The 55,786-nt window shown below is 59.1% G+C and carries 56 protein-coding genes and 2 pseudogenes (1 of these 58 cut by a window edge); 25 read left to right on the top strand and 33 right to left on the bottom strand.

The features are described from left to right. Positions 1–234 carry the 5' end (the start) of an ornithine carbamoyltransferase gene (argF, locus tag DYL61_RS14995; RefSeq protein ID WP_135308948.1) on the bottom strand. It extends 687 nt beyond the left edge of the window, so the window shows 234 of its 921 coding nt (coding positions 1–234); it begins with the start codon at positions 232–234; the stop codon falls past the left edge of the window. A gap of 433 nt (positions 235–667) precedes the next feature. Between argF and DYL61_RS14985 the strand changes: the two genes are divergently transcribed. Beyond that, entirely contained in the window at positions 668–2,776 is a 2,109-nt protein-coding gene (locus DYL61_RS14985) for a molybdopterin oxidoreductase family protein (protein WP_135308947.1), read from the top strand. 77 nt (positions 2,777–2,853) lie between these two features. After that, positions 2,854–3,192: a Grx4 family monothiol glutaredoxin gene (gene grxD, locus DYL61_RS14980; RefSeq protein ID WP_135308946.1), complete on the top strand. Its 339-nt coding sequence runs from the start codon at positions 2,854–2,856 to the stop codon at positions 3,190–3,192. Positions 3,193–3,261: 69 nt separating this feature from the next. Here the strand turns inward: grxD and bfr are convergent, their stop codons facing one another. Together bfr and DYL61_RS14970 are read right to left on the bottom strand one after the other, a co-directional pair. Further along, entirely contained in the window at positions 3,262–3,735 is a 474-nt protein-coding gene (gene bfr / locus DYL61_RS14975) for a bacterioferritin (RefSeq protein ID WP_105696359.1), read from the bottom strand. A 201-nt stretch (positions 3,736–3,936) separates the two neighbouring features. Beyond that, a complete protein-coding gene (locus DYL61_RS14970; protein ID WP_078740971.1) occupies positions 3,937–4,155 on the bottom strand; it encodes a bacterioferritin-associated ferredoxin in 219 nt (72 codons plus the stop codon). Positions 4,156–4,398: 243 nt separating this feature from the next. Here DYL61_RS14970 and DYL61_RS14965 point away from each other — a divergent pair, with 243 nt between their 5' ends. After that, on the top strand, positions 4,399–5,001 hold the full coding sequence (locus tag DYL61_RS14965; RefSeq protein WP_105696358.1) for a peroxiredoxin: 603 nt from the start codon (positions 4,399–4,401) through the stop codon (positions 4,999–5,001). Between the two features lie 212 nt (positions 5,002–5,213). Here DYL61_RS14965 and rnt read toward each other — a convergent pair whose 3' ends face one another. Then, entirely contained in the window at positions 5,214–5,885 is a 672-nt protein-coding gene (gene rnt, locus DYL61_RS14960) for a ribonuclease T (RefSeq protein WP_135308945.1), read from the bottom strand. Further along, a complete protein-coding gene (pyrC, locus tag DYL61_RS14955; protein WP_105696357.1) occupies positions 5,882–6,928 on the bottom strand; it encodes a dihydroorotase in 1,047 nt (348 codons plus the stop codon). Before pyrC ends, rnt begins: the two co-directional genes overlap by 4 nt. Before the next feature lie 156 nt (positions 6,929–7,084). Between pyrC and DYL61_RS14950 the strand changes: the two genes are divergently transcribed. The 3 genes from DYL61_RS14950 to DYL61_RS14940 all read left to right on the top strand — a co-directional run bounded on the left by DYL61_RS14950 (position 7,085) and on the right by DYL61_RS14940 (position 10,596). Further along, on the top strand, positions 7,085–7,993 hold the full coding sequence (locus DYL61_RS14950) for a flagellar protein MotY (protein ID WP_135308944.1): 909 nt from the start codon (positions 7,085–7,087) through the stop codon (positions 7,991–7,993). Positions 7,994–8,122: 129 nt separating this feature from the next. Next, positions 8,123–9,340, top strand: coding sequence for an argininosuccinate synthase (locus DYL61_RS14945; protein ID WP_105696355.1), 1,218 nt, complete (start codon positions 8,123–8,125; stop codon positions 9,338–9,340). A 623-nt stretch (positions 9,341–9,963) separates the two neighbouring features. Then, positions 9,964–10,596: a response regulator transcription factor gene (locus tag DYL61_RS14940; protein WP_105696354.1), complete on the top strand. Its 633-nt coding sequence runs from the start codon at positions 9,964–9,966 to the stop codon at positions 10,594–10,596. A gap of 81 nt (positions 10,597–10,677) precedes the next feature. On the opposite strand, the gene DYL61_RS14935 is transcribed toward DYL61_RS14940, so the two are convergent. From DYL61_RS14935 to metG, 4 genes and pseudogenes are all read right to left on the bottom strand, one after another. Further along, the gene (locus DYL61_RS14935) at positions 10,678–10,860 is read right to left on the bottom strand and encodes a PA3496 family putative envelope integrity protein (protein ID WP_135308943.1); all 183 of its coding nucleotides are present in this window, start codon (positions 10,858–10,860) and stop codon (positions 10,678–10,680) included. 107 nt (positions 10,861–10,967) lie between these two features. Continuing rightward, positions 10,968–11,606 carry an endonuclease III gene (gene nth / locus DYL61_RS14930; protein ID WP_135308942.1) on the bottom strand — a complete coding sequence of 213 codons (639 nt, stop codon included), beginning with the start codon at positions 11,604–11,606 and terminating at the stop codon, positions 10,968–10,970. Between the two features lie 59 nt (positions 11,607–11,665). Then, a pseudogene (gene rsxB / locus DYL61_RS14925) lies at positions 11,666–12,655 on the bottom strand (electron transport complex subunit RsxB); the annotation flags it as partial. 62 nt (positions 12,656–12,717) lie between these two features. Continuing rightward, positions 12,718–14,769 carry a methionine--tRNA ligase gene (metG, locus tag DYL61_RS14920; protein ID WP_135308940.1) on the bottom strand — a complete coding sequence of 684 codons (2,052 nt, stop codon included), beginning with the start codon at positions 14,767–14,769 and terminating at the stop codon, positions 12,718–12,720. Between the two features lie 162 nt (positions 14,770–14,931). On the opposite strand from metG, the gene apbC reads away from it, so the two are divergent. Next, positions 14,932–16,026, top strand: coding sequence for an iron-sulfur cluster carrier protein ApbC (apbC, locus tag DYL61_RS14915; RefSeq protein WP_135308939.1), 1,095 nt, complete (start codon positions 14,932–14,934; stop codon positions 16,024–16,026). Between the two features lie 438 nt (positions 16,027–16,464). Here apbC and fdxA read toward each other — a convergent pair whose 3' ends face one another. The 4 genes from fdxA to DYL61_RS14900 form a co-directional block, all read right to left on the bottom strand. Beyond that, positions 16,465–16,788, bottom strand: a complete 324-nt coding sequence (fdxA, locus tag DYL61_RS14910; RefSeq protein WP_135308938.1) for a ferredoxin FdxA — start codon at positions 16,786–16,788, stop codon at positions 16,465–16,467. Positions 16,789–16,930: 142 nt separating this feature from the next. Then, entirely contained in the window at positions 16,931–19,522 is a 2,592-nt protein-coding gene (gene mutS / locus DYL61_RS14905; RefSeq protein ID WP_135308937.1) for a DNA mismatch repair protein MutS, read from the bottom strand. A 162-nt stretch (positions 19,523–19,684) separates the two neighbouring features. Beyond that, the gene (locus tag DYL61_RS31280) at positions 19,685–19,852 is read right to left on the bottom strand and encodes a hypothetical protein (protein ID WP_167497966.1); all 168 of its coding nucleotides are present in this window, start codon (positions 19,850–19,852) and stop codon (positions 19,685–19,687) included. Then, positions 19,852–20,574 carry a zeta toxin family protein gene (locus tag DYL61_RS14900; protein ID WP_135308963.1) on the bottom strand — a complete coding sequence of 241 codons (723 nt, stop codon included), beginning with the start codon at positions 20,572–20,574 and terminating at the stop codon, positions 19,852–19,854. The genes DYL61_RS31280 and DYL61_RS14900 overlap by 1 nt, the downstream gene beginning before the upstream one ends. A gap of 187 nt (positions 20,575–20,761) precedes the next feature. Between DYL61_RS14900 and DYL61_RS14895 the strand changes: the two genes are divergently transcribed. From DYL61_RS14895 to recX, 10 genes are all read left to right on the top strand, one after another. Beyond that, complete coding sequence (locus DYL61_RS14895) at positions 20,762–21,496, top strand: LexA family transcriptional regulator (RefSeq protein WP_135308936.1); 735 nt, start codon at positions 20,762–20,764, stop codon at positions 21,494–21,496. Between the two features lie 595 nt (positions 21,497–22,091). After that, entirely contained in the window at positions 22,092–22,421 is a 330-nt protein-coding gene (locus tag DYL61_RS14885) for a phage holin family protein (RefSeq protein ID WP_135308934.1), read from the top strand. Positions 22,422–22,492: 71 nt separating this feature from the next. Next, positions 22,493–22,684 carry a Com family DNA-binding transcriptional regulator gene (locus DYL61_RS14880; protein WP_135308933.1) on the top strand — a complete coding sequence of 64 codons (192 nt, stop codon included), beginning with the start codon at positions 22,493–22,495 and terminating at the stop codon, positions 22,682–22,684. 1 nt (position 22,685) lies between these two features. After that, entirely contained in the window at positions 22,686–23,600 is a 915-nt protein-coding gene (locus DYL61_RS14875; RefSeq protein ID WP_135308932.1) for a lipid II-degrading bacteriocin, read from the top strand. 8 nt (positions 23,601–23,608) lie between these two features. Continuing rightward, positions 23,609–23,905, top strand: a complete 297-nt coding sequence (locus tag DYL61_RS14870; RefSeq protein ID WP_135308931.1) for a hypothetical protein — start codon at positions 23,609–23,611, stop codon at positions 23,903–23,905. A gap of 111 nt (positions 23,906–24,016) precedes the next feature. Then, positions 24,017–24,568, top strand: coding sequence for a glycoside hydrolase family 19 protein (locus DYL61_RS14865; RefSeq protein ID WP_135308930.1), 552 nt, complete (start codon positions 24,017–24,019; stop codon positions 24,566–24,568). Continuing rightward, a complete protein-coding gene (locus tag DYL61_RS14860) occupies positions 24,556–25,023 on the top strand; it encodes a lysis system i-spanin subunit Rz (protein ID WP_135308929.1) in 468 nt (155 codons plus the stop codon). Before DYL61_RS14865 ends, DYL61_RS14860 begins: the two co-directional genes overlap by 13 nt. An 82-nt stretch (positions 25,024–25,105) precedes the next feature. Next, positions 25,106–25,606: a CinA family protein gene (locus DYL61_RS14855; protein WP_135308928.1), complete on the top strand. Its 501-nt coding sequence runs from the start codon at positions 25,106–25,108 to the stop codon at positions 25,604–25,606. A gap of 83 nt (positions 25,607–25,689) precedes the next feature. Continuing rightward, positions 25,690–26,748 (top strand): recombinase RecA, encoded by a 1,059-nt coding sequence (gene recA, locus DYL61_RS14850; protein ID WP_135308927.1) that lies wholly within the window; start codon positions 25,690–25,692, stop codon positions 26,746–26,748. Positions 26,749–26,756: 8 nt separating this feature from the next. Beyond that, on the top strand, positions 26,757–27,224 hold the full coding sequence (recX, locus tag DYL61_RS14845; RefSeq protein ID WP_135308926.1) for a recombination regulator RecX: 468 nt from the start codon (positions 26,757–26,759) through the stop codon (positions 27,222–27,224). 212 nt (positions 27,225–27,436) lie between these two features. Here the strand turns inward: recX and DYL61_RS14840 are convergent, their stop codons facing one another. Both DYL61_RS14840 and DYL61_RS14835 read right to left on the bottom strand, forming a co-directional pair. Further along, entirely contained in the window at positions 27,437–28,549 is a 1,113-nt protein-coding gene (locus DYL61_RS14840) for an LOG family protein (RefSeq protein WP_135308925.1), read from the bottom strand. A 291-nt stretch (positions 28,550–28,840) separates the two neighbouring features. Continuing rightward, a complete protein-coding gene (locus tag DYL61_RS14835) occupies positions 28,841–29,281 on the bottom strand; it encodes a PA3611 family quorum-sensing-regulated virulence factor (protein ID WP_135308924.1) in 441 nt (146 codons plus the stop codon). A gap of 179 nt (positions 29,282–29,460) precedes the next feature. Between DYL61_RS14835 and DYL61_RS14830 the strand changes: the two genes are divergently transcribed. The 3 genes from DYL61_RS14830 (at position 29,461) to DYL61_RS14820 (ending at position 31,417) form a co-directional block, all read left to right on the top strand. Then, a complete protein-coding gene (locus DYL61_RS14830) occupies positions 29,461–30,180 on the top strand; it encodes a tRNA-uridine aminocarboxypropyltransferase (RefSeq protein ID WP_135308923.1) in 720 nt (239 codons plus the stop codon). 148 nt (positions 30,181–30,328) lie between these two features. Then, positions 30,329–30,979, top strand: a complete 651-nt coding sequence (erdR, locus tag DYL61_RS14825; protein WP_135308922.1) for a response regulator transcription factor ErdR — start codon at positions 30,329–30,331, stop codon at positions 30,977–30,979. A gap of 69 nt (positions 30,980–31,048) precedes the next feature. Beyond that, positions 31,049–31,417 carry a diacylglycerol kinase gene (locus tag DYL61_RS14820; protein ID WP_176159775.1) on the top strand — a complete coding sequence of 123 codons (369 nt, stop codon included), beginning with the start codon at positions 31,049–31,051 and terminating at the stop codon, positions 31,415–31,417. A gap of 3 nt (positions 31,418–31,420) precedes the next feature. On the opposite strand, the gene DYL61_RS14815 is transcribed toward DYL61_RS14820, so the two are convergent. Next, the gene (locus DYL61_RS14815; RefSeq protein ID WP_003189054.1) at positions 31,421–32,347 is read right to left on the bottom strand and encodes a LysR family transcriptional regulator; all 927 of its coding nucleotides are present in this window, start codon (positions 32,345–32,347) and stop codon (positions 31,421–31,423) included. A gap of 123 nt (positions 32,348–32,470) precedes the next feature. Here DYL61_RS14815 and fpr point away from each other — a divergent pair, with 123 nt between their 5' ends. Further along, a complete protein-coding gene (gene fpr / locus DYL61_RS14810) occupies positions 32,471–33,250 on the top strand; it encodes a ferredoxin-NADP reductase (protein ID WP_003231344.1) in 780 nt (259 codons plus the stop codon). 134 nt (positions 33,251–33,384) lie between these two features. Here the strand turns inward: fpr and tsaA are convergent, their stop codons facing one another. The 7 genes and pseudogenes from tsaA to DYL61_RS14770 all read right to left on the bottom strand — a co-directional run bounded on the left by tsaA (position 33,385) and on the right by DYL61_RS14770 (position 38,261). Then, complete coding sequence (tsaA, locus tag DYL61_RS14805) at positions 33,385–34,080, bottom strand: tRNA (N6-threonylcarbamoyladenosine(37)-N6)-methyltransferase TrmO (protein ID WP_135308921.1); 696 nt, start codon at positions 34,078–34,080, stop codon at positions 33,385–33,387. 3 nt (positions 34,081–34,083) lie between these two features. After that, on the bottom strand, positions 34,084–34,545 hold the full coding sequence (locus tag DYL61_RS14800) for a YehS family protein (RefSeq protein WP_105696332.1): 462 nt from the start codon (positions 34,543–34,545) through the stop codon (positions 34,084–34,086). 68 nt (positions 34,546–34,613) lie between these two features. Beyond that, positions 34,614–35,324, bottom strand: coding sequence for an rRNA pseudouridine synthase (locus DYL61_RS14795; RefSeq protein WP_135308920.1), 711 nt, complete (start codon positions 35,322–35,324; stop codon positions 34,614–34,616). 236 nt (positions 35,325–35,560) lie between these two features. Then, positions 35,561–36,001, bottom strand: a pseudogene (locus tag DYL61_RS14790) (GNAT family N-acetyltransferase); the annotation flags it as partial. Between the two features lie 93 nt (positions 36,002–36,094). Then, a complete protein-coding gene (gene rimO / locus DYL61_RS14785) occupies positions 36,095–37,435 on the bottom strand; it encodes a 30S ribosomal protein S12 methylthiotransferase RimO (protein ID WP_105696330.1) in 1,341 nt (446 codons plus the stop codon). Positions 37,436–37,605: 170 nt separating this feature from the next. Then, positions 37,606–37,941 carry an addiction module antidote protein gene (locus DYL61_RS14775; RefSeq protein WP_135308918.1) on the bottom strand — a complete coding sequence of 112 codons (336 nt, stop codon included), beginning with the start codon at positions 37,939–37,941 and terminating at the stop codon, positions 37,606–37,608. Next, on the bottom strand, positions 37,938–38,261 hold the full coding sequence (locus DYL61_RS14770; RefSeq protein ID WP_135308917.1) for a type II toxin-antitoxin system RelE/ParE family toxin: 324 nt from the start codon (positions 38,259–38,261) through the stop codon (positions 37,938–37,940). Before DYL61_RS14770 ends, DYL61_RS14775 begins: the two co-directional genes overlap by 4 nt. 300 nt (positions 38,262–38,561) lie before the next feature. On the opposite strand from DYL61_RS14770, the gene DYL61_RS14765 reads away from it, so the two are divergent. The 3 genes from DYL61_RS14765 (at position 38,562) to DYL61_RS14755 (ending at position 42,153) form a co-directional block, all read left to right on the top strand. After that, the gene (locus tag DYL61_RS14765) at positions 38,562–40,463 is read left to right on the top strand and encodes a potassium transporter Kup (RefSeq protein WP_135308916.1); all 1,902 of its coding nucleotides are present in this window, start codon (positions 38,562–38,564) and stop codon (positions 40,461–40,463) included. A gap of 125 nt (positions 40,464–40,588) precedes the next feature. Next, the gene (locus DYL61_RS14760; protein ID WP_135308915.1) at positions 40,589–41,695 is read left to right on the top strand and encodes an NADH:flavin oxidoreductase/NADH oxidase; all 1,107 of its coding nucleotides are present in this window, start codon (positions 40,589–40,591) and stop codon (positions 41,693–41,695) included. A gap of 272 nt (positions 41,696–41,967) precedes the next feature. Next, positions 41,968–42,153, top strand: coding sequence for a hypothetical protein (locus DYL61_RS14755; protein WP_135308914.1), 186 nt, complete (start codon positions 41,968–41,970; stop codon positions 42,151–42,153). A 51-nt stretch (positions 42,154–42,204) separates the two neighbouring features. On the opposite strand, the gene DYL61_RS14750 is transcribed toward DYL61_RS14755, so the two are convergent. The 10 genes from DYL61_RS14750 to DYL61_RS14705 all read right to left on the bottom strand — a co-directional run bounded on the left by DYL61_RS14750 (position 42,205) and on the right by DYL61_RS14705 (position 54,871). After that, positions 42,205–43,830 (bottom strand): glucan biosynthesis protein D, encoded by a 1,626-nt coding sequence (locus DYL61_RS14750; protein WP_135308913.1) that lies wholly within the window; start codon positions 43,828–43,830, stop codon positions 42,205–42,207. A gap of 387 nt (positions 43,831–44,217) precedes the next feature. After that, entirely contained in the window at positions 44,218–45,642 is a 1,425-nt protein-coding gene (locus DYL61_RS14745) for a gamma-aminobutyraldehyde dehydrogenase (protein ID WP_135308912.1), read from the bottom strand. Positions 45,643–45,669: 27 nt separating this feature from the next. Further along, a complete protein-coding gene (locus tag DYL61_RS14740) occupies positions 45,670–46,995 on the bottom strand; it encodes an APC family permease (protein WP_135308911.1) in 1,326 nt (441 codons plus the stop codon). 17 nt (positions 46,996–47,012) lie between these two features. Next, positions 47,013–48,170, bottom strand: a complete 1,158-nt coding sequence (locus DYL61_RS14735; RefSeq protein ID WP_135308910.1) for an iron-containing alcohol dehydrogenase — start codon at positions 48,168–48,170, stop codon at positions 47,013–47,015. A 24-nt stretch (positions 48,171–48,194) separates the two neighbouring features. Further along, a complete protein-coding gene (locus DYL61_RS14730) occupies positions 48,195–49,004 on the bottom strand; it encodes an ABC transporter permease (RefSeq protein WP_135308909.1) in 810 nt (269 codons plus the stop codon). Continuing rightward, positions 48,994–49,923 carry an ABC transporter permease gene (locus DYL61_RS14725; protein WP_135308908.1) on the bottom strand — a complete coding sequence of 310 codons (930 nt, stop codon included), beginning with the start codon at positions 49,921–49,923 and terminating at the stop codon, positions 48,994–48,996. The genes DYL61_RS14730 and DYL61_RS14725 overlap by 11 nt, the downstream gene beginning before the upstream one ends. Position 49,924: 1 nt before the next feature. Beyond that, positions 49,925–50,959 (bottom strand): ABC transporter ATP-binding protein, encoded by a 1,035-nt coding sequence (locus DYL61_RS14720; RefSeq protein ID WP_135308907.1) that lies wholly within the window; start codon positions 50,957–50,959, stop codon positions 49,925–49,927. 183 nt (positions 50,960–51,142) lie between these two features. After that, positions 51,143–52,294, bottom strand: a complete 1,152-nt coding sequence (ydcS, locus tag DYL61_RS14715) for a putative ABC transporter substrate-binding protein YdcS (RefSeq protein WP_135308906.1) — start codon at positions 52,292–52,294, stop codon at positions 51,143–51,145. A gap of 74 nt (positions 52,295–52,368) precedes the next feature. Next, on the bottom strand, positions 52,369–53,826 hold the full coding sequence (locus tag DYL61_RS14710) for a gamma-aminobutyraldehyde dehydrogenase (protein ID WP_193559443.1): 1,458 nt from the start codon (positions 53,824–53,826) through the stop codon (positions 52,369–52,371). Between the two features lie 133 nt (positions 53,827–53,959). Continuing rightward, positions 53,960–54,871, bottom strand: a complete 912-nt coding sequence (locus DYL61_RS14705) for a LysR family transcriptional regulator (RefSeq protein WP_135308904.1) — start codon at positions 54,869–54,871, stop codon at positions 53,960–53,962. 169 nt (positions 54,872–55,040) lie between these two features. On the opposite strand from DYL61_RS14705, the gene DYL61_RS14700 reads away from it, so the two are divergent. Further along, the gene (locus tag DYL61_RS14700; RefSeq protein WP_135308903.1) at positions 55,041–55,748 is read left to right on the top strand and encodes a tellurite resistance TerB family protein; all 708 of its coding nucleotides are present in this window, start codon (positions 55,041–55,043) and stop codon (positions 55,746–55,748) included. Positions 55,749–55,786 lie beyond the last annotated feature (38 nt).

The raw sequence follows: 55,786 nt of genomic DNA, 5'->3' as shown, positions 1-55,786 counted from the left end.
GTCGCGCGACGACAGGAAGATGGCCTGGCCACCCAGTTGGATCATGCCGGCTTCAAAGGACACACGGGTGCGGGTCGACGACTTCTCGAAAATCATGCCGAGCACGCGGTTTTTCAAAGGCTCGAACAGTACGCCGCGGTTACGCAGGTCTTTTAGCTCAATGCCTCGACGGATCACGCTGACCAGCTCTTCGGGCGTGCAATCCATCAGGGAGAGAAAGTGCCTTGCGCTCATCATTAACTACCTTTTTGCAACAGACCGCAGATACTCAAAGCCTTGTTTATTGTGACAACGGGCGAGACCTGCGGCGAAAGCCGCACGGGGCGACGAAATAGGGGGAGGCGCGATATTGACATTAAATGTCGCGTCTTACCAATAGGGCTACGGTTTTTATGGGTGTTCAAGAAGGGCGCCAGAGCGCTTTTGAAGACGTTTTCCAGACAGCAGCGGGCCATTTGTACACTGGCCTCGTAACCTTTTGCAATGCGCAGGGGCGGGCTTGGGCCAGGGTGTGTCGGTTTCAGCGGGGCGTGGGAGGCTTTTGAAACATTTGCTCATGCTTGGTCATGGCTTGGCCTGATGCAGGCCGATTCACGGGACGAACGTTGCTGGCGCCCCTGTCGGTCGCAGCCCATAGTGGGATCAAAGCCCAATAAAGAGACTGGCCATGACCAAGACTCTCCACCACCGTGCCTGCCATCTGTGTGAAGCCATTTGCGGCCTGACCCTGGAAACCACCCAGGCCAACGACGGTAGCCTGGCAATCACTTCGATCAAGGGCGATGCGCTGGATACGTTCAGCCGCGGGCATATCTGCCCCAAGGCCGTGGCGCTGCAGGACATCCAGAATGACCCGGACCGTTTGCACCAGCCCATGCTGCGGGTGGGCAGTGAGTGGCAGCCGATTGCGTGGGAAGACGCCTTTGCCCTGGTCGCCGAAAAGCTGGCGGGCATTCAAGCCCGCCACGGCCAGAACGCGGTGGCGGTGTATCAGGGCAACCCCAGCGTGCATAACTACGGGTTGATGACCCACAGCAACTACTTTTTGGGCTTGCTCAAGACGCGCAATCGGTTTTCCGCAACCTCGGTGGACCAATTGCCCCATCACCTCACCAGCCACCTGATGTACGGCCATGGCCTCCTGTTGCCGATCCCGGATATCGACCACACCGACTTTATGCTGATCCTCGGCGGTAACCCGCTGGCGTCCAACGGCAGCATCATGACCGTGCCCGACGTGGAGAAGCGCCTCAAGGCGATCCAGGCCCGCGGTGGCAAAGTGGTGGTGGTCGACCCTCGGCGCAGCGAGACGGCGGCGATGGCTGATCAGCATTTGTTCGTACGGCCGGGTGGCGATGCGGCGTTGCTGTTCGGTGTGCTCAACACGTTGTTCAGCGAGAACCTGACCCGCGACACTCATCTGCCGGTTGAAGGCCTTGAGGATGTCCGGCAGGCCATTGCCGGATTTACCGCTGAATCCATGAGCCGCCAGTGTGCGGTGCCTGCCGAGCAGATCCGCCAGTTGGCGCGAGACTTCTCCGCTGCCGACAAGGCCGTGTGCTACGGGCGTATGGGGGTCTCGACCCAGGCATTTGGTACGTTGTGCCATTGGTTGGTGCAATTGATCAATTTGGTCACGGGTAACCTGGACCGTATCGGTGGGGCCTTGTGTACGACGCCGGCCGTGGACTTGGTGGCCGCCACGGGCGGTGGGCATTTCAATCGCTGGCAAAGCCGGGTGTCCGGGCGTCCGGAGTACGGTGGCGAGTTGCCTGTGTCGGCATTGGCCGAGGAAATGCTCACTGAAGGCGAAGGACAAATCCGCGCATTGGTGACGGTGGCGGGTAATCCGGTGTTGTCGACACCGAACGGTCGCCAGTTGGAACAGGCGCTGGATGGCTTGGAGTTCATGGTCAGCGTTGATCTGTATATCAACGAGACGACGCGCTATGCCGACTTGATCCTGCCGTCCACATCGGCCCTGGAAAACGATCACTACGACACGACTTTCAATATGTTCGCCGTGCGTAATGTCACCCGCTTCAATCGGGCGATCTTGCCCAAGCCTCCAGGCGCGCTGCATGACTGGGAAATTTTTGTTGGCCTGGCCAAGGCGTTTGCCGCGCACACCGGTGCTGCGTTGAAGCCGACCATGGCGCCAGCGCAGATGATCGACTTTGGGCTGCGTGCCGGAGTTTATGGCGATGCCTCGCCGCATAAGCTGTCAGTGGCGATGCTGGCGGATCATCCCCATGGCGTTGACCTGGGGCCGCTCAAGGCCAACCTCGCGTCGCGTTTGAAAACGGCCGGTGGCAAGGTGCAGGCCGCCCCGGCGGTGATCCTCGCCGACCTGGCGCGCTTTGCGGCGCAGCCCGTGCCTGAGGGCAACGAATTGCTGTTGATCGGCCGTCGGCATGTGCGCAGCAATAATTCGTGGATGCATAACTATCACCGCTTGGTGAAGGGCAAGCCTCGACACCAATTGCTGATGCATCCCGACGATCTAACGAGTCGGAAGCTAACTGATGGCCAGCGGGTGCGGGTGAGTTCGCGCATCGGCATGATCGAGGTGGAGGTGCTCGCCAGCCTGGACATGATGCCCGGCGTCGTCAGCCTGCCCCACGGCTGGGGGCACGCGCGCCCAGGTGTGCAGATGTCCATCGCCAGTGGTCAACCCGGTGCCAGTGCCAATGATTTGACCGACGAGCGGCAGTTGGATGAGTTATCGGGCAACGCAGCGCTCAATGGCGTACCGGTGCAGGTAGCAGCCGCCTGAGCACTGCGCTGGAATTTTGCGTTACAATGCGCCACCGTGCCGACCTGTGAGTCGCAAAGTTCCAGCCGAGGTGTTCCATGGATATCATCGAAACGATCAAAGAGCAGATTGCCAACAACACCATTCTGCTTTACATGAAGGGCGCACCTAACGCTCCTCAGTGCGGTTTCTCCGCGAAGGCTTCCCAGGCCATCATGGCGTGCGGCGAGAAATTCGCTTACGTGGATATCCTGCAAAACCCTGAAATTCGCGCCAACCTGCCGAAGTACGCCAACTGGCCTACGTTCCCACAGCTGTGGGTAGCCGGTGAGCTGGTCGGCGGCAGTGACATCATCGGTGAGATGGCGGCCGATGGCTCGCTGCAAACGCTGATCAAGGAAGCTGCAGCAAACGCGGCGGCCAAGACCGGCGCTTGATTTGCAGGCAATAAAAAGCCCCGCTTCTCGAAAGAGAGCGGGGCTTTTTTATACCTGCGGGCTGGGGGCTTATTCTTCGCCCATCTGCGATTGCAGGTAGTTTTCCAGGCTGACTTTGTCGATCAGGCCCAGTTGGGTTTCCAGCCAGTCGATATGTTCTTCCTGATCTTCCAGGATGTCTTCCAGCAGTTCACGGCTGCCGAAGTCGCCCTTGGTTTCGCAATGAGCGATGGCGGCCTTGAGGTCGCTGTGGCTCTTTTGCTCGAACTTCAAGTCGCTGCTGATCATTTCCTGAGTGTGCTCGCCGATGTTCAGCTTGCCCAGGTCCTGTACGTTCGGCAGGCCTTCCAGGAACAGGATGCGCTTGATCAGCTTGTCCGCATCTTTCATGGCCTTGATGGATTCTTTGTATTCACGCTTGCCCAGCTTTTCCAGGCCCCAATCGTCGTACATGCGCGCATGCAGGAAGTACTGATTGATCGCGACCAGTTCATTGGCAAGGATTTTATTGAGTTGCTGGATGACTGAGATGTCGCCTTTCATGACTGGGGTCCTGCCCTGTAATCGCTGTGTATAGGGCGGAGTTTGAGCGGCGAAAACCCTAGTGTCAAACCTAAGTTATTGAATAATAAATGAAAATTAATCGGAATAAGAATGTTTGTGTTCCGCGTCTTGGCGCTAACTAATTGAATTGCAGGCATAAAAAAACCGGACACTAAGTCCGGTTCTTTAAAACACGCCCAATTAGGCGTGTGTAAATTCTGCTGTGTAGGGGAGCGCGGCCTGGGCTGTTTGCAGCTGCGTCAGGGTTTCCCGTACGACTTGCTTGGCGAGGCAAGCGCATTTGCCGCACTGGCTGGCAACGCCGGTGGTTTCACGCACTTCCTTGTAGCTGCAGCAACCTTCGTAGATTGCTTCGCGGATTTGTCCGTCGGTGACGCCGGTACAAAGACACACATACATAAGGGAGAACCGTCGCGGGTTTAAGGCTTAAGTGCGATGGATCTTAATGTTAACGAGAATGATTGTCAAAGTAGAATCGTAGGGTATTGGCTGGCATTGCGCCCGCACTGACGAACGGTTTTTTCAGTGTATGATGGTCGGTCTTCACGAAGCGTGACTGCGTCACAGGGCTGTCGCTTATCAGCGGCAGACTTGGATCGGTCCTTTTACTTCAATCGTCACCCTCACATCAGGAGATACCCAATGAGCGTACTCGTCGGCAAACAAGCCCCGGATTTCGACGTACCTGCCGTCCTCGGCAATGGCGAAATCGTAGACAGCTACAAACTGTCTGAAGCCATCAAAGGCAAATACGGCCTGGTGTTCTTCTACCCGCTGGACTTCACCTTCGTCTGCCCTTCGGAGCTGATCGCTCTGGACCATCGTATGGACGATTTCAAGGCGCGCAACGTTGAAGTGGTCGCGGTTTCCATCGACTCCCACTTCACCCACAACGCCTGGCGCAACACCGCCATCAATGATGGCGGCATCGGCAAAGTCAAATACACCATGGCTGCCGACCTGAAGCACGACATCGCCAAGGCCTATGACGTTGAATCCGAAGGCGGCGTGGCTTTCCGTGGCGCATTCCTGATCGACGACAAAGGCGTTGTTCGCTCCCAGATCGTTAACGACCTGCCACTGGGCCGTAACATGGAAGAACTGATCCGCCTGGTCGACGCTCTGCAATTCCACGAAGAGCACGGCGAAGTTTGCCCGGCCAACTGGAAAAAAGGCGACAAAGGCATGAACGCTTCGCCAGAAGGCGTTGCGGCTTACCTGACCGAGAACGCCGGCAAGCTGTAAGCCACGTTCGAGGTACAAAAAAACCGGCCTGAGAGGGCCGGTTTTTTTATGAGCGGGATAGGGTCTGTAGTGAGCGGGCTTGCCCCGCGCTGGGTGGCGAAGCCGCCCCAAACTCAAGCTCCTCGGTCTCTCTGAAGCACCGCGGCGGCCTTATTGGGGCGGCTTTGCCGCCCAGCGCGGGGCAAGCCCGCTCACTACAAAAGCTCGCGATTTCAGTCGTTGAAGTCTTCCCAACCGCCCATGTCTTTCCAGCGATTGACGATGCCGCAGAACAACTCAGCCGTCTTCTCCGTGTCATAGCGCGCCGAGTGGGCCTCACGACCGTCAAAGTCGATACCGGCTGCCTGGCAGGCTTTGGCCAGCACGGTCTGACCGTAAGCCAGGCCCGCGAGGGTGGCAGTGTCGAAGCTGGAGAACGGGTGAAACGGGTTGCGCTTCATGTCCAACCGCGCCACGGCTGCATTCAGGAATCCCAGGTCGAAGCTGCTGTTGTGGCCCACCAGAATCGCACGTTTACAGCCATTGGCTTTCAACGCCTTGCGCACGCCGCGGAAGATATCGGTCAGCGCCGCTTCTTCGCTCACCGCCATGCGCAGTGGGTGATCGAGCTTGATGCCAGTGAATTCCAGGGCGGCTGCTTCGATATTGGCGCCTTCGAACGGTTCGACGCGGAAGAAGTGGGTGTGCTCCGGGAACACAAAACCCTGTTCATCCATGCCGATGGTGGTCGCAGCGATTTCCAACAGCGCGTCGGTAGCGCTATTGAAACCACCGGTTTCTACGTCGATGACAACCGGCAGATAGCCGCGAAACCGCTCGGCCATCGGGTGGCGAGAGCCGCCACCACTGTGCTCGTGTTCGTCGTCGTAATGGTCGTCACTCACTTGCTTTCCTCCAGCAGGCGCCAGCGCAGTGTTTCACCGGCGCGCAGCGGGATAACAGTCAGCTCGCCAAACGGCAGGCTGGCAGGGGCGGTCCAGTCTTCACGGACCAGGGTGATGCGGTCGGTATTCGCCGGCAGGCCGTAGAACCGCGGGCCGTTGAGGCTGGCGAACGCTTCGAGTTTGTCCAGCGCGTTGCGTTGTTCGAACGCTTCGGCGTACAGCTCGATTGCGGCATAGGCGGTGTAGCAACCGGCACAACCGCATGCGGCTTCCTTGGCATGCTGGGCGTGAGGCGCGGAGTCGGTGCCGAGGAAGAACTTCGGATTACCGCTGGTCGCTGCGTCCAGCAAGGCCACCTGATGGGTGTTGCGCTTGAGGATCGGCAGGCAATAAAAGTGCGGCCGAATCCCGCCCACCAGCATGTGGTTGCGGTTGTACAGCAAGTGATGAGCGGTGATGGTCGCACCGACGTTGGCCGAAGCCTCGGTGACGAACTGCACCGCGTCGGCCGTGGTGATGTGTTCGAACACCACCTTGAGGGTCGGGAACAGCTCGACCACACGGCGCATATGCTCGTCGATGAAGATCTTCTCGCGGTCGAACACGTCCACGTCGCCACGGGTGACTTCACCGTGGATCAACAGCGGCATGCCGACTTCAGCCATGGCTTCGATGGCCGGCAGGATCTTGTCGATACTGGTCACGCCGGAATCGGAGTTGGTGGTCGCGCCTGCCGGGTACAGCTTGGCGGCATACACGAAACCGCTGGCCTTGGCCTCGCGAATCTCTTCGGGCTGGGTGCGGTCGGTAAGGTAGAGCACCATCAACGGTTCGAAGCGGCTGCCGGCCGGCCGCGCAGCGAGGATACGCTGGCGATAGGCATCGGCTTGCTCGGCATTACGCACCGGAGGTACCAGGTTAGGCATGATGATGGCGCGGCCAAACGTGCGCGCTACATCGGCCACGGTTTGGGGTAACGCAGCACCATCGCGAAGATGAATATGCCAGTCGTCGGGACGCAGCAGGGTCAGGCGGTCGGACATTGGGGATTCCAGGCGGGTCAATCTGGGGCGAATGCTACCGGAAAAGACTCTTGCAGGCACTCGCTATCAAGTTTTGCAGGATGCATCCGATAGCCTTTTGTATGCCTTTTCGATGTATGACGCTTTGACGTGTTGTAGAAACCAGTGGAGCCGCCCGTGCGCCAGCAATATCTAGCCCTGCTCAGTGTGTTCGCCAGCCTGCCTGCGATGGCCCTCACGTTCCAGACACGTCTGGAGAATATTGAGTGGAAGGTAGAGGGCGATCAGTTCGAGTGCCGCTTGACCCAACCGATCACCGATTTTGGTTCGGGTGAGTTCGTGCGCCGGGCCGGTGAGCAGGCGACGTTTCGCCTGAAAGCCTACAGCGGCGCGCTGGGCGCTGGTTCGGCCACTTTGTTGGCAGCTGCTGCCCCGTGGCAACCTGGGCGAGGTGATATCAACCTCGGCGCCGTGCGTGCCGGCAGTGGCGATGTGCTGTTTAACACTTCTCAAGCCCAGGCCGGACGCTTGTTTACCGGCTTGCTGGAAGGACGCAGCCCCACAGTCCGGCATTACGGGCGCGCAGGTGGCTATTCGGAAATCCGTCTGCTGCCGGTGAAGTTCAACAAGGCCTACAACGACTATCAGCTGTGCACCACCAAGCTGTTGCCGATGAACTACGATCAGGTCAAACAGACCGAGGTGGGGTTTCCCGGTGGCGGTATCGAGCTGGACGCGGCGGCCAAGAAGAAGCTGGATGTGATCCTCGCGTTCATGAAAGCCGACCCCACCGTCAACCATATCGAGTTGAACGGTCACTCGGACAACAGCGGCAATCGCCTGACCAACCGTGACGTCTCGCGCCGCCGTGGCTTGGCGGTGATGGACTATTTCAAGGCCAACGGCATCCAGGAATCCCAGATCACCCTGCGCTTCCACGGCGAGAGCTACCCGCTGGTACCCAATACCAATCCTGCCAATCGGGCCCGGAATCGCCGCGTAAATATTCAGTTGGAACGCGTGGCCGCCCCCGAGAAGCCGGCGCCCCAAGCTGCTGCTCCGAGCAACCCGGCGGCGACCTCATAAGGCGCGACCATCGGTCGCCCGCTCGACATAATCTGTCGCTTTATCTTCATTTGCTGTCGCGCCCCTGTAAATTCACGGTTTTGGTCGGTAGAATCGACGGCTTTCCGTACAACCCCGTGGAGTGATGGCATGGCCGACGTAAACAAGGTCGTTCTCGCGTATTCCGGCGGCCTGGACACTTCGGTGATCCTCAAGTGGCTGCAGGATACTTATAACTGTGAAGTGGTGACCTTCACCGCTGACCTGGGTCAGGGCGAAGAGGTCGAACCTGCACGTGCCAAGGCGCAAGCCATGGGCGTGAAAGAGATCTACATTGACGACCTGCGCGAAGAGTTCGTCCGCGATTTCGTTTTCCCGATGTTTCGCGCCAACACCGTCTACGAAGGCGAGTACTTGCTGGGTACCTCCATCGCACGTCCGCTGATCGCCAAGCGCCTGATCGAAATCGCCAACGAAACCGGCGCTGACGCCATTTCCCATGGCGCTACCGGCAAGGGCAACGACCAGGTGCGTTTCGAGCTGGGCGCCTACGCCCTCAAGCCAGGCGTGAAAGTGATTGCTCCTTGGCGCGAATGGGACCTGCTGTCTCGTGAAAAGCTGATGGATTACGCTGAAAAGCACGCAATCCCGATCGAGCGTCACGGCAAGAAGAAGTCCCCGTACTCGATGGACGCCAACTTGCTGCACATCTCCTATGAAGGCGGCGTGCTGGAAGACACCTGGACCGAACACGAAGAAGACATGTGGAAATGGACCGTCTCCCCGGAGAACGCTCCAGACAAGCCGCAGTACCTGGAACTGACCTACCGCAACGGCGACATCGTCGCGCTGGACGGTGTCGAAATGACCCCGGCCACCGTGTTGGCGACTCTGAACCGTATCGGTGGTGAGCACGGTATCGGCCGCCTCGACATCGTCGAGAACCGTTACGTGGGCATGAAGTCCCGTGGCTGCTACGAAACCCCAGGCGGCACCATCATGCTGCGCGCTCACCGCGCCATCGAGTCCATCACCCTGGACCGTGAAGTGGCTCACCTCAAAGATGAGTTGATGCCCAAGTACGCCAGCCTGATCTACACCGGCTACTGGTGGAGCCCTGAGCGTCTGATGCTGCAACAGATGATCGACGCCTCCCAGGTCCACGTGAATGGCGTTGTGCGCCTGAAGCTGTACAAGGGCAACGTGATCGTTACCGGTCGCAAATCCGATGAATCGCTGTTCGACGCCAATATCGCCACCTTCGAAGAAGATGGCGGCGCCTACAACCAGGCGGACGCAGCAGGCTTCATTAAGTTGAATGCATTGCGCATGCGTATTGCTGCCAACAAAGGCCGCGCGTTGTTCTGAGTGTTTGGCTTGTTGTGAAAAATGGCCCCTTTTTCAAGGGGCCATTTTTTTTGCCGGTTGAATTTAACCAGCCGTGATGTTTATAACGATTAAACGTATCTTGAAAATGTTGAATTAGTAAATCGAATGGGTAGTTGGTTTTTTGGGTGTTGAGTGAGTTTTGTAGGCTGAATGAATTTTTTACACCTGATTGGGAACTAGTCTTACAGAAGATTCACTCATGGAAGTGTGGTTGATGCGTAACTAACGGAAATCTCTGTAGGAAATTGGAGTGTAAAAAAATATGTTAAATGGAACCAAAGCAGCCGAGCTTTTTCAGTCGGCCTGCAGTCCCTTGGTGTCAAGGCAAGGGGCATTTCCTGAAACCCATGTGCGTTACCTTCACTTTTGCCCCCATGTTTCCTGGAGAATTCACACGAAATATGAATGGCTCAGGAAAGGTCTGAAAGGCTCCATAAAACTCGATACATCTGCTCAGGTGTTTTTTTGTAGGGCATTTCCTTTATCTTTGTGGGTTGGGTCTCTGCTTGCTGTTGCTCGGGGGGGAGCGCTATGCCAACTAGGAAACGACTAGGCTATTGTGTTTGCTCTAAATAATTCGAACAGCGAAATTGGACTTTCTCATGAATAAAGTGCTGATCGTGGATGATCATCCCGTCATTCGTCTTGCTGTGCGCATGCTAATGGAGCGTCATGGTTATGAGGTCGTTGCCGAGACCGATAACGGTGTCGATGCGTTGCAACTTGCGCGGGAACATACGCCGGACATTGTCATACTGGATATAGGCATTCCCAAACTCGACGGCCTGGAAGTTATTTGCCGGTTGTCCTCCACCAAACAACCTGCGCCGTTCAAGGTGCTGGTACTGACCTCACAGGCCCCGGGCCATTTTTCCATGCGCTGCATGCAAGCTGGAGCTGCCGGGTATGTCTGCAAGCAGCAAGACCTGACGGAATTGCTGAGTGCTATCAAGGCTGTTCTATCGGGCTACAGCTATTTTCCGAACCAGGCCCTCAACTCCGTACGTTCCACCATGGGCAATGCCAGCGAGGCCGACATGGTGGAGCGCCTATCAGGCCGGGAAATGATGGTGTTGCAGCAGTTGGCCAAAGGGAAGACCAACAAGGAGATCGCCGACGGTATGTTTCTCAGCAACAAGACTGTGAGTACCTACAAGACCCGCCTGCTGCTCAAGCTCAATGCCCGTTCCCTGGTGGACCTGATCGAGTTGGCGCAGCGCAACGGCCTGGTATAGAAGACAGCTCAGCAACCCGCGCCTGCTTTACCGGCAAAAAAAAGCCTCCGTCTGGGAGGCTTCCGGTCGTCGACTGTTCGATCAAAGGTCGAAGTCGTAATCGGCCAGTTGTTTTTGCAAGCGTCGCTCTTCCAGAAGGTTGTCGATAGTGCGGCGTTTGCTCAGATTGGTCTTGGCGACTTCTGCCACAGGGGTTTCCTCTCCCTCGTCATCCGACTCAACGAGGTCATCTTCCACTTCCAGTTGTTCTTTGCCAGTGCTCATAAGGTTCACTCCGGGCTAAGACTGCCGTTGGCGCTCCTTATAACGATAATCCATGATTGGGTAAAAAAGATTTTTTCAATCGAAGGATCGAGAAAGTCAATGATTCCTCAATCGTCAGAGGTCTTGTCCTTGTATTCACACAGGTCTTCGATACGGCAACTGCCGCAACGCGGCTTGCGGGCCTGGCAAACGTAGCGGCCATGCAGGATCAACCAGTGGTGGGAATCGAGCAGGTAGGGTTTGGGTACAAACTTCATCAATTGTTTTTCTACTTCCACCACATTTTTTCCACGGGCAATACCGGTACGGTTGCTTACCCGGAAAATGTGCGTGTCCACCGCCATTGTCAGTTGTCGGAAGGCCGTGTTGAGTACCACGTTAGCCGTCTTGCGGCCCACACCTGGAAGGGCCTCCAACGCTTCACGAGTCTGTGGTACTTCGCTCCCATGCATCTCCACCAATAGGCGGCACGTCTCGATAACGTTCTTGGCCTTGCTGTTATACAGGCCGATGGTCTTGATGTACTCCGACAAACCTTCCACGCCGAGGGCATAGATCGCCTCTGGGGTGTTGGCGACTGGGTACAGTTTTGCCGTAGCCTTGTTGACGCCAACGTCTGTGGACTGGGCCGACAAAATCACCGCAATCAGCAACTCGAACGGCGTGGAGTAGGCCAGTTCGGTTTTCGGTTCTGGATTGTCTTCGTGAAGCCTGCGGAAAATTTCCAGGCGTTTTGCGGCGTTCATCGGGCAGGTGGTTCCTTGCAGGCGGTCAACGGGATTTCTCTGGATGACTCAGGCTCGAATCATTGTGCGCCATCAGCATCCACCAAGCGCTGAGCCTCATCAAGCCTGCGCTGTGCGTTTGCCAGTTGCTGTGGATCAGACTGTTGGTCCTGAGCCTTCTTCAATTCGGCGCGGCGCATCGCCAACTGGATCTTGGCGCGTTTGAGGTCGGCGGGATTGCGTGGCGCTGGGTGGGCTACCGGTGCGCTGTTCAGCTCCAGTGCCGCCAGTGCCTGCTCGGATGCCTCAAATTGTTGTTGCAGCACGATCAATTGCGACTGTTGCTCGAAGGTCGGTGGATGGCCGAATGCCTTCAAGGACTTGTGCAGTTGGGCACGACTCATCGCAACGTTGATTTTGGCTTTTTTGATCGCGGCGTCATGGGCCGCTTGCTGGGTATTCTCAAGCGGTGTTTCCACGGGCGGCGTGCGTTTAGCGCGGGCCAGGCGTTCGGCAAGCTTGTGATCTTCTTCGCGTTGCAAGCGCGCATGGCGTTGTTCAAACCGCCGCCGGGCGCGATCACGCTTGAGGCCGCGTTCGTGCCGCTCGAGATCAGTACTCGCCAGGCCGCCAATGATGGGGATCACAGTTGCCAGCGGGCGCATCTCAATGCAATCGACAGGGCATGGGGCTACGCACAGGTCGCAGCCGGTGCATTCATCGATGATCACGGTATGCATCAGCTTGGCGGCGCCGACTATTGCGTCCACCGGGCAGGCCTGGATGCACTTGGTGCAGCCGATGCACTCGGCTTCGCGGATATAGGCGATTTGCGCCGGCGCTTCACCTCGCCTGGTATCCAGCTCCAATACGGCTACGCGCAGCAGTTGCGCCAGGCCGGAAATCGTCTCCTGACCGCCAGGCGGGCACTTGTTGATCGCTTCGCCTTGGGCAATGCCCTCGGCGTAAGGTTTGCAACCCGGGTGTCCGCATTTGCCACACTGGGTCTGCGGTAACAGCGCATCGATACGTTGAATGAGGTTCATGCTGTGATCATGGGTATGCCGGTTGCACGCACTGAGCGACTGTTGTGGTGAGCGGGCTTGCCCCGCTCACCATGCCACAGACGAGACTACTTGATGCGTTGACCCGGCTTGGCGCCGCTATCAGGGCTGAGCAGGTAGATCTCTTCACCACCAGGGCCAGCCGCCATCACCATGCCCTCGGAGATACCGAACTTCATTTTCCGCGGCTTGAGGTTGGCGATCATCATGGTCAGGCGACCATCGAGCTTGGAGGGGTCCGGGTAAGCGCTCTTGATGCCCGAGAACACGTTGCGTTGCTCATCACCGATGTCCAGGGTCAGGCGCAGCAGCTTGTCGGCACCTTCCACCGCTTCGGCCTTGATGATCAGCGCAACACGCAGGTCCACGGCGGCAAAAGCGTCGAACTCGATTTCCGGGGAAAGCGGGTCCTTGGCCAGTTCACCGTTGCCAGTCGGAGCCGATTCGCCGGTGTCGGTCTGGCTGGCGACCAGGTCTTCTTTCGAAGCGTCGGTCATGGCCTGGACTTTGACCGGGTCGATACGGGTCATCAACGGCTTGAACTCGTTCAACTGATGGTTGGCGAGCAGGGTTGCGTGGTCGTTCCAGGTGAGTGGTGCGACGTTGAGGAACGCTTCGGCGTCGGCGGCCAACAACGGCAGCACTGGCTTGAGGAAGATCACCAACTGGCGGAACAGGTTGACGCCCGTGGCGCAGATCGCCTGGACTTCCGCCTGCTTGCCTTCCTGTTTGTTCAGCGACCATGGCGCCTTGTCGGCGATCCAGGCGTTGGCACGGTCGGCCAGGCCCATGATCTCGCGCATGGCGCGGGCAAAGTCGCGGGCTTCATAGGCATCGGCGATGCTTGGCGCGGCGGCCAGGAACGCATCGGTCAATTCCGGCGCAGCGTTCTCGGCTACCAGCAGGCCGCCGTTACCCTTGTGGATAAACCCGGCACAACGGCTCGCGATGTTAACGACCTTGCCCACCAGGTCCGAGTTGACCTTCTGTACGAAGTCTTCCAGGTTCAGGTCCAGGTCATCTACGCCACGGCCCAGCTTGGATGCGTAGTAGTAGCGCAGGTATTCCGGCGACAGGTGGTCCAGGTAGGTGCGCGCCTTGATAAAGGTGCCACGGGACTTGGACATTTTCTGGCCATTGACCGTCAGGTAGCCGTGCACGTTGATGGCGGTCGGCTTGCGATAGCCCGAGCCTTCAAGCATCGCCGGCCAGAACAGGGCGTGGAAGTTGACGATGTCCTTGCCGATGAAGTGATACAGCTCGGCGGTGGAGTCTTTATTCCAGAACGTGTCGAAGTCCAGATCTGGCGTGCGATCGCACAGGTTCTTGAAGCTGGCCATGTAGCCGATTGGCGCATCCAGCCACACATAAAAGTATTTGCCAGGCTCGCCCGGGATCTCGAAGCCAAAGTACGGCGCATCGCGGGAGATGTCCCACTGTTGCAGACCGCTGTCGAGCCATTCGGCGAGCTTGTTGGCCACGGCGTCCTGCAGGGTGCCGCTGCGGGTCCAGGTTTGCAGCATTTGCTGGAAATCCGGGAGCTTGAAGAAGAAGTGCTGGGAATCCTTGAGTACCGGGGTGGCACCGGAGATCGCCGACTTCGGATCCTTCAATTCAGTCGGCGCGTAGGTTGCGCCGCATTTCTCGCAGTTGTCGCCGTATTGGTCTTCGGTACCGCATTTCGGGCAGGTGCCCTTGATGAAGCGGTCGGCCAGGAACATTTTCTTTTCCGGGTCGAAATACTGGGTCACCGAGCGCTGGTCGATATGCCCGGCGTCCTTCAACCGCAGGTAGATCTGGCTCGACAGCTCGCGGTTTTCTTCGGAGTGGGTCGAGTGGAAGTTATCGAAATCCACCAGGAACTCGGCAAAGTCGGCGCTGTGTTCAGCCTGCACGTTGGCGATCAGTTGTTCCGGGGTGATGCCTTCCTTTTCGGCGCGCAACATGATGGCCGAACCGTGGGCGTCGTCCGCGCAGACATAAATGCATTGATTGCCGCGATGCTTCTGGAAGCGCACCCACATATCGGTCTGGATGTACTCGAGCATATGGCCAAGATGGATGGAACCATTGGCATAGGGCAGGGCGCTGGTGACGAGGATCTTGCGTGGCTCGGACATGGGGCTCGGCTACTTGATGAAACGGAGGTCGGCCACTATAAAGCGCCGGGAAATATATTTCACCCCGTGGCGTTGTTTCCGCGTGTTCAAAGCATGCCGCTGGGCGCCTGGAACGGTTAGGATAGCCGCCTGTTTCAGTCAGTCTTTTTTCGGGAGTAGCCCATGAGCGCCGTCAATCGCGCAGCGGTGGAAGCCGTTCTTCGCCAGTACACCGACCCCTATTTGAACCAGGACCCGGTCAGCGCCGGTTGCGTACGTGCCATCGACATCCAGGGCGACCAGGTCTCGGTCCAGCTGGAGCTCGGCTATGCCGCCGGCCTGTTCAAGAGCGGTTGGGCACAGATGCTGCAAATGGCCATTGAAGGCCTGGACGGTGTTCGCGCGGCCAAGGTCGACATCCAGTGCGTGATTGCGCCGCACAAGGCTCAAGCACAGATTCCTGGCTTGGCCAACGTCAAGAACGTGGTCGCCGTGGCTTCGGGCAAAGGTGGCGTGGGTAAATCCACGACCGCCGCCAACCTGGCACTGGCACTGGCACGTGAAGGCGCGCGCGTCGGCATTCTGGACGCCGATATCTACGGCCCCAGCCAAGGCGTGATGTTCGGCATCGCCGAGGGCACGCGACCGAAGGTCAAGGATCAGAAATGGTTTGTACCTATCGAGTCCCTGGGCGTGGAAGTCATGTCCATGGCCTTTCTTACCGATGACAACACGCCGATGGTCTGGCGCGGGCCGATGGTTTCCGGTGCGTTGCTGCAACTGGTCACCCAGACCGCCTGGGGCGACCTGGACTATCTGGTGATCGACATGCCTCCAGGCACCGGTGATATCCAATTGACCTTGGCGCAGAAGGTCCCGGTGGCCGGCTCGGTGATCGTCACCACGCCCCAGGACCTGGCGCTGCTCGACGCGAAAAAAGGCGTGGAGATGTTCCGCAAGGTCAATATCCCGGTGCTGGGCGTGGTAGAGAACATGGCCGTGCACATCTGTTCCAACTGCGGTCACGCTGAGCACCTGTTCGGTGAAGGCGGCGGTGAGAAGCTTGCGACCCAATACGGTGTCGAACTGCTGGCCTCGCTGCCGCTGTCGATGTTGATCCGTGAGCAGGCCGACGGCGGTAAGCCTACGGCGGTCGCCGAGCCGGACAGCCAGATCGCCATGATCTACCAGGAGCTTGCCCGTCATGTGGGCGCGCGAATTGTGCTGCAGGAAGCCGCGGCGCCGGCCATGCCGACGATTACCGTCAGCGACGACTGAGTGAGAACGGGTGCTTTTTACGCTTTTACGCAATGGCTGGTGTAAGCATTCGCTTACTTTTCCGTAAGCGAATGGTTTTTTCAGTCGGCATGAGCGACTCGAAACAGCGCAAGATTTTTCTATCTGTTTGATATTAAACAAATATTTATCGTTGCGTAGACGGCTTTGCCTATCGGTCACCGAGTCGCATCCCGTTGAACTTCTTTTGGAACTCTCTAAGATCAGCCCTGTGTCCACGGATTGGCACAGCCATCAAGGAACGATGGTTTGAAGGAACGTCGCAGGATGCGATTCATCAGGATGATGAAAAGGAATACAGGGACTAGGGAAAAAATGTGGGCGGGTCATACCGCCCCTTTTTTTGCCTGTAGAAAAGTAAACGCTACCCTCAAAACGCAAAAAAGGCCCCGAAGGGCCTTTTCTGTCACAGCAAACCGATCAGCGTTCCAGCTCAGCGATCTTGCCCGGTTTGCCATCCCATTCAGCTGCGTCAGGCAGCGAATCTTTTTTCTCGGTGATATTGGGCCAGATTTCAGCCAGCTCGACGTTCAGCTGGATGAACTGTTCCATACCTGCCGGGACTTCGTCCTCGGAGAAAATTGCGACGGCCGGGCATTCCGGCTCACACAGGGCGCAATCGATGCACTCATCCGGGTGGATTACCAGGAAATTCGGGCCTTCGTAGAAGCAGTCCACCGGACATACTTCCACGCAGTCGGTGTACTTGCACTTGATGCAGTTGTCGGTGACGACGAAGGTCATTTCTAATTCTCTCCTCAGGCGGCGGCAGCGAAACCCTTTGTGGCAGGGCTCGCGAGGTTCGGGAGCGATAGTCTGCAGGCCAGGCTAAAAGCCCGCAGCATCCCAAACCGCGCGAGAGTCTACCAGCTTGCAAGCGTCAGCGTTATATCCGAACCTTCAGTGCATATAACATTTCGAGCGCTTTGCGCGGCGTCAAGTCGTCCAAGTCAAGCTTAGCCAACTCTTCCAGCACTGGATGAGGCAGGCTGGCGAACATATCGCTCTGGTGTGGCGCAGCGGGTTTGCTCGAGGCTTTAGCCGGGCTGGCCACCACGGTTTCATGGGGCAAAGCGGTGGTTTCCAGGCGGCTGAGGTGTTCGCGGGCGCGGGTGATAACTTCATTTGGCACGCCGGCCAACTGGGCAACGGCCAGGCCGTAGCTCTGGCTGGCCGGTCCAGGCAGCACGTGGTGCAGGAACACGATGCGCTCGTTGTGCTCGGTGGCATTGAGATGCACATTCGCCACCAGCGGTTCGCTTTCCGGCAACACGGTCAGTTCGAAGTAGTGGGTGGCAAACAGCGTATACGCCCGCAGATGCGCCAAACGTTCGGCCGCTGCCCAGGCCAGGGACAAACCGTCGAAAGTACTGGTGCCGCGACCCACTTCGTCCATCAGCACCAGGCTGCGTTCGGTGGCGTTGTGCAGGATGTTGGCGGTTTCGCTCATTTCCACCATAAAGGTCGAACGACCACCGGCCAGGTCATCACTGGAACCGATACGGGTGAAAATGCGGTCCACTAGCGACAACTCACAACTGGCCGCCGGCACGAAGCTGCCGATATGCGCCAGCAGCACGATCAATGCGGTCTGACGCATGTAGGTGGATTTACCGCCCATGTTCGGACCAGTAATCACCAGCATGCGAGTGTCGTCATCCAGCGACAGGTCGTTGGCGACGAACGGCGTGGTCAGCACTTGCTCCACCACTGGGTGACGCCCTTGCACGATGCGCATGCACGGCTCGCTCACAAAGCGCGGGCAGTTCAGATCTAGGTTCAGTGCACGTTCGGCAAGGTTGCTCAGCACATCCAATTCGGCCAGAGCGGCAGCAGTGTCCTGCAGCGGCGCCAGTTGGCTGATCAAGTCCTCAAGCAAGGCCTCATACAACATCTTTTCACGAGCCAGGGCACGGCTCTTGGCCGACAGTGCCTTGTCTTCGAACTCTTTGAGCTCCGGCGTGATAAAGCGCTCGGCGCCCTTGAGGGTCTGCCGACGTTGATAATCGATCGGTGCCGATTCGGCCTGCTTGCTTGGCAACTCGATAAAGTAGCCATGCACGCGGTTGTAGCCGACTTTCAGGTTGGCCAGGCCAGTACGGGCTTTTTCGCGGGCTTCCAGGTCGATCAGGAACTGCCCGGCGTTTTCGCTCAGGGCTTGCAGTTCGTCCAGCTCGCTGTCGTAACCGGTCTTCAGCACGCCGCCATCACGGATGATCGCCGGCGGGTTGTCGATGATGGCTTTTTCCAGCAACGCCGCCAGTTCAGGATAGGTGCTGGCGATCACGGCGAGTTGTTGCAAGTGCGGCGTGTCCAGTTCGGTCATCGCTGCTTGCAACTGAGGCAGGGCACCGAGAGCATCACGCAGGCGCGCCAAGTCACGGGGCCGCGCATTACGCAGGCCGATCCGCGCCAGGATGCGCTCGATATCGCCGATTTCCTTCAACTGCGGTTGCAGTTTCTCGAAGCGATAACCGTCCAGCAGACAGGTAATAGACGACTGACGCGCTTGCAGCACGTTCAGATCCCGCAACGGGCGGTTCAGCCAGCGCGTCAGCAAACGGCTGCCCATGGCGGTCTGGCAACGGTCGACCACCGATTGCAGGGTGTTGTCGCGCCCGCCCGCCAGGTTGGTGTCCAATTCCAGGTTGCGCCGGCTGGCGCCATCAAGCACCACGGTATCGTCCAGGCGCTCGTGACGCAGGCTGCGCAAATGCGGCAGGGCAGTGCGCTGTGTTTCCTTCGCGTAGCTGAGCAGGCAACCGGCGGCGCCGATAGCCAGGGTCAGGGTTTCGCAGCCGAAGCCTTTAAGGTCCTGCACGGAGAATTGCTGGCACAGGCTTTTCAGCGCCGAGTCACGCTCGAAATCCCACGGCGCACGGCGCTTGGTCCCACGGCGTTTTTCTGCCGGCAGGTCCTTGGGCCAGTCATCCGGAATCAACAATTCCACCGGATTGATGCGCTCAAGCTCCGCCAGCAGGTTCTCCCAGCCCTTGATCTCCAGCACGCTGAAATTGCCGCTGGTGATATCCAGCACCGACAGCCCAAACAGGCGCTCATCGCCCAGCACAGCGGCGATGAGGTTATCGCGGCGCTCATCCAGCAGCGCTTCATCACTCACCGTCCCCGGCGTAATGATGCGCACCACCTGACGTTCCACCGGCCCTTTGCTCGTAGCCGGGTCGCCGATCTGCTCACAGATCACCACCGACTCGCCCAGCTTCACCAGCTTGACCAGGTAACCTTCCAATGAGTGATAAGGAATCCCACACATCGGAATCGACTGCCCCGCCGACTGCCCGCGCGCGGTCAAGGTGATGTCCAGCAACTTGGCGGCCTTCTTCGCGTCTTCGTAGAAGATCTCGTAGAAGTCGCCCATGCGATAGAACATCAACTGATCAGGGTGCTGGTTTTTCAGGCGCCAGTACTGCTGCATCATCGGGGTGTGGGAGGACAGATCGGAAGTGTTCTTACTCATCAGATAGTTAGCAAATTCGTTGAAAGGAGTGGGGCAAAGGTGGGGCATTCGGCCCGGCGATTTTGCGATGGCGGCAAGGTTAACACGCGAGGTCGGGGGGAAACATTGACCCAATAAAAAGCCCGACGTTGGGCCGGGCTTCAATAAGTAGTTTGAATACAATCAGGTTCGTTTTGCCTCAGCCTTCATCATCACGAGGTTCTGTTGCTTGGTTGCCTCGGTGAGTACTTCGCTGTAAACACGCTTTTTCTGATCGGATTTTGCGTCACGAATAAAGTCGGCAAAAGAGCTTTTCACCCCTTTGGACAAGCCAAGCTTGATCGAAATCATCAATGCGCTCCTGATAGTGGCCCGAGTTTGGTTTCTAGATCGGCCCGCGTGTGCTGCTCGGGGATATGGTAGTCAATCTTATCGACACCAGCTTTGTACAGTCGTCCGGAATTGTCGATGTGCTTGATGAGCAAGTCCACGTGAACATCGCTCCCGTACTCTAGCTTAAGGGCGTTCACTACGTCACGCGCAGCGAAATACTGCTCGATGAAATGCTCCCTACGAATTCTCCTGCCCTCAGCTTCCTCACGTGCCTGCACAAAATCCCAAGCAAGCATCGGATTTTGATAGACATACAAAATTTGTACGAACCTTCCTTTTTTCAATGAGCGCTCAACATTTCTTCTGGCGACCTTAAGGTTCGAAAGCGTGCCATCGAGAAGAAAGGACTGCCGCTGGTCCAAGGCGTGGTCAATTATCTTTTCAACCAGAATCGATACGCCGCTTTGGAATAGCCACGAATTTGCTCCCTGGTAAGCGGCAAACTCATTGCGGAGTTCATCAGGATCGATTCTTAGAATGGGCGTGTCAGCGAATAGGCTCACAAGAGCTATGGAAGCCTCTGTTTTCCCAGCACCAGGCGATCCAGCCATGAAGACGGATACTGGTGACTCCTCTGATGGATAGATGCTGGTGTCTGTCAGGCGCCTGGCAATTGACTTTTTATTTGAGCGAGCAAAGCGTAGAGCATCTTCTGCAATCTCAATCTCTACCGGAGTCATTCTGCCAGTCTTGGGAAATGCGGCCTGTTTCATCAAACATCCCCATCTATTGCTGTGGTGTTAGGCAGGCTATCACGAGGTTACAGCCTCTTTGCTGGCCGAAACTTCACCTAATACAATCTGACTTGCGCATAAATATGCAATTTAGCATTTGCCAACCCCCCAAACCCCCGTCACTATCCGCGCTATGCAAAAACGCAACGTTTCTATCGTCATACGTGAGCTGCTCGACCGCGACCGGATCTCCCCCACGGAGCTGCACCGGCGGACTGGCGTGCCTCAATCCACACTGTCCCGGATCCTCAGCGGCAAGATCGTTGATCCGTCGGACAAGCATATCTCCCGCATCGCCGAGTATTTTCGCGTGAGCACCGACCAGCTACGCGGGCGCGTGGCGCTGGGTGTTTCGCGCGAAGACGCACGTGACCCGATGCATTCGGAACTCAAGGACATAAGCCTGTGGGACGACGACACCCCCGTGAATGATGACGAGGTGTCGATCCCCTTTCTGCGCGAGGTTGAATTGGCTGCTGGATCAGGAAGATTCGTCATCGAGGAAAGCGAGAAAGCCAGCCTGCGGTTCGGCAAGCGCAGCCTGCGGCATAACGGTGTGCAGTTTGACCAGGCCAAGTGCGTGACGGTGCGCGGCAACAGTATGTTGCCGGTGCTGCGGGACGGCGCGACGGTCGGGGTGAATGCGGGCAAGAGTGGGATTGGCGATATCGTGGATGGCGACTTGTACGCCATCAATCACAACGGCCAACTGCGGGTAAAACAGCTCTATCGCCTGCCTTCCGGGATTCGCCTGCGCAGTTTCAACCGCGATGAGCACCCGGACGAGGACTACAGCTTCCAGGAGATCCAGGATGAACAGATCAGCATCCTCGGTCATGTGTTCTGGTGGGGCATGTACGCCCGTTAACTTCATTACGTAAGACAAAGCCCGCCGTTGCGCGGGCTTTTTTTCGCCTGTCAAAAACTGCCAATCCCCTTGCCTGCAAGGCTCTAAATGCACTGATGCATTTGTCTGGTGAAAATAAATGCATTTATGCATTGACTGTATATCCATACATACCTATTCTCCATCTCAAGCCAGCCAACAAGGCCTGGTGGAGGTGGCAAGGATGCTGCCAAGGAAGACAAGGACGGCACGCAACATCGGCAAGGACGCCATCAGAGCGATGGCAAGGACGCCAGGCAACACCGGCAAGGATGCCGACGCTCTTTAGTTTTACGGCAACACAAAAACAGGCAGCGATGAACCGGCCTCAACGGTTCAGAGGGTTGGCAACTGACCCGGGTGTGCAGCGTAAAGCACCAGAAGCAGTTATCCGGCAGACAGGGATCGTGGTCGGAAAAACATCGAGGAAAGATCCGTACCGCGCCAGTTGCGCCGAAAGATTGAGGACATCATTACTGAAAAGCCCGGGCAGCCGGGCTTTTTGGAATGCCTACCTACACACGGAAGTAGTTAAAACCCGGCACGTTGCCGGCATTGCTCAGCCAGGAGGCGTGACATGACAAACGAGCAGCAAGCGTTAGCGGAAATGCCTATCTGGCTGGTGATCGTACTGGCCTTGATCGGCGGGGTCAGTGGTGAAATGTGGCGCGCCGACAAGGAGGGCGCCCGCGGTTGGTCGCTGGTGCGGCGCCTGGCCCTGCGGTCTGGGGCGTGCATGGTCTGCGGGGTTTCGGCATTGATGCTGTGCTACGCCGCCGGCATGTCGATCTGGACCGCCGGCGCCATTGGTTGCCTCACCGCCATGGCCGGTGCGGATGTCGCCATTGGCCTTTATGAACGTTGGGCGGCCAAGCGCATCGGGGTCAATGAGCCGGATCAGCAGTAGCCAATGCAGGGGTTCGCTCAAGAGCCGGTTTCAAGGCGCTTCCTGGATGGCTCAATAAAAGGACTTAGGTGATGTTGGACGAATTTCGATGTGGCAAGTGCAATCGGCTTCTCGCTCGAACGGGTGGGTTCACCGAGCTCCAGGTGAAGTGTTCCCGGTGCGGAACGTTAAATCATGTGAAGGCCGCGAGCCTCGACGTATCGCCGTTGAGCGACATGAGCGCGCAATCCTGCGCGACCATTTATCCAACTCAAAGGGTCTGACATGACAATCGAACTTGCTCCTACTTACGTGTATCCCGACCAACCTGGCGTCTCTAGCGAGTTTTCGCTGAACGCAGACTGGGATCTAGAATTTATCAACCTACCCTCGGCCCAGGCCGAGGTTGAATTTATCGGCGGGGCAGCACGGAACATGCTGCTCAATGGCGAAGCGCTTTGTGAAGCTGCGGCGGTTGGCGACAGCATTGCGGTAATGATCGAAGCGTTCAAAGGCCTCAGCGTCAAGGACGAAATGAGCGTACTCCAGCAACTCAAAGTCCACTGCGAAGCGGCGGTGACATTGCTGCAAACCTATGCGAGTTATCACGGTGCGCCCTACTACCTGGGTAACGGCCGAGGTGCTTACATTGAACCCGCGTGGGGCAGCCTGCTTTATTCGGGCCCTATTACCTATGAAAAGCCATTTCGAACCCATGCGATCGATTTTTACGGCACACCTCTGATGCCGTTGGCTGCCATCGGTTATTGGATTTTTGGTGGCGGCCAACAGCGCAACGTGCATGTAAGCTCATTGAACCTACAGATGCTTGCCCGTGATTTTCAGCCAATCGCCTCGCTGCTCAACGATGCCGGTAACGTCGGGCATTTTGAAATCAATGCCCCCTTCAGCTACAACGTTTTCGACAAGGCACCCATCGATGTACCGGCGGCGGGCATGTTGGGCCGAGTGTCCGGCAACGTTAAAGGGGTGCTTGATATCCAGCCTGATGGCACTTATACGTTTAGCGGAAGCTACTCGTTGAATAGTGACTTCTACGATGCTGACAAAAGCAATCGCACCTGGGCGCAGGAAGCACTCACCACGTTTCTGAAGGGGCTCGGTGAGGCGTTCGGGCATACGGATTACTACATTAATATCCTGGGTGAGCAAGCCGTCCAGTTCTCAGGGACAAGGTAAGGATTTCGGTGAAAAAGGTTTTTGGATTTCTCGTGTTGCTTGGGGGCAGCGCCGTTCTGGGTGGCTGCGAAAACGAACAACCGCATCAGAACTGCTCGGGAAAGGGAGAGGCTTTTTTCACCGAATCTTTGGATGCGTATTTTGTTGAACATCCGCAAGCGAACGGTGGGGGGCATTACGCACTCCAGTCGGGTGCTCGTTACGACGAGATCAATGATTGGTGGATCGTGCCGTTTGACTTTGGTAACAAGCAAGCTCAAGCGTTATTGAGCTGCGACGGCCACCTGGAAATAAGCCTGCGGTAAAGCGTTCAATCGATACCCCATCAAGCCGCTGAGTTTTTTACGTAATCCCTAACCAGGCCCCGCTCGCATGCGGGGCTTTTTTATGGCGTCAGGTGCAGGAGGCAAATTCCGATGCTGGTTAAACAACTTCAGGCCGTTATGCCAAGCGCTGGTTATCGAGCGGCAATTTTCATCGAGGTACTGAATGTTGCAATGGCGCTCTATCGAATCAATACGCCAAAGCGCATAGCGGCTTTTCTCGCTCAAATCGGCCACGAATCCGCAGAACTGCGCTACGTGCGCGAGTTGGGCGATGACCAATCCCTCAGTCAATACGATACGGGCCTGTTGGCCGCTCGCTTAGGCAATACTCCCGAGGAGGACGGCGATGGACAAAGGTATCGGGGCAGAGGGTTGATCCAGATTACGGGTCGTCGCAATTACTTAGCCTGTAGCCAGGCGTTGTTTGGCGATGATCGCTTGTTACGAGAGCCGGAGTTACTTGAACAAGCGCGCTGGGCGGCTGACTCCGCCGCCTGGTTCTGGCAGAGCAATGGTTTGAATGAGCTGGCTGACAAGGATGAGTTCATGACCATCACCCGGCGTATCAACGGTGGGCTTAATGGCCTGGAGGAGCGTTTGCGGCTGTGGGCGCGGGCGAAGGCAGTACTATGCGTTTCCTAGCGCGCTGGCGACTGATCTGCGTTGGTCTGCTGATCGCATTTACCTGGCAAGTGCAGGCGTGGCGGTACGGGGCGCAGATCGAGGGCGAGTCGGCTGCACAGGCACAGGCTGCGTTGCACCAACAGCAGGCGGAACACCACAAACGCCAGGCGCTGGAGCAACAACTCAGCGCCAGCGACCAACAACATGCCAGGGAGTTGAACGATGCCCAACGTCTGCAAGCTGCTCTGCGCGAGCGCCTGGCCACTGCTGATGTGCGGTTGTCAGTCCTTCTCGACGCTGCCGACGGCTGCTCAGTGCCAGCCTCCACCCCCGGCAGCATGGTTCATGCAGCCCCGCGAGCCCGACTTGACCCGGCGCATGCTCAACGAATTATCGGCATCACCGACGACGGCGACAACGCAGTGATTGCCCTGCGTGCTTGCCAGGCGTATGTGCGTGCCATCGCCCGTTAGTATCTTGATCCAGTCTGTCGCTTGCTTGTCCGATTTGCTCCTGTAGGGTAGGCAAACCCCCCGCGTACTTCTGGAGACGACCGTGAAGGAAATCACTCAACTGGCTGCCGAATTGGGTCGCCGTCTACAGGTGCTCAATGCCCATGTCACTACGGCCGAGTCCTGTACCGGCGGCGGTATCGCAGAGGCCATCACGCGAATCCCGGGGAGTTCTGCCTGGTTCGAGGCGGGCTACGTCACCTATTCCAATCGACAGAAGACCAGGCAGTTGAATGTGCCGGAAACCTTGTTTCCGAAAGTTGGGGCCGTCAGCCAGGAAGTGGTGGAGGCGATGGTGCGTGGCGCCCAGGACAAAAGCCTGGCGCGGTTTGCCGTGGCGGTCAGCGGAGTGGCCGGGCCGGATGGTGGTTCGCCGGACAAGCCGGTGGGCACTGTATGGCTCGCGTTTGGTGTTGGCGACGAAGTGACGGCCGAGCTCCAGCACTTCCCCGGCACTCGCGATGAGGTCCGCCGACAAACGGTAAAGGCCGCGCTAGAGGGCTTGTTGCGACGAGCTGCAGCAGAAATAGAAAATCAGGGGTAGGCGATTCCGGATCTTTGTGGAACAATACTGTCTACTTATACAGGTGTTGGCCGTCAGGCCTTATTGATTACGTGAGGACTTTAATGGACGACAACAAGAAGAAAGCCTTGGCTGCGGCCCTGGGTCAGATCGAACGTCAATTCGGCAAGGGTGCCGTAATGCGTATGGGCGATCACGACCGTCAGGCGATCCCGGCTATTTCCACTGGCTCTCTGGGCCTGGACATCGCCCTCGGCATTGGCGGCCTGCCAAAAGGCCGTATCGTTGAAATCTACGGTCCGGAATCTTCCGGTAAAACCACCCTGACCCTGTCGGTGATCGCCCAGGCGCAGAAAATGGGCGCGACCTGCGCGTTCGTCGATGCCGAGCACGCCCTGGACCCTGAATACGCCGGCAAGCTGGGCGTCAACGTCGACGACCTGCTGGTTTCCCAGCCGGACACCGGTGAGCAAGCCCTGGAAATCACCGACATGCTGGTGCGCTCCAACGCTATCGACGTGATCGTGGTCGACTCCGTGGCTGCCCTGGTACCGAAAGCTGAAATCGAAGGCGAAATGGGTGACATGCACGTGGGCCTGCAGGCTCGTCTGATGTCCCAAGCGCTGCGTAAAATCACCGGTAACATCAAGAATGCCAACTGCCTGGTTATTTTCATCAACCAGATCCGTATGAAAATCGGCGTGATGTTCGGCAGCCCGGAAACCACCACCGGCGGTAACGCGCTGAAGTTCTACGCTTCGGTCCGTCTGGATATCCGTCGTACTGGTGCGGTGAAAGAAGGTGACGAGGTTGTCGGTAGCGAAACCCGCGTTAAAGTCGTGAAGAACAAAGTGGCCCCGCCTTTCCGTCAGGCGGAGTTCCAGATTCTCTACGGCAAGGGTATCTACCTGAACGGCGAGATGATTGACCTGGGCGTACTGCACGGCTTCGTCGAGAAGTCCGGCGCCTGGTATGCCTACAACGGCAGCAAGATCGGTCAGGGCAAAGCCAACTCGGCCAAGTTCCTGGCAGAAAACCCGGATATCGCCGCCACGCTTGAGAAGCAGATTCGCGACAAGCTGTTGAGCGCAGCGCCTGATGTTAAGGCTGCTGCCAACCGTGAGCAGGTTGAAGAAGTCGAAGAAGCTGATTCTGATATCTGATTTCAACGATGACAGTTGTACTGGATACACTCGTCGCCGTTCGGCGCACTGCAATGGACCTGCTCGCTCGCCGCGAGCATGGTCGAGTCGAGCTGACGCGTAAGCTGCGTCAGCGCGGCGCAGAACCCGAGATGATCGAAACCGCCCTTGACCGTTTGACGGAAGAAGGGTTGTTGTCGGAATCCCGTTACCTCGAAAGCTTTGTCTCCTATCGAGCCCGCTCTGGCTACGGCCCGGCGCGGATTCGCGAAGAATTGAGCCAGCGCGGCCTTCAACGTGCTGATATTGATCTGGCCCTGCGTGAAAGCGGAATCAGTTGGCAGTCGCAGTTGGAAGACACCTGGCGCCGCAAGTTCTCTGGTCATCTGCCGATTGATGCCAAAGAGCGCGCGAAACAGGGACGCTTTCTGAGTTATCGCGGTTTTTCGATGGAGATGATCAGCCGCCTACTGAGCGGCCGGGATATGGACGATTGAACATCGGAGATTGTGCTGTTGTAGTGAGCGGGCTTGTCCCGCGCTGGGTGGCGAAGCCGCCCCAAAACCAGACTCCACGTTATACCTGATACTCCGCGGCGGCCTTATTGGGGCGGCTTCGCCACCCAGCGCGGGACAAGCCCGCTCACTACAAAAAGCCCCGCCTGCATTACTGCAGGCGGGGCTTTTTTATTTGCGAAAAAACTAAAAAATTACGCCGGCTCCGGCGTCACCCGCTGCTGCGCCTTCCCCTGAGCCTGCACCCAGTTCTCCGGCAAGTTGATGTAATCCACCAACTCCCGCAGTCGGCCCTGGTCACGACCATTGAAGTTGAACACCAACCGCGTCAAATGGCTGAACTCCGGCCCATCATGCTCCTCACCCGTATACGTAAGCTGCTGGAACTCCCCGCTTAACCGCAAGCTCGCAAACTCACTCTGCAAATGGGCCAGTGCCCGATCGCTGAGCGGGTGATGCATGCGCACCACAAACTCACGTTTCAACCAACGGGTGGAATGGAAGTTGGCATAAAACCGATTGATCTCTTCCACTGCCTCTTCTGCGCTGTAGACCAAGCGCACCAGCTTGAGGTCGGTGGGCAGGATATAGCGATTGGCCTCCAGCTGGCTGCGGATAAAATCCAGGGCGCCTTGCCAGAACCCGCCGCCCGGTGCATCCAGCAGTACCACCGGAACCAGTGGGCTCTTGCCGGTCTGGATCAGGGTCAATACCTCAAGCGCTTCATCCAGCGTGCCGAAACCGCCCGGGCACAGCACCAGTGCATCGGCTTCCTTGACGAAGAACAGTTTGCGGGTGAAGAAAAAGTGGAAAGACAGCAGGTTCTCAGTACCGTCGATGGTCGGGTTGGCATGCTGCTCGAACGGCAGGGTGATATTGAACCCCAGGCTATGTTCCAGGCCAGCGCCTTCATGAGCTGCCGCCATGATCCCGCCGCCGCCGCCGGTGATCACCATCATGTCCGATTGCGCGAGTACCGCGCCCACTTCTCGGGCCAACGCGTACAGCGGGCTTTCGACCGGCGTACGGGCCGAGCCGAACACCGTGACTTTGCGGCGCCCTTTGAATTGTTCGAGTACACGGAAAGCGTTATCCAACTCGCGGATTGCTTGCAGGGTGATCTTGGCATTCCAGCGGCTGCGGTCGTCCTTCGCCATGCGCAGCACAGTCAGGATCATGTCGCGATACAAAGGGATATTCGGGCTGTTGGGAGCGATCAGTTGGAGTTGTGTTTCGACCTGCTGCGTGAGGTCGGCCCCGTTTTCTTCAAAAAGCTGGAGCAGGCGGTCATTCGGTTCGTAAGGCATTCAACGTCTCCTTCTTACAGGGCCCGGGTGGCCGACGAGCCATTCGCCGGAGCGACGACACTGCATGTGTCGCTGCTTGCCGCAGGGGGCAACCTTCTTTTGCCCTGAAATTGTTACAGAACAGCATGAGAAATCGCTGTGAATAAACGGTTGGGATGGCTTGATCATGGGCCGCAAAACCCTTGGCTGGCAACCACTTATTGGGCGCCTGTTACGCAGTTTAGCTGTCTGGAAGGACTTGAAGCGGAGGGCGTGCGCGCCACCGAACGGCAGCGCGCGAGGGTCAAACCGTTACTTTTTCTTCTTGGCTGCAGCAGGCGCCGGGCAATCGGCTTCGATGAATTTCACCGAGGCAACAGGGCGATTGGTCTTGTTCTCAGTGATTTCGTAGCGCATCACTGCACCTTTGGCCATCAGTTCGCGATAGCCCTTGTTCAGGCAGACGCTCTGGCCGAGTTGGAAATATACGGCCTTGGGGTTGGCGCGCATCTGCTCAGCGCGGTCTGGCTGTACGCTGAGATGATCGATCAATTGCATGCCTTCAACCGTGTAGGCCACTTCCAGGGTTTTTTCGTCGATTTCCCGGGGCAGGTCCTTGTTGCTTTCGGCCGCGACGCTTTGCAGCTTCCGGTTCATTTGGGCCTCCAGCAGCGAGGCCGCCTGGGCGCCGACGGGCAATACCAGCGCAAGCGCGATGGAGGGGGCGGCAAGACGCAGCATGGAACGCAGCATGAAACTCTCCTGATTCGGTTACTGGTGCATAGACCAGCCACTGCGCTGAGCGTTCAGTGGCGCGCAATTATAGGTGACCCCTTGCCACTACAGCCAGGCGTATCGCTGGTAAACTGCGGCCACTTAAGCCCTCCATGAGTTTTCACTGTGTCGATTTACCCGCCCCAACGGCGCAACCGATGAGCCACGCCGTCTCTCGCCTACGCACCCAGCGCCTGGCCCGTGCCGTCAGGCCGTTCCTCAATCGCGGTTCCCGTGCCGAACGCTGCCCTGGCTGTCGGGTGATCCCCGAGTATTGTCTTTGCGCCTGGCGGCCCAAGGTCGAGGCCCGTTCCGCGATGTGCCTGCTCATGCACGATGTCGAGCCGATGAAACCCAGTAACACGGGTTGGCTGATCGCCGATGTGATCGATGACACCACCGCGTTCGCCTGGTCGCGTACCGAAGTCGACCCGGCTTTGCTGACCTTGCTGGCCGACCCGCAGTGGCAGCCCTACATCGTGTTCCCCGGCGAATTTGTCGCGCCCGAGCGTGTGGTGAACGAAGTGAAGGTGGAGGAGGGCAAGCGCCCATTGTTCATCCTGCTTGACGGCACCTGGAGCGAAGCGCGCAAGATGTTTCGCAAAAGCCCGTATCTGGAGCATTTGCCGGTATTGAGCCTGGCGCCCGAGCAGCTGTCACGCTACAAGCTGCGCCGCTCCAAGCGCGATGATCATTTCTGTACGGCCGAAGTCGCTGCGCTGTGCCTGGAGCTGGCCGCCGACGATACTGCCAGCGAAGTGCTGGATGCCTACCTGGATGTATTCAGTACTCATTACCTGGCGGCGAAGTTCCAGTTGCCGTTGAACATGGAAGACAATGTTCATCAACGTCTTGCGCCCTATGTACCAGCGGTATAGCCAGACGACGTTTGCATGATGGCACCCAGAGCGCGTAACCCGCTAAAATGCCCACGGGCGTAGTGCTTGACCCCCAGGCTAACCGCCTTGTGTATTGGCGAACCCTGAACCCATCAGGGCTCCCATAAAAAACAGGATCATTTAATCAATGGCCACATACGAAATCCTGATAGCCGATGACCATCCGCTGTTTCGCAGCGCCCTGCATCAAGCAGTGACCCTGGGCCTTGGCCCGGACGTACGCCTGGTCGAAGTGGCCAGCATTGCCGAGCTGGAAGCCCGCCTCACCGAAAAATCCGACTGGGACCTGGTGCTGCTCGACCTGAACATGCCCGGCGCCTACGGTTTCTCGGGTCTGGTGTTGTTGCGCGGGCAGTATCCGCAGATTCCCGTGGTGATGGTCTCGGCCCAGGAAGAAGCCGACGTGGTGGTACGCTCCAAAGAGTTCGGTGCCAGCGGTTTCATCCCCAAGTCCAGCGCCATGGAAGACATCCAGAAAGCCGTGCGCACCGTGCTCGACGGCGATGTGTCCTGGCCGCCCCAGGCGTTTGAAGAAATCAACGTGTCCGACGATGCCAAGGCGGCGCGTGATGGCCTGGCCAGTCTGACGCCCCAGCAATTCCGCGTGCTGACCATGGTGTGTGAAGGCTTGTTGAACAAGCAGATTGCCTACGAGTTGAGCGTGTCGGAAGCGACCATCAAGGCCCACGTGACGGCGATCTTCCGCAAGCTGGGCGTGCGTACTCGCACCCAGGCGGCGCTGCTGTTGCAACAACTTGAGTCAATTTCGCAGCATTAAGATGGAACCGATTCACGCTTTTTTGACTTTGCGTGCTCTAGTTTCCCCACTCCTTTAGTTCAGTTGCCTATGTCTATGTCGCCTTTCAAGGGTCAAACCGGTATCAAACGGATCTTCAATGCGGGGGGCTATTCCCTGGACGGCCTGCGTGCGGCTTTTACCGGCGAGGCGGCTTTCCGTCAGTTGGTGTTGCTTAACGTCATCCTGATCCCGCTGAGCTTTTTCCTGCACGTCAGCCGCGTTGAGCGGGCGCTGTTGATTGCCGTGTGCCTGCTGGCGTTGATCGTTGAATTGCTCAACTCGGCGGTGGAAGCGGCGATTGACCGGATCTCCCTGGATCGCCATCCGCTGTCCAAGAACGCCAAGGACATGGGCAGCGCCGCGCAATTCGTGGCACTGACCATGATTACCCTGGTGTGGGCGGTGATCCTGATCTAAGACTCAGGCAATGCTCGGCAGTACGATCTCGTCGCTGCGCTGAACCCCGGCGGTGAAGGCGCGGCACAGTTCCAGGAACTCGCGCATTGCCGAGGTCTGGTACTTCTGTTTATGCCAGATGAAATAAAACTGCCGGGCCAGGTCCAGGTCCGGGGTTTCCACCGGCACCAGGCTGCCACGGCGGAATGCATCGCGCAGCGCCAGCCGGGAAATACAGCCAATCCCCAAGCCAGACTCCACCGCCCGCTTGATCGCCTCGGTGTGTTCCAACTCCAGGCGGATGTTCAGCGCGCTACGATGATGGCGCATGGCCTGGTCGAAGGTCAGGCGCGTGCCGGAACCTTGTTCCCGCAGGATCCACGCTTCGTGAGTCAACTCGTCCATCGTCGCCACGCCACGCTTGGCCAAGTGATGTTGCGGCGCGCAAAACACCACCAGTTCATCCTCCACCCAGGTTTGTACCTCGATATCCGGGTGGCTGCAGTCACCTTCGATTAGACCCAGATCAATTTCGTAATGGGCAACCTGATGCACGATATGCGCAGTGTTCTGCACATGCAGCTTCACCTGGCTCTCAGGATGTTGCTGCATGAAGCTGCCGATCAGCAGGGTGGCCAGGTAATTACCAATGGTCAGGGTGGCGCCGACTGCCAGGGAACCGAAGCCGGACTTGCCATTGAGCAAGTCTTCGATCTCCTTGGCCTGGTCCAGCAGCGCCACCGCCTGGGGCAGCAACTGATGACCGAGAGCGTTGAGGCTCAAGCGCTTGCCGGCACGGTCGAATAACTGGCAGCTGGACTGACGCTCCAGCTCGGTGATTGAGGTGCTGGCGGCGGATTGAGACAAGGCCAGAAGGCCAGCAGCACGGGAGACGCTTTCCTGCTGGGCGACGGCGACGAAGACTTGCAGTTGACGGAGAGTAAATCGCATATCTATATAACCGATAACCCTTATCTTAATAATTCAGTTAACAGATATTGTCGCCGCGATTAGAATGCGGTGCAATTGCGCACCTCACTACTGCGCAGACCCATTTCCAGGAGTCCCCCGTACATGAGCAACATGAACCACGAGCGTGTCCTCAGTGTTCATCACTGGAACGACACTCTGTTCAGCTTCAAGTGCACCCGCGATCCGGGCCTGCGCTTCGAGAACGGTCAGTTCGTGATGATCGGCCTGCAACAGCCCAACGGCCGCCCGCTCATGCGCGCTTACTCCATTGCCAGCCCGAACTGGGAAGAGCATCTGGAGTTCTTCAGCATCAAGGTGCCGGATGGCCCGCTGACTTCCCAATTGCAGCATTTGAAGGAAGGCGACGAGATCATCATCAGCAAAAAACCGACAGGCACCCTGGTGCTTGACGATTTGAAGCCGGGCAAACACCTGTACCTGCTCAGCACCGGTACTGGCCTCGCTCCATTTATGAGCGTGATCCAGGACCCGGAAACCTACGAGCGCTTTGAAAAAGTGATCCTGTGCCACGGCGTGCGTTACGTCAACGAAGTCGCTTATCGCGAGTTCATCACCGAGCACCTGCCGCAGAACGAATTCTTCGGCGAAGCGCTGCGTGACAAGTTGATCTACTACCCGACCGTGACCCGCGAGCCGTTCGAAAACGAAGGCCGCCTGACCGACCTGATGCGCAGCGGCAAGCTGTTCACCGACATCGGCCTGCCGCCGATCAACCCCGAAGACGACCGCGCCATGCTGTGCGGCAGCCCAAGCATGTTGGACGAGACCAGCGAAGTGCTGAACAGCTTCGGCCTGAAAGTTTCGCCACGGATGCGTGAGCCGGGTGACTACTTGATCGAGCGTGCGTTCGTCGAGAAATAAGCACGGTCAAAACTGTGGGAGGGGGCTTGCCCCCGATGAGGGAGTGTCAGTAGATACATCTATGGCTGACACACCGCTATCGGGGGCAAGTCGAATCGTCGCACCGCCCCTCCCACATTTTGTTTTCGGTTTCGTCAGTTGGCTGGAAGCACTTCCAGTACGCAGATAAGGCCCGCCTCGGGATAGTGCCACCGCACATCCACATCCCAGAACTGCGCGCCATATTCCCGCTCCGGCCCTGGCGTCTGGTACGCCGGCCGCGGATCCTGCGCCAAACATTGCTCAATCAACGCCACCAACGGCTCATCCAGCCGCTGGGCGTGGCTTTGTGCCTGGTGCAGCGCGGTCTTCAACCACTGCACGGGAATCAGCGCAGGCGCGCCGCTGGCCATGTCATTGGTGGCGGTGTCGATGATGTCGGCGTACGGCACATAGGGCTTGATATCCAGCACCGGCGTGCCATCCAGCAGATCAATCCCGGAAATCCACAGCTTGCCGGGCTCGACCTTGTCCAGCTTCACCACCGACTGGCCGATGCCATTGGGACGGTGGGTCGCACGGGTAGCAAACACGCCCATGGACGTATTGCCGCCCAGGCGTGGCGGGCGCACTTTCAGGCGGGGCTTGTCTTCCAGGGCCTGGTGGAACAGGAACAGCAGCCACACATGGCTGACCTGTTCCAAACCCTGTACCGCCTCGCCACCGTCAAACGGCGCCACCAGTTCCAGCACGCCACGGGCAGCCGGCGCCAGTTGTGGTTGGCGCGGGATGGCGAACTTCTCCTTGAAGCAGGAGCGCACGAAGCCGACGGGCGAGACGTTGTAACTCATGACTTAGCCGCGAACCCGCAGGGTCAGGCCCTTGAGGAAATTACGCAGCAACTGGTCGCCACACGGGCGGTAGTTGGTGTGGCCGAACTTGCGGAACAGCGCGCTCAGCTCCGGCTTGGACACCGGGAACTCAGCCGCTTTGAGAATCGCGTGCATGTCGTCTTCCTTCAGTTCGAAGGCCACGCGCAGCTTCTTGAGGATGATGTTGTTGGTCACCGGAGTTTCGATCGGCTGCGGCGGACGGCTTTCGTCTTTGCCACGCTTGAAGATCACCAAACCGTCGAGAAAGTGCGCCATCACTTCGTCCGGGCAGAATACGAAACCTTCTTCCTCATCTTTCTTGAGGTAGGTCTGCAGGTCTTCCTTGGTCACGTCCATGCCGCCGAGCTTGATGATCTCGACCATCTTGTTGTCGCTGATGTCGAGCATGTAGCGCACGCTGCGCAGTACGTCGTTGTGAATCATGGTGGGCAATCCTGGTATTCAACTGGGGACACCGCCGAATCAGGCGGTATCGAAAAAAGGGGAGCGGCTTAGAACTTCTCTTTGCCGGACAAGTAACGCCATTGGCCCACGGGCACTTTGCCGATGGACACGCCGCCGATGCGGATGCGACGAATGGCGATGACCTTGAGGCCAACCGCTTCGCAAAACAGCGCGATCACGCCCGGCTGCGGATTTTTCATCGCAAAACGCAGGCGGTTTTCGTTCTGCCAGCTGGCCTTGACGGCTGGCAGCTCTTTGCCTTTGTACGTCAGGCCGTGGTTCAGGCGGTTGAGGCCGTGGGCAACCATCTCGCCTTCAACCTCTACTACGTATTCCTGCTCGATCTTGGCAGCATCGGCGGTCAACTTGCGCAGAATCTTCCAGTCCTGGGTGAATACCAGCAGGCCGCTGGCCTTGGGTTGCAGGTCGGCGCTGGCGGTCAGGCGCAGGAAGTGGCCCTTGAGCGGGCGCTTGCCGAAGCGGTGCTCTTCGGACAGGGTATCGGCGCTGATCGAGGCCAGTGCGGTCTCGGCATCCACGCCGGCAGGGGCGTGCAGCAGGATGGTCACCGGCTCCGGCGCGGTGGCCTTGGCTTCGGGGTCGAGTTCGACCTTCTGGGTGGTGACCTTGAACTGCGGCTCGTCGATCACTTCACCGTCCACCGAGACCCAGCCGCCTTCGATAAACAGCTCAGCCTCCCGACGGGAGCAGCCGACCAGTTCGATAAGGCGTTTGGAGAGGCGTATGGGGTCAGTCATGACAAGGGCCGTAACAAAAGGGGGCGGCTATTGTACCTGTGTGGGGCCGGTTAATCCCGGACCCATTTCAGCACTGCGGGGTTATTTGGCTCAGCTGGGTCTAAATGTGGGAGGGGGCTTGCCCCCGATGGCAGTGGCCCAGCAACGAATGGCGTGGCTGACACTCCGCAATCGGGGGCAAGTCGAATCGTCGCACCGCCCCTCCCACAGTGGTTCGTAGTTGTGTCAGATGTTGCCAAGCGCATATGCAGCAACGGATAAGGTTGCCCCAGGCCGTCATGCTCCGTGCGTCCGATGACCTCAAAGCCCTGTTTGAAGTAAAACCCCAAAGCCTGTGGATTCTGCTCATTCACATCCAGCTCATCGGCATTCATGTGTTCGATGGCATACCGCAGCAATTGCCGACCAAGGCCCTGGCTTCGGTGCTGCGGATCGATAAACAGCATCTCCACCTTGCCCGCGGCCACGCCGGCAAACCCGGTGATCCGCTGACGCCCGTCCTTGGTGCAGATCAACATCACTGAATCCAGATAGCGCGTCAGCACCAGGTTCTTTAGCAACACGATGTAGCTATCCGGTAGAAAGTCATGGGTCGCCCGCACCGAGGCCTCCCAGATCCGTGCCAGTTCCGCGTAGTCACTGTTTTTAGGTGTGTGGATTACCGAGTGCTGACGCATTTGCGCCACCCTTTGCCGATGAATAGCAACACGATAGACGTAAAAAAGCCCCGCATCCTGTCAGGAGGCGGGGCTTTTTAGATCTTTACCGATTTAGTCGCGCTTCTCGGCCCACAAGTCGTACTCGTCGGCGTCGGTCACGGTGCACCATACTTTGTCGCCTGGCTTCAAACCGCTGGCATCGTCGATAAACACGTTACCGTCGATCTCCGGCGCATCGAAGAAGCAACGGCCAACCGCGCCTTGCTCGTCGACTTCGTCGATCAATACTTCGATTTCCTTACCGATGCGCAGTTGCAGGCGCGCCGAGCTGATGGCCTGCTGGTGCGCCATGAAACGCTCCCAGCGGTCTTGCTTGACGTCGTCCGGTACCACGGCCAGGTCCAGCAGGTTGGCCGGGGCGCCTTCGACCGGCGAGTACTGGAAGCAACCGACGCGGTCCAGCTGCGCTTCGGTCAGCCAGTCCAGCAGGTACTGGAAGTCTTCTTCGGTTTCGCCGGGGAAGCCGACGATAAAGGTGGAGCGGATGATCAGTTCCGGGCAGATTTCGCGCCAGTTCTTGATACGCGCCAGGGTCTTGTCTTCGAAGGCCGGGCGTTTCATCGCCTTGAGCACTTTCGGGCTGGCGTGCTGGAACGGGATGTCCAGGTACGGCAGGATCTTGCCAGCCGCCATCAACGGAATCAGCTCGTCCACGTGCGGGTACGGGTAAACGTAGTGCAGGCGCACCCACACACCCAGGCTGCTCAAGGCTTCGCACAGTTCGGTCATGCGGGTTTTCACCGGCGCGCCGTTCCAGAAACCGGTGCGGTATTTCACGTCGACGCCGTAGGCGCTGGTGTCCTGGGAGATCACCAACAGCTCTTTGACGCCGGATTTGACCAGGCGCTGGGCCTCGTCCAGCACATCACCGACCGGGCGGCTGACCAGCTTGCCGCGCATCGACGGGATGATGCAGAAGCTGCAACTGTGGTTGCAGCCTTCGGAAATCTTCAGGTAAGCGTAGTGACGCGGAGTCAGCTTGATGCCTTGCGGCGGCACCAGGTCGATCAGCGGGTTGTGATCCTGGCGCGGCGGCACCACTTCATGCACGGCGTTGACCACCTGCTCGTACTGCTGCGGGCCGGTTACGGCCAGCACGCTTGGGTGCACGTCGCGGATGTTGCCTTCTTCCACGCCCATGCAGCCGGTCACGATGACCTTGCCGTTTTCCTTGATGGCTTCGCCGATCACTTCCAGGGACTCGGCCTTGGCCGAATCGATGAAGCCGCAGGTGTTGACCACCACCACATCTGCGTCCTGGTAGGTGGACACGACGTCATAGCCTTCCATACGCAGTTGCGTGAGGATGCGCTCGGAGTCGACGAGCGCCTTCGGGCAGCCCAGGGAAACAAAGCCGACCTTGGGATTGGCCGTCGCGGGAGTGGTGGACATGTCTAACCTCGGTATTGAATGACGCCGCCGGTCGGGCACGACAAGGCGGTAGACGGGCACTTGGTGTGCCTCTGATCAAAAAGTGCGCAATTCTAGCGACGGGCAACGCACTTGACCAGCTTTATGCGGGGAAATGCGACGAGTGCTGCGTAGGGGATTTTACGTCGCCCTTAAGCTCGGACATCCTGCTCTGTACGGTGCGATACAACTTTCGACAGACCTACGCCCAATGCTTGAAGCACCTTCAGTAAGGTGGAGAGTTTTGGATCTCCACCGACGGAGAGGGATCTATAAAGATTAGCTCTATTGAGTCCTGTGTTCTGCGACAAACTAAGCATCCCGCCACGGGCTTCCGCCACCCGACGAACCGCGACGAGGAAGGCGTCCTCACCACCTGGCTCATCAATCTCCTCGAGCGCAACAGATAGATACTCGAGGGCAAATGCTTCATCGTCTCTTAGCATTTCAAGAACACTATCTTCATGAGAGCGGCTACGACCAGTCATTTTTTATGCACCTTATAAGATTTCCATAGAGCTTTGGCCTGCTCGATATCGTTCTGCTGCCTCGCTTTTGAGCCTCCGCCCAACAGAAATAAAATGCTTCGATCCTGGAGTGCGTAATACACCCGAAAGCCCGGTCCGAAGTCGAGCTTCATCTCAAAGACCCCATCACCCACCGGTTCGGTAATGCCAAAGTGACCCAGTGAGGCTCGATCCACTCTGGTCGTGATTTTTGCTTTTGAACGCGTGTCTTGCACGGTGTCCAGCCAGGCTTGGTAGATATCTACACCATTGGCTGACAGCACGTGTTTCACTTCGTACATGAGAACTGTACCTTAAAAGAGACATTGCGGTGATTGAGTTTCTATATCGACAGCGAGCCAAGCAGGGAAACGATTCGTTGGTCTGAGGAGCGGGGCCAAAAATATACGGTAGGGCTAAAGGTTATCAATGCAGGCAATTAGGCGCCAAAATGCCGCTCCTGTTGCTCAAGACACGTGAGCAGGGAAATACAGTCACCGCTGCGCTATGCTTCGCGCCGTTGGCCACATGTAATTTCTCAAGGTCAACAAAACGTCTGTTACGAGAAGTAAGCATTGCTGGTCAAAAGGCAGGAGTGGTTGATGGGTCAGGCAAGTAGTCCGGCGGCAGGCGCCGAGCATTCCAGCGCTAAGCCGATTGGCATGTTGGTGGCAGCGGTCGGGGTGGTTTATGGCGATATCGGGACCAGCCCGCTCTACACCCTTAAAGAGGTGTTCAACGGCGGTTATGGCGTGCAGGTCAACCATGACGGTGTGTTGGGGATTCTGGCGCTGATCTTCTGGTCGCTGATCTGGGTGGTGTCTATCAAATACATGTTGTTTGTGCTGCGCGCCGACAACCAGGGCGAAGGCGGCATCATGGCCCTGACCGCGTTGGCGCGGCGGGCGGCGGGGGAGCGCGCCAAGTTGCGCAGCTTTCTGGTGGTGTGTGGCCTGTGTGGCGCGGCGCTGTTTTATGGCGACAGCATGATCACCCCGGCGATTTCCGTATTGTCGGCGGTGGAGGGCCTGGAGCTGGCCTTCGACGGCCTGGAAAAATGGGTCGTGCCCATCGCCCTGGTGGTGCTGGTGGCGCTGTTCCTGATCCAGAAACACGGCACCGACCACATCGGCAAACTGTTCGGCCCGGTGATGGTGACCTGGTTCCTGGTGCTGGGCGGCCTGGGTGTGTATGGCATCTCCCTGCATCCCGAGGTGCTCAAGGCCTTGAATCCGCTGTGGGCCGTGCGCTTTTTCGAGGCGCATCCGGGCATTGGCGTGGCGATTCTCGGTGCGGTGGTGCTGGCACTGACCGGCGCCGAAGCGCTGTATGCCGACATGGGCCACTTCGGCCGCAAGCCCATCGCCCGCGCCTGGTTCATGTTGGTGCTGCCGGCGCTGGTACTCAATTATTTCGGCCAGGGCGCGATGCTGCTCGGCGACCCGGAGGCTGCCCGCAACCCCTTCTACCTGCTGGCGCCCAGTTGGGCGTTGATCCCGCTGGTCGTGCTGTCCACCCTGGCCACGGTGATTGCGTCCCAGGCGGTGATCTCCGGCGCATTCTCCCTGACCCGCCAGGCGATCCAGTTGGGTTACATCCCGCGGATGCATATCCAGCACACCTCCAGCGCCGAACAGGGCCAGATCTACATTGGCGCGGTGAACTGGTCGCTGATGGTCGGGGTGATCCTGTTGGTGTTGGGCTTCGAATCGTCCAACGCACTGGCCTCGGCCTATGGCGTGGCGGTGACCGGCACCATGTTGATGACCACCATCCTGGTGTCGGCGGTCATGCTGCTGCTGTGGAAATGGCCACCAATCCTGGCGGTCCCCGTATTGGTTTGCTGCCTGTTGGTGGACGGGCTGTACTTTGCCGCCAACGTGCCGAAGATCATCCAGGGCGGCGCCTTCCCGGTGCTGGCGGGGATTGTGCTGTTCGTGCTGATGACCACCTGGAAGCGCGGCAAGCAATTGCTGGTGGAGCGCCTCGACGAAGGCGGCCTGCCGCTGCCGATCTTTATCAACAGTATCCGCGTACAACCGCCGCACCGGGTGCAGGGCACCGCGGTGTTTCTCACCGCACGCCCCGACGCGGTGCCCCACGCGCTGTTGCACAACCTGCTGCATAACCAGGTGCTGCATGAGCAAGTGGTGTTGCTGACGGTGGTCTATGAGGACATCCCGCGGGTACCGGCCGCACGGCGTTTCGAGGTGGATTCCTACGGCGAAGGCTTCTTCCGGGTGATCCTGCACTTCGGCTTTACCGACGAACCGGACGTGCCCGAAGCGCTGAAACTGTGCCATTTGGATGACCTGGACTTCAGCCCGATGCGCACCACTTACTTCCTCAGCCGCGAGACGGTGATTGCCTCGCGCATCAAGGGCATGGCCCGCTGGCGTGAAGCGCTGTTCGCGTTCATGTTGAAGAACGCCAACGGCAACCTGCGTTTCTTCAAACTCCCGGTAAACCGGGTGATCGAGCTGGGCACCCAGGTCGAAATGTAAGCACCTGCAACACGGGAGCCGGCAATCGGCTCCCGGTTTCCTTCTGAACCCTGTGCAATCCAGTGTTGTCGACTAGGCTCTAAGCACTGTTGAACAGTGCCCACAGAACCCAGAAGAGGTGCGCCATGAGTCAGCTGCTCGAACCCTATACCCTGCGCCAATTGACCCTGCTCAACCGCATTGCGGTGTCGCCGATGTGCCAATACTCGTCGGACGATGGCCTGGCCAATGACTGGCACCTGGTGCACCTCGGCAGTCGCGCCGTGGGCGGTGCCGGGCTGATTTTCACCGAAGCCACTGCCGTGACCGCCGAGGGTCGCATCACCGCCCAGGACCTGGGGCTATGGAACGACGCCCAGATCGAACCGTTGCAACGCATCACCCGGTTTATCGCCGCCCAAGGCGCTGTCGCGGGCATCCAACTGGCCCACGCCGGGCGCAAGGCCAGTACCCATCGGCCGTGGATCGGCAAGCACGGCAGCGTCAAACCCGAAGACGGCGGTTGGGTGCCAGTGGGGCCTTCGCCGATTGCCTTCGACCCGAACCACACGCAACCCAAGCCACTGGATGAAGGCCAGATCCAGCAAGTGATCGCCGACTTTGTCGCCGCCGCCCAGCGCGCCTTGACCGCTGGTTTCGAAGTGGTGGAGATTCATGCCGCCCATGGCTATTTACTGCATCAGTTCCTGTCGCCTATCAGCAACCAACGCCAGGACCGCTACGGCGGCTCGTTCGAAAACCGTATTCGCCTGGTGTTGGAAGTGACCAAGGCGGTGCGCGAAGTCTGGCCTCAGGAACTGCCGCTGTTTGTACGGGTGTCGGCCACCGACTGGGTCGAAGACGGTTGGAACCCCGATGAAACCGTAGAGTTGGCCCGCCGCCTGAAAGACCTCGGCGTCGACCTGATCGACGTGTCCTCCGGCGGCACCGCCGCCAACGCCGAGATCCCCACCGGCCCCGGTTACCAGACGCGCTTTGCCGAGCGGGTGCGCAAAGAGTCGGGCATCGCCACCGGCACGGTGGGCATGATTACCGAGCCGGCGCAGGCCGAGCACATTCTGCGTACCTGCCAGGCCGATATCATCTTCCTCGCCCGAGAGCTGCTGCGTGACCCGTACTGGCCATTGCATGCCGACGATGACCTGGGCGGGCGCAAGGCAATCTGGCCGGCGCAGTATCAGCGGGCTACCCACCGCGACCAACCGATCCATGAGTCTGATCTGCGGGATTAAACCCTCAGACGTTGCAGAAGAACCCACCCTGAACCGGTGGGTTTTTTTATGGCTGATTGCGTCGGATATATCTGTAGGTATTTGTTACCGAAGCAGTTTTTTAAGTGAATACTCTAAAAAAATCCCACAGATGACAGGATTGTTTCTACGCTTAAGTTACGTCTGATTTCTGGCCCAGGGAGTCAGGCGGGTTGTACTCGCAGGCAGGATGCTTGGCGGGAGGCGGGTGGTGGGCACCAAGCGTGTTTGACTGTTATCAGGAGTAGGAGTCCATGGCCAAGTCTTATGGTGTGGCGGGTGTGGTGGTGTTTTTAATCACCCGCAGGTTGTCCTTGCGTGGCCGCAGGTTGAGTTTGGAAGAAGCAGAGTTGGTAGAGCAGTACCGCACGTTGACCGAGAGTGACCAGGTGGCGATGCGGTATCTGATTGGGGCGATGAAGAGTGTGTCGCGGTTCTGAGTTATTTCTCAAACCCAGGTGGGAGTGGGCTTGCCCACTCCCACCTGTTGATCAGGTGTACTTACGCAGCTCCGGCGCCGGCGGGAAGTACTGATACAGCCATGTCTCGCTTAAGGTGCGGTCCTGGGTCCGGATAAACAACCGCAGCTCCACGGGCTCCACGCTGTCGCTGGTCGGGTACCAGTCAAACAGAATGCGGTAGCCCTTGATGTTATCCAGCACCAGCACGCTGAAATCCTTCACCTCGCCGTGGGAGCAGGTCACCACCGGTTCGATCCCGGTGCCCGCCGGCAGTCGGTCCAGGCCGCCGCCCTTGAAGTCCACGGCAAAACGTCGGGCCCAGACTTCGGGGTAGTGCTCGCCCGGTGCCCAGCCTTCGGTAAAACCGCCCATGCCGGAACGGGTCGCATCGACCTGCGCCAACGGCGTGCTCACCGGCGGCAGTGCACTCCAATACAGCTTGTAGCCATAGGTGAGGGACTCGCCGGCGGCCACGGGTTTTTTCGGGGTCCAGAAGGCCACGATGTTGTCCAGGGTTTCGCCGGTGGTCGGGATTTCCAGCAGGTCGATGGAGCCCTCACCCCACGCTGTGGTGGGTTCAACCCACAGGCTTGGGCGCTTGCTGTACCAGTCCACGGTGTCCTGGTAACTGGCGAACTCATGGTCGGTCTGCACCAGGCCGAAGCCTTTCGGGTCTTTGTCGGCAAACGCGTTGAATTGCAGCTTGGCCGGGTTGTTCAGCGGACGGCAGATCCACTCGCCATTGCCGCGCCACATCGCCAGGCGATCCGAGTCGTGGATTTGCGGGTGGATGGTGTCGCACATGCGGCGTTCGTGGGTGCCGCAGCTGAACATGCTGGTCATCGGCGCGATGCCCAGTTGTTCGATGGCGGTGCGCGCATTGATATGGGCGTCGATGGCCATCACCACCTGGTTGGCCTGGCAGTCGATATCGAAGCGGTAGGCACCGGTGGCGCTCGGTGAATCGAGCAGGGCATAGACCACGAAGCGGGTGGCGTCCTTGTCCGGTGTTTCGAACCAGAACTGGGTGAAGTCGGGGAATTCCTCGCGTTTCTTCGCGTAGGTATCGATGGCCAGGCCACGGGCGGAAAGGCCGTACTGCCCGGTGTTGTCCACCGCGCGGAAGTAGCTGGCGCCGAGAAACGACAGCACATCATGGCGATCCAGTTCTGGTGCCTTGAACAGCTTGAAGCCGGAGAAACCGAGGTCGCCGGTCAACTGCTTGGTGTCCACCGTGGTTTTTTCATAGTTGAACAGCGAAGGGCGGAAATGCACCTCGCGGGAGGCACGGGTCTTGGGGTCGACACTGTGCATGCGCACTGGCGTCTTGAAGCCCATGCCGACGTGGAAGAATTGCACGTCCAGTTGACCATTCAATTCTTTCCACAGCGAATGGTTGCCGTCGTAGCCGATGGCGTTGAAATTCTGCGGGGTCATGGTCGCCAGTGTCGGCGGCAGCACCTGTTTGGTGTCTTTATACGCGGTCCCGGCCAGTTGCTTGGCCTGGGCCTTGAGCGATTCAAAATCGAACGAAACAGCCTTGCCATCGGCGGCACGGTTCCCGGCCCAAGCCTGCGCGGCGAGCAGGCCGCTGGCCGACAAACCGGTGTAAGCCGCAATGGCCATGGACGCTTTGAGCAAATTCCTGCGGTGCATAGAGACAACCTGTCGTGAGCAAATCCTGCGCCGTTCCTGGCACGTACTGGATCAGAAATTACGGTTCGGACATGCCTTCGGCCAAACGCAACGGACAATAAACAGACGCCGGATAGCTTAAGCGGTTCGATGACGTAGGAAAAATGATTGATAGCGGGGTGATGGCGTTGCATGTGAAACAAGACGTTTCCGGCTCTGTGATTGAGCACAGTACTTCAGAATTATGAAGATCTAATGTGGGAGGGGGCTTGCCCCCGATGGCAGTGGGTCAGCCAGCACATTTTTCACTGAACCACCGCTATCGGGGGCAAGTCGAATCGTCGCACCGCCCCTCCCACATAAAAGCCCTAAAAAGCCCAGCCCAGCCCAGCCCAGCGCTGCGCTGTGTCAGTGCTTGAACATCACATGCCGCACGCTGGTGTAATCCTCCAACCCATACATCGACATATCCTTGCCATACCCCGACAGTTTCTGCCCGCCATGGGGCATTTCACTGACCAGCATGAAGTGGGTATTCACCCACGTGCAGCCATACTGCAAGCGCGCCGCCAGCCGATGGGCGCGGCCCACGTCAGTGGTCCACACCGAGGACGCCAAGCCGTAGTCCGAATCGTTGGCCCAACCCAGCACCTGCGCTTCATCGCTGAATCGGGTCACGGAAACAACCGGGCCGAACACTTCACGGCGTACGATTTCATCGTCCTGCTGCGCATCGGCCAGCACCGTCGGCTCAAAGAAGAACCCATCGCCCGCCACCGCCTTGCCGCCCGTCACCAGGCGGATATGCGGCTGCGCCACGGCACGCTCGACGAACCCGGCCACGCGGTCGCGGTGTTGGGCGGTGATCAGCGGGCCCAACTCGGTGTCGGGATCATCCTGCAAGCCGTGCTTGATGCTGGCTACCGCTGCGCCGAGTTTCTCGACGAACGCATCATAGATGCCCGCCTGGGCATAAATCCGGCACGCCGCCGTGCAATCCTGCCCGGCATTGTAGAAACCGAAGGTACGGATACCTTCCACGGCGGCATCAATATCCGCGTCATTGAAGATGATCACCGGCGCCTTGCCGCCCAGTTCCATGTGCATGCGCTTCACGCTGTCGGCCGTGCTGGAAATGATATTCGCACCGGTGGCGATAGAACCGGTCAGCGACACCATGTGCACTTTTGGATGGTTCACCAGCGGGCTGCCCACCGTCGGCCCACGACCAAACACCAGGTTGAGTACGCCCGCCGGGAAAATCTCCGACGCCAACTCCACCAAGCGCAACGCGGTCAGCGGGGTCTGCTCCGACGGCTTGAGCACCACGGTATTACCGGCTGCCAGGGCTGGGGCGATTTTCCAGGCGACCATCATCAGCGGGTAGTTCCACGGCGCAATCGAGGCGATCACTCCTACCGGATCACGACGGATCATCGACGTATGCCCCGGCAGGTATTCACCGCCGGCCGAACCGCTCATGCAGCGGCTGGCGCCGGCAAAAAAGCGAAACACGTCGGCAATTGCCGGGATCTCATCGTTCAGCGCTGCGCTGTAGGGCTTGCCGCAGTTATCCGATTCCAGCTTGGCCAGTTCCTCACCGTGGGCTTCGACCGCGTCTGCGAGTTTCAGCAGCAGCAACGAGCGATCCTTCGGCGCCGTCTGCGACCAGCTTTCAAACGCCGCATCGGCCGCACGCACGGCAGCATCCACCTGGGCTTCGCTGGCTTCGTTGATCTGCACGATCACCCGGCCCAGCGACGGATTCAACACCGGCTGGGCCGGACCTTCGCCGGCCATCAATTGGCCGTTGATCAAGAGTTTGGTTTGCATGAGGGGTCTCCATGTATTGCACAAAATTCAGAGCGCAGCTTCCGGCGCCGGGCGTTGGAAGGCGCGAGTCATGAACGCCAGGTACAGGCCGCCGAGCAGCAGCCACAGGCAGCCGAGGATCAACGCATCTTTATCCAGGCTGATCAGCATCCAGGCCGAGGTGGTGGCGCCGATCAAGGGACAGACCACGCCGCGAAACACACCGGGTTGGTCGCCGACCACCTTGTCGAAGGTCAGCTTCAACGCGCACAGGTTCACCGAGGTAAAGGCCAGGAAGGCGCCGAAGTTCACCAGGGACGTGGCGGTGGCGATGGTCAGGCCCAGGCCGACAAACCCGAACGCGCCCGCCAGCAGGATGTTGAACACTGGGGTCTTGAAGCGCGGATGCAGCACGCCGAACAGCGCGCGGGGCAGCAGGTTGTCGCGGCCCAGGGCGAACAGCAGGCGCCCGACACTGGCCTGGAACGACAAGCCCGCCGCGAAGTGGGCCAGGATGATGCCCGCCAACACCACGGTGAAGAAGACATCACCGCCGATCATCTTGGCGATCTCGAATGCGGCGCCATCAATGTTGGCGAACTCCGGCAACGGGTGCGCCATGTACATGAAGTACGCCGCGCCCACATACACCGTGCCGCCAATCAAGGCCACCGCCAGGATCGCCTGGGGAATGGTTTTTTTCGGGTTGATGGTTTCTTCGCTCAAGGTCGACAACGCATCGAAGCCCAGGAACGAATAGGCCGCAATCGCCGCGCCCGCCATGGTTGCCGAGAACGGCACTTGCGCATTGAAGAATGGCTTGGCCGATAACAGGCCTCCCACGCCATTGGCCGCCGACACGTAGTGCCAGCACAGGGCGATAAACACCACGATGATCGAAATCTGCACCAGCATCAGGAAGATATTGAAGCGGTTGGCGATCTGGATGCCGAGGATATTCAGCAGTGTGGTCGACACAATAAAGCCGGCGATCCAGCACCATTGCGGTACATCGGGAAAGGCCAGGGCCAGGTAGCTGGCGCCCAGCAGCCAGATCAGCATCGGGATAAAGAAGTAATCCAGCAACGCCGCCCAGCCCACCATAAAGCCGAAGTTGGCGTTCAGCATTTTGCGCGTATAGGTGTAGGCCGAACCGGCCACCGGAAATACGCGCACCATGCGCCCGTAGCTCAAGGCGGTGAAGAACACCCCGATGGACGCCACCAGGTAGGACAGCGCCACGGTGTTCTGGCTGGCTTCGGCGATCACGCCGTAAGTGCCGAACACAATCAGCGGCGCGATAAAGGCCAGGCCAAACAGCACCACGGAAACCGGGCCGAGGGTGCGTTTCAAATGTTCAGTGTCAGTGCTCATTGCGGTTGCTCTTACTGTCAGGAAGCGTAATGAAAGGCGTCGCGGATCACCTGGAGGTAACTCTCCACGGTCATCGGCTTGGCGTTACTGGCATCGGAAATATTGCTCTTGGACTTTTCGGCGATGGTCAGGAAGTCTTCCTCACGCACGCCCTTCACCTCTCTGAAACTCGGAATGCCCAATTCCCGGCTCATGTTGAACAACCGCTCGACTGCGGCTTGCGCGGCGTCGGCGGCGTTGAGGTTTGGATCGATGCCCAACGCGTAGGCCACATCGGCGTGCCGTTCGAGGTCGGCATCGCGGTTATGGCTGAACACGAACGGCAGGAAAATCGCATTGCCCACGCCGTGCGGCGTGTCATACATGCCACCGATGGCCTCGGAAATGCAGTGCACGCTGGCGATATCGGCGTTGCCGAAGGCCATGCCGGCGATCAGGCTGGCCACCAGCATTTGCTCGCGGGCATTGAGGTTTCCCGGTTCGCGCACGGCGGCCAGCAGGTGGCGGCTGATCAGGCGGATTGCATGCAGGGCCAGGCCGTCGCTGATGGGGTTGGCCGGCTTGCCGGTGTAAGCCTCGATGGCGTGGGTCAGCGCGTCCATCCCGGTACTGGCGGCGATGGCCGGCGGCAGGGTGGCGGTGATGTTGGAGTCGAGCAGCGCCAGCACCGGGCCGAGGCGGTAATCCAACAGGCTCATCTTGAAGTGACGCTGGGTGTCGGTGATCACCGAGAAAAACGTCACCTCGCTGCCGGTGCCAGCCGTCGTAGGGATGGCGACAATCGGCAGCACGGCATGCTTGAGGGTAAACGCGCCTTCGTAATCCTCGACCTTGCCGTCGTGGGTCAACAGCACGCTGATGGCCTTGGCCGCATCCATCGCACTGCCGCCGCCGACGGCCAACAGGCCATCGATGCCGGTGTTGCGAAAACGCTCGGCGGCGCGGTTGCAGTCTTCGCTGCGGGGGTTGGGCTTGACGTCGCTGATCTCATCGAAGCGAATGCCGGCCTGGTTCAGGCTGGTGTAGATCTCCTCCAGCAGGCCGGCGTTTTTCACCCCGGCATCGGTCACCAGCAACACATGCTTGAGCCCCAGCGGCTGCAAGTGCTCGGCGGTACGCGCACGCAGGCCGGGCTCCATGACAATTTTGGTAGGAAGTAAAAACTGGAATTGCATGGGGTTGGCTCCTTGAAAAAACCGTTATTTGCCGCCACTGCCGGCCACGCTTTCACCGCCGCGTGTCAGGTAGTAGGCACCGAGAATCGGGAACATCGTCACCAGCATCACCAGCATGGCGACCACGTTGGTCACCGGCACATCCCGCGGGCGGCTCAGTTGGTTGAGCAGCCACAGCGGCAAGGTGCGCTCGTGGCCGGCGGTGAAGGTGGTGACGATGATTTCGTCGAACGACAGCGCAAAGGCGAGCATGCCGCCGGCCAGCAGTGCCGAGCCCAGGTTGGGCAGGATGATGTAGCGGAAGGTCTGCCAGCCGTCGGCGCCCAGGTCCATCGACGCTTCGATTAGGCTGTGGGAAGTACGGCGCAGGCGGGCGATCACGTTGTTGTAGACGATCACCACGCAGAAGGTCGCGTGGCCGACGATGATGGTGAACATGCCGGGCTCGATGCCCAACGTCTTGAAGGTCGCCAGCAGCGCGATACCGGTGATGATCCCCGGCAGCGCAATCGGCAGGATCAGCATCAGCGACACGCCTTGCTTGCCGAAGAACTCACGGCGATACAACGCCGCCGAGGCCAATGTGCCGAGCACCATGGCGATCAACGTGGCAATGGCCGCGATCTGCAAGGACAGCTTGATCGCCTCCAGCACGTCTGGCCGGCCGAACGCCACGCTGAACCACTTCAAGGTAAAGCCCTGGGGCGGAAAGCTGAACGCGGCTTCTTCGGTGTTGAAGGCGTAGAGGAAGATGATCAGGATCGGGAAGTGCAGGAACACCAGCCCGCCCCAGGCGGCAATGCGCAAGCCGCTGGACGCTTTGTCAGAGTGCATCGAAGGCCCCCAGGCGTTTGACGATGGACAGGTACACCGCGATCAGCACGATGGGCACCAGGGTGAACGCCGCCGCCATGGGCATATTGCCGATGGTGCCTTGCTGGGCGTACACCATGCCGCCGACGAAATAACCCGGCGGGCCCACCAGTTGCGGCACGATGAAATCCCCCAGGGTCAGCGAGAACGTGAAGATCGAACCGGCGGCAATCCCCGGCACCGACAGCGGCAGGATCACTTGCATAAAGGTCTGGCGCGGCTTGGCCCCCAGGTCCGCCGAGGCTTGCAGCAGCGACGGCGGCAAACGTTCAAGCGACGCCTGGATCGGCAGAATCATGAACGGCAGCCAGATATAGACGAACACCATGAACCGCCCCAGGTGCGAGGTGCTCAACGTGCTGCCGCCCACGCCGGGGATGCCCAGCACCCACTGCAGCAACGGCTCCAGCCCCAGGTGCTGCACGAACCATTGCGCCACGCCGCCCTTGGCCAGCAGCAAGGTCCAGGCATAGGCCTTGACGATGTAGCTGGCCCACATCGGCATCATCACCGCGATATAGAAAAACGCCTTGGTCTTGCCCGTGGTGTAGCGCGCCATGTAGTAGGCGATGGGAAAGGCGACGATGGCGCTGGCGATGGACACCACAATCGCCATGCTCAGCGTGCGCAGGATGATGTCGAAGTTCGACGGCTGGAACAGCGCGGCGAAGTTGGCCAGGGTCAGCTCCGGGGTAACCGCCATGGTGAAGTCATCGAAGGTATAGAAGCCTTGCCAGAGCAAGGTCAGCAGGGACCCGAGGTAGATCGCGCCGAACCAGATCAGTGGCGGCACCAGCAACATCGCCAGGTACAGGTTGGGCTTGCGGTACAGCAGGTTGGCAAACCTGCGCATCGGCGGCAGGGAAAGGGCGGGGGTCATGTCACACCTCGCCTGCGCTGTCGGCCAGCGGGGTCATGGCTTCTCGCGACCAACGGGCGGTGATGGACTGGCCGAGCTGAAGGCCGCTGCGGGTGTCCAGCCACTGGTTGTTGGCCTGGCTGATATTCAGCGCCTGGCCGTTGTCCAGTTTCAGTTCATAGCGCGTGGCGCTGCCCTGGTACTGGATGTCATGCAGCACGCCGCTGATTTCCACTTCGCTGGCAGCCAGCGGGCCCTCGGCAAATCGCACGTGTTCGGGGCGGATCGAGAAGGGCAGGGGGTGACCACTGAGGCGTTGGGCCAGCTCGCCGCGTATCACGTTGGAGGTGCCGACGAACTCGGCGACAAACACCGTGGCCGGCTTCATGTACAGGTTGCGCGGGGTGTCGACCTGTTCGATTCGGCCCTTGTTGAACACCGCCACACGGTCGGACATCGACAGCGCTTCGGTCTGGTCATGGGTCACGAAAATAAAGGTGATGCCCAGTTGGCGTTGCAGCTTTTTCAGCTCGCTTTGCATCTGCTCGCGCAGCTTGAGGTCGAGGGCACCGAGCGGCTCATCCAGCAGCAACACGCGCGGGCGATTGACCAGCGCACGGGCCAGGGCCACCCGTTGGCGCTGGCCGCCGGAGAGCTGCACCGGCTTGCGCTCGCCGTAGCCGTCGAGGGCGACCATCCCCAGAGCTTCTTCGGCGCGCTTGAGGCGCTCGGTCTTGCCCACGCCTTTGACCTTGAGGCCGTAGGCCACGTTGTCGCGCACATTCATATGGGGGAACAGCGCGTAATCCTGGAACACCGTGTTCACATCGCGCTGATACGGCGGCAGCCCGGTGGCTTCGGCGCCATGGATACGGATCGAGCCCGCGCTGGGTTGCTCGAACCCGGCGATCAGGCGCAGGCAGGTAGTCTTGCCTGAGCCGGAAGGGCCGAGCATGGAAAAGAACTCGCCGTCCTGGATATCGATGGAGACCCGGTCCACGGCTTTGACGTCGCCGAACAGGCGCGAGACATCGGTGAATTGGACTGCAAGCGTCATGGTGCGGTGCTCCAAAAAAGCAGGGGTGGTCGCAGCGGCCCGGTGGGGGGGCTTCTGAACAGAGATCTATCTGTGAACTCGGTCAGTGTGGGAGGGGGCTTGCCCCCGATAGCAGTGGATCAGTGGCAGATGTGTTAACTGACACACTGCTATCGGGGGCAAGCCCCCTCCCACAGGGGATCCTTACCTGCCACCCATGATCGCAATGTAATCCTGGGTCCAGCGGCTATACGGCACGAACTTGCCGCCCTCGGCCTGCGGGGTTTTCCAGAAGGCGATCTTGTCGAACTGATCGAAACCGTTGGTCTTGCAGCCTACGGCCCCCAGCAGTTCGCTCTCTTTACAGGCCGCAGGCACGGCCGGCAGGGAACCGAACCACGCTGCCACATCGCCCTGGACCTTGGGTTGCAACGACCAGTCCATCCACTTGTAGGCGCAGTTCGGGTGCTTGGCGTCGGTGTGTAACATGGTGGTGTCGGCCCAGCCGGTGGCGCCTTCCTTGGGGATGGTCGAAGCGATCGGCTGCTTCTCGTTTTGCAGGCCGTTGACTTGATACGGCCAGGCACTGGACGCCACCACGCCTTCGTTCTTGAAGTCACTCATTTGCACGGTGGTGTCGTGCCAGTAGCGGTGGATCAACGGTTGCTGGGCGCGCAGCAGGTCGAGCACGGCCTTGTACTGGGCTTCGGTCAGTTCATAGGGGTTCTGGATACCCAGTTCCGGCTTGGCGGTCTTGAGGTACAGCGCCGCGTCGGCGATGTAGATCGGGCCGTCGTAGGCCTGCACGCGGCCTTTGTTCGGCTTGCCGTCCGGCAGGTCCTGCGCCTGGAACACCACGTCCCAACTCGCAGGCGCGGTCTTGAACACGTTGGTGTTGTACATCAACACGTTCGGGCCCCACTGGTACGGCGTGCCATAGGTTTGCTGGCCGACCACGTACCACGGCGCATCCTTGAGGCGCGGGTCGAGGTTCTTCCAGTTGGGGATCAATGCGGTATTGATCGGCTGCACACGCTTGCCGCCGATCAAACGCAGCGAGGCGTCGCCCGAAGCCGTCACCAGGTCATAACCGCCCTTGGCCATCAGGCTGACCATTTCGTCAGAGGTGGCGGCGGTTTTCACGTTCACTTTGCAGCCGGTTTCCTTCTCGAAACCGGTAACCCAGTCGTAGGCCTTGTCGCTGTCACCGCGCTCGATGTAGCCGGGCCAAGCGACAATATCCAACTGGCCTTCGCCGGCACCCACCGCCTTGAGCGGTTCGGCGGCCTGCAAGCTGGCGCTGGCCAGCAGCGCGGTAGTCAAGGCACTGAGCAGTGCGGTCTTGTGCGCGGACATAGGGGTTCCCTCTTCTTTAATTATGGTCGGGGCAGTGGGTGAAACCGGTCACGCAAAAAGCTTAGTTGTTGTTTTTAGAGATGCTGGCCGTGGCGCGCCATGATGTGGCGCACCACGCTGTAGTCCTGCAACGAATCGCTGGACAGATCCTTCCCATACCCCGAGCGCTTCAAACCGCCGTGGGGCATTTCACTCACCAGCATGAAATGGCTGTTGATCCAGGTGCAGCCGTATTGCAGGCGCGCCGCCACTTGCATGGCCTTGTCCAGGTTCTGGGTCCAGACCGAGGAGGCCAGGCCGTATTCAGAGTCGTTGGCCCAGTCCACCGCCTGTTCCAGTTCATCGAAGCGGGTCACGGTGACCACCGGGCCGAACACTTCGCGCTGCACGATTTCATCGCTTTGTTTGCAACCGGCGAGCAGGGTGGGTTGGTAATAGAAGCCCGCGCCGGAGTGCACGGCGGCGCCGGTGATGCGTTCGATATGCGGCTGGCCGAGGGCGCGTTCGACAAAGCTGGCCACACGGTCGCGCTGGCGCGTGCTGATCAGCGGGCCGAGTTCGTTGTCGGCATCACGCTTGCCGGCAAACCGCAGGCTGCTGACCGCCGCGCCCAACTCGGCGACCAACGTGTCGTGAATCCCCGTCTGGGCGTAGATGCGGCACGCGGCGGTGCAATCCTGGCCGGCGTTGTAGTAACCGTAGGCGCGCACGCCTTCGACCACGGCTTGCAGGTCGGCGTCGTTACACACGATTACCGGCGCCTTGCCGCCCAGTTCCAGGTGCGTGCGTTTGACGGTCTTGGACGCGGCTTGCAGGATCTTCTGCCCGGTGACGATATCGCCGGTCAGCGAGACCATGCGCACCTTGGGGTGGCTGACCAAATGGCTGCCCACGCCTTCGCCCCCGCCGCACAGAATATTGATGACGCCCCGTGGCAGCAATTGAGCGAGGACGGGGGCCAGGGCGAGGATCGACAGCGGCGTGTGTTCCGACGGCTTGAACACCAGGGTATTGCCGGCGGCCAGCGCTGGCGCGATCTTCCACGCCGCCATCATCAACGGGTAGTTCCACGGCGCAATCGACGCCACCACGCCGATAGGATCGCGGCGCACCATGCTGGTAAAGCCCGGCAGGTATTCGCCGCTGAGCTGGCCGGTCTGGCAACGCACCGCACCGGCGAAGAAGCGGAACACATCCACCGTGGCGCTCAAGTCATCCTGGCGCGCCAGGTGCAACGGCTTGCCGCAATTCAGGGCTTCCAGGCGCGCCAGATAGTCGGCCTGGGTTTCGATGGCGTCGGCGATGGCCAGCAGAATGTTCGAACGTTGTTGTGGTGTGGTGCGCGACCAACCGGCAAAGGCCCGGTGGGCGGCGAGGATCGCGGTTTCCACTTGCTCGGTGCTGGCCTCGGCAATCTGGGTCAGCACTTCACCTGTGGCCGGGTTGAGGATCGGCTCGACAAAGCCCTGACCCTGGACCAGTTCGCCGTCGATCAACAACGCAGTGAGCAGCGGGGTGGGCGCGCCGGACATTTTTCGCGATCTCTTTTGTTGTGTGGCCATGGGCGTTCTCTTACAAGGCGCCTGGCGGTCTCTTACGGGATGGACAGAGACTAGTGGTCAGGCGCGCGGTCAACAAATACTAAATACTGAATGCAGCATTCGATTAAATAGATGGCTTGCGTGGGTGCGGCTGTTCACGGGCCACCGTGAGGAACGGGTCCACCAGCGCAGGCCGCGCCGTGCCTCGGCGCCAGGCCAGGCCGACGTCGAGGGTCTGGCTGAGGTCGGCAATCGGCCGCGCTTCAATAATGTCGCCTTCAAGAGACCAGGGGCGGTAGGTCATGTCGGGTTGAATCGACACGCCCAGGCCCGCCGCCACCAGGCTTCGCACCGCTTCCGTTGAAGCCGTGCGCAGGGTCACCCGGGGTTGCAAGCCCGCACCGGCCCACATGCGTTGGGCGCTGTGGCCCATTTCATCGACGTTCAGCTGGATCAGCGGTTCACGTGCCACGTCGGCGAGGTTGATGCTGTCGTGTTCCAACAGCGGGTGCTGTGCCGGCAGCCACAGGCGGTGAGGGGAGTGGGTGAGTACTTCGGTTTGCAGGGCGTGGCGGTCTTCGAGGTTGGAGAGGATCAACACGCCCACATCGATTTCGCCGCTGACCAGCAAATGCTCGATGTACGGGCGTTCGTCTTCCATCACGCGGATTTCCACGTTGGGGTAAGCACGCTGGAAACGGGTCAGCAGGTCGGCCAGGTAATAGCCGGCCACCAGGCTGGTCACGCCGATAGTCAACTGGCCGGCCACTTGGTCGGTGCTTTGCTGCAGGCTGCGCTTGGCATTGTCGACAGTGGCGAGAATCAGGTGCGCCTGGCGCAGGAACTGATGGCCCTGGTGGGTGAGGGTCATGCCCTTGGCGTGGCGGTTGAACAGGGTTACGCCGATTTCCTGCTCCAGTTGCTGGATCGCCAGGGTCAGGGTGGACTGGGAAATAAAGGCGGTTTGCGCGGCGGCGGAGATCGAGCCGGTCTCGGCCACGGCGATGAAATGCCGGATTTGACGCAACGTCATCATGCTGGAAGTACCAGTGGGGTGCTTTTATCGATTTGTCCGAGTGTATATCGATTTATACGAAGGGCAGCGGCGTTACATCTGGAAGCACTCTAGATCGGGGCTTTTTGGCACTTAGTTTTACGCTGGGAGCCTATTGGTCCTATGAACCCTAGTGTCTGGAGGCTTTTTTATGAACACCCGTGGATTGCTCGATCAGTTACTCAAGTCTGGCCAGGACATGCTGCAGAACAAGGCAGGCGGCCAGCGCAAACCGGAAGATAAGGGTGCCCTGAACGGTCTGCTCAGCGGTGGCGGCCTGGGCAGCCTGCTCGGCGGCGCAGGTGGCGGTGCCCTGGCGGCAGGCGCGATGGGCCTGTTGCTGGGCAATAAAAAAGCCCGCAAGTTCGGCGGAAAAGCCCTGACCTATGGTGGTTTGGCAGCGTTGGGCGTGCTTGCCTACAAGGCCTATGGCAATTGGCAGGCACAACAGGCCAGTGCGCCCCAGGGCGAACCGCAAACCCTCGACCGCCTGCCACCGGCCCAGGTGGAGCTACACAGTCAAGGCATCCTCAAGGCGCTGGTCGCTGCCGCCAAGGCTGACGGCCATGTCGACGAGCGCGAACGTGCGCTGATCGAAGGTGAGTTCACCAAGCTGGATAACGACCGCGAGCTGCAAAGTTGGCTGCATGCCGAGCTGAACAAACCCCTGGACCCAACCGACGTCGCCCGGGCCGCCAGCACGCCGGAAATGGCCGCCGAGATGTACATCGCCAGTGTGATGCTGGTGGATGAGGAGAATTTTATGGAGAAGGCCTACCTGGATGAGCTGGCGCGGCAGCTCAAGCTTGAGCCGGGCCTGAAGGCTGAGCTGGAAAAGCAGGTAAGACTGAACCAATAACTCAGCCATACATTGATCAAAGTGTGGGAGGGGGCAAG

This window comes from Pseudomonas nabeulensis (assembly GCF_004682045.1).
Taxonomy (GTDB): Bacteria; Pseudomonadota; Gammaproteobacteria; order Pseudomonadales; family Pseudomonadaceae; genus Aquipseudomonas; species Aquipseudomonas nabeulensis.
The sequence above is the reverse complement of the archived record's forward strand: the minus strand, read 5'-3'. Positions and strand labels throughout refer to the sequence as shown.

Coding starts and splice junctions, on each gene's coding strand:
- DYL61_RS14985 (WP_135308947.1), top strand. CDS start 668: ATGACCAAGACTCTCCACCACCGTGCCTGCCATCTGTGTGAAGCCATT.
- grxD (WP_135308946.1), top strand. CDS start 2,854: ATGGATATCATCGAAACGATCAAAGAGCAGATTGCCAACAACACCATT.
- bfr (WP_105696359.1), bottom strand. CDS start 3,735: ATGAAAGGCGACATCTCAGTCATCCAGCAACTCAATAAAATCCTTGCC.
- DYL61_RS14970 (WP_078740971.1), bottom strand. CDS start 4,155: ATGTATGTGTGTCTTTGTACCGGCGTCACCGACGGACAAATCCGCGAA.
- DYL61_RS14965 (WP_105696358.1), top strand. CDS start 4,399: ATGAGCGTACTCGTCGGCAAACAAGCCCCGGATTTCGACGTACCTGCC.
- pyrC (WP_105696357.1), bottom strand. CDS start 6,928: ATGTCCGACCGCCTGACCCTGCTGCGTCCCGACGACTGGCATATTCAT.
- DYL61_RS14945 (WP_105696355.1), top strand. CDS start 8,123: ATGGCCGACGTAAACAAGGTCGTTCTCGCGTATTCCGGCGGCCTGGAC.
- DYL61_RS14940 (WP_105696354.1), top strand. CDS start 9,964: ATGAATAAAGTGCTGATCGTGGATGATCATCCCGTCATTCGTCTTGCT.
- DYL61_RS14935 (WP_135308943.1), bottom strand. CDS start 10,860: ATGAGCACTGGCAAAGAACAACTGGAAGTGGAAGATGACCTCGTTGAG.
- nth (WP_135308942.1), bottom strand. CDS start 11,606: ATGAACGCCGCAAAACGCCTGGAAATTTTCCGCAGGCTTCACGAAGAC.
- metG (WP_135308940.1), bottom strand. CDS start 14,769: ATGTCCGAGCCACGCAAGATCCTCGTCACCAGCGCCCTGCCCTATGCC.
- apbC (WP_135308939.1), top strand. CDS start 14,932: ATGAGCGCCGTCAATCGCGCAGCGGTGGAAGCCGTTCTTCGCCAGTAC.
- fdxA (WP_135308938.1), bottom strand. CDS start 16,788: ATGACCTTCGTCGTCACCGACAACTGCATCAAGTGCAAGTACACCGAC.
- mutS (WP_135308937.1), bottom strand. CDS start 19,522: ATGAGTAAGAACACTTCCGATCTGTCCTCCCACACCCCGATGATGCAG.
- DYL61_RS31280 (WP_167497966.1), bottom strand. CDS start 19,852: ATGATTTCGATCAAGCTTGGCTTGTCCAAAGGGGTGAAAAGCTCTTTT.
- DYL61_RS14900 (WP_135308963.1), bottom strand. CDS start 20,574: ATGACTCCGGTAGAGATTGAGATTGCAGAAGATGCTCTACGCTTTGCT.
- DYL61_RS14895 (WP_135308936.1), top strand. CDS start 20,762: ATGCAAAAACGCAACGTTTCTATCGTCATACGTGAGCTGCTCGACCGC.
- DYL61_RS14885 (WP_135308934.1), top strand. CDS start 22,092: ATGACAAACGAGCAGCAAGCGTTAGCGGAAATGCCTATCTGGCTGGTG.
- DYL61_RS14880 (WP_135308933.1), top strand. CDS start 22,493: ATGTTGGACGAATTTCGATGTGGCAAGTGCAATCGGCTTCTCGCTCGA.
- DYL61_RS14875 (WP_135308932.1), top strand. CDS start 22,686: ATGACAATCGAACTTGCTCCTACTTACGTGTATCCCGACCAACCTGGC.
- DYL61_RS14865 (WP_135308930.1), top strand. CDS start 24,017: ATGCTGGTTAAACAACTTCAGGCCGTTATGCCAAGCGCTGGTTATCGA.
- DYL61_RS14860 (WP_135308929.1), top strand. CDS start 24,556: ATGCGTTTCCTAGCGCGCTGGCGACTGATCTGCGTTGGTCTGCTGATC.
- recA (WP_135308927.1), top strand. CDS start 25,690: ATGGACGACAACAAGAAGAAAGCCTTGGCTGCGGCCCTGGGTCAGATC.
- recX (WP_135308926.1), top strand. CDS start 26,757: ATGACAGTTGTACTGGATACACTCGTCGCCGTTCGGCGCACTGCAATG.
- DYL61_RS14840 (WP_135308925.1), bottom strand. CDS start 28,549: ATGCCTTACGAACCGAATGACCGCCTGCTCCAGCTTTTTGAAGAAAAC.
- DYL61_RS14835 (WP_135308924.1), bottom strand. CDS start 29,281: ATGCTGCGTTCCATGCTGCGTCTTGCCGCCCCCTCCATCGCGCTTGCG.
- DYL61_RS14830 (WP_135308923.1), top strand. CDS start 29,461: ATGAGCCACGCCGTCTCTCGCCTACGCACCCAGCGCCTGGCCCGTGCC.
- erdR (WP_135308922.1), top strand. CDS start 30,329: ATGGCCACATACGAAATCCTGATAGCCGATGACCATCCGCTGTTTCGC.
- DYL61_RS14820 (WP_176159775.1), top strand. CDS start 31,049: ATGTCTATGTCGCCTTTCAAGGGTCAAACCGGTATCAAACGGATCTTC.
- DYL61_RS14815 (WP_003189054.1), bottom strand. CDS start 32,347: ATGCGATTTACTCTCCGTCAACTGCAAGTCTTCGTCGCCGTCGCCCAG.
- fpr (WP_003231344.1), top strand. CDS start 32,471: ATGAGCAACATGAACCACGAGCGTGTCCTCAGTGTTCATCACTGGAAC.
- tsaA (WP_135308921.1), bottom strand. CDS start 34,080: ATGAGTTACAACGTCTCGCCCGTCGGCTTCGTGCGCTCCTGCTTCAAG.
- DYL61_RS14800 (WP_105696332.1), bottom strand. CDS start 34,545: ATGATTCACAACGACGTACTGCGCAGCGTGCGCTACATGCTCGACATC.
- DYL61_RS14795 (WP_135308920.1), bottom strand. CDS start 35,324: ATGACTGACCCCATACGCCTCTCCAAACGCCTTATCGAACTGGTCGGC.
- rimO (WP_105696330.1), bottom strand. CDS start 37,435: ATGTCCACCACTCCCGCGACGGCCAATCCCAAGGTCGGCTTTGTTTCC.
- DYL61_RS14775 (WP_135308918.1), bottom strand. CDS start 37,941: ATGACTGGTCGTAGCCGCTCTCATGAAGATAGTGTTCTTGAAATGCTA.
- DYL61_RS14770 (WP_135308917.1), bottom strand. CDS start 38,261: ATGTACGAAGTGAAACACGTGCTGTCAGCCAATGGTGTAGATATCTAC.
- DYL61_RS14765 (WP_135308916.1), top strand. CDS start 38,562: ATGGGTCAGGCAAGTAGTCCGGCGGCAGGCGCCGAGCATTCCAGCGCT.
- DYL61_RS14760 (WP_135308915.1), top strand. CDS start 40,589: ATGAGTCAGCTGCTCGAACCCTATACCCTGCGCCAATTGACCCTGCTC.
- DYL61_RS14755 (WP_135308914.1), top strand. CDS start 41,968: ATGGCCAAGTCTTATGGTGTGGCGGGTGTGGTGGTGTTTTTAATCACC.
- DYL61_RS14750 (WP_135308913.1), bottom strand. CDS start 43,830: ATGCACCGCAGGAATTTGCTCAAAGCGTCCATGGCCATTGCGGCTTAC.
- DYL61_RS14745 (WP_135308912.1), bottom strand. CDS start 45,642: ATGCAAACCAAACTCTTGATCAACGGCCAATTGATGGCCGGCGAAGGT.
- DYL61_RS14740 (WP_135308911.1), bottom strand. CDS start 46,995: ATGAGCACTGACACTGAACATTTGAAACGCACCCTCGGCCCGGTTTCC.
- DYL61_RS14735 (WP_135308910.1), bottom strand. CDS start 48,170: ATGCAATTCCAGTTTTTACTTCCTACCAAAATTGTCATGGAGCCCGGC.
- DYL61_RS14730 (WP_135308909.1), bottom strand. CDS start 49,004: ATGCACTCTGACAAAGCGTCCAGCGGCTTGCGCATTGCCGCCTGGGGC.
- DYL61_RS14725 (WP_135308908.1), bottom strand. CDS start 49,923: ATGACCCCCGCCCTTTCCCTGCCGCCGATGCGCAGGTTTGCCAACCTG.
- DYL61_RS14720 (WP_135308907.1), bottom strand. CDS start 50,959: ATGACGCTTGCAGTCCAATTCACCGATGTCTCGCGCCTGTTCGGCGAC.
- ydcS (WP_135308906.1), bottom strand. CDS start 52,294: ATGTCCGCGCACAAGACCGCACTGCTCAGTGCCTTGACTACCGCGCTG.
- DYL61_RS14710 (WP_193559443.1), bottom strand. CDS start 53,826: ATGTCCGGCGCGCCCACCCCGCTGCTCACTGCGTTGTTGATCGACGGC.
- DYL61_RS14705 (WP_135308904.1), bottom strand. CDS start 54,871: ATGATGACGTTGCGTCAAATCCGGCATTTCATCGCCGTGGCCGAGACC.
- DYL61_RS14700 (WP_135308903.1), top strand. CDS start 55,041: ATGAACACCCGTGGATTGCTCGATCAGTTACTCAAGTCTGGCCAGGAC.